Raw genomic sequence first — 41,450 nt, 5'->3', positions numbered from 1 at the left:
TCCCGCCGTCCCGCCGTCCCGCCGTCCCGCCGTCCCGCCGTCCCGCCGTCCCGCCGTCCCGCCGTCCCGCCGTCCCGCCGTCCCGCCGTCCCGCCGTCCCGCCCTCGCCCCCTACTCCCACTCCACCGACACGTCCCGCGTCTCCACATGCATGCCCAGGGGTACGCGCCAGGTGTCGACGCATACCGTCCACGTCTTGGCCTTGCGTGTGCGGGGGGCGATGGGCGTCGGCAGGGGCGCCGTCGATTCGATCGTCGCCCAGTCGATGCCGAGGGCTCCGATGATGTGTGTTCCGAAAGTCACCGTGCCTGAACGGACCGCGGTTCCACCGGTGTTGTGGAGGGAGACCGTCACCTCGTCGCACCAGCGTTCGTCGCTGGGCTCGTGTGTGGGGGCGGGGTCCGTCCAGGTGAGCGCGGCCGGGGCGGGAGGCGGGTGCGGAGCGCCCGGAGGTGTCGTCGCGGGAGGCGATGAGGACGGGGAGGGGGCCGGGGCCGGGGGTGCGGAGTCGGCTTCATCCCCAGTGGTCGGTGCGTCGCCAGTCCCCTCGCCTGCAGAGGTGGGGTCAGTCGCGTGGGGGGTGGTCTTGTCCTTGGATGTGGTCGCATCCGTCGGCGTGGAACCCGTTTTCTCCGCTCCCTCCGCCCTTTCCGTGCCACCTTCTCCCTTCAGCGGGACCAGTCTCACCCGGTCCCCCGGGCGTAGCGATCCGCCCGACGGCTGGGGCGTGCCGGCCGCCGGGCCCACCGCCACGTAGCCCTCGTGGCGTCCTCCGTCTCCGTACGTCGTCGTCAGGAGGGCGCCCGCGCAGACGACGGCCGCCGACGCTGCCGTAACGGCGCCTCGGCGGCCATGAGTCCATGCCGACCACGTCGACCGGGTCGAGCCTGTTGACCGTGTCGTACGAAGCATCGGGTCATGTTGGCTGACGCTTCGTCAAATCGGAAGGCGTGTGCCGGGATTCCGGCCGCCTCCGACCCTTCCTCGGCCGACCCTCAGTCCGAGATCAACCCCTCCCGCAGCTGGGCCAGCGTGCGGGTCAGGAGGCGGGAGACGTGCATCTGAGAGATGCCGACCTCCTCGCCGATCTGCGACTGGGTCATGTTGGCGAAGAAGCGCAGCATGATGATCCGGCGTTCGCGGGGCGGGAGTTTGGCGAGGAGGGGCTTGAGGGACTCGCGGTACTCGACGCCCTCCAGGGCGGTGTCCTCGTAGCCGAGGCGGTCGGCGAGGGAGCCCTCTCCGCCGTCGTCCTCGGGGGCGGGGGAGTCCAGCGAGGACGCCGTGTACGCGTTGCCGACCGCGAGGCCGTCGACCACGTCCTCCTCCGACACGCCCAGCACCGCGGCGAGTTCGGTGACCGTCGGCGAGCGGTCCAGCTTCTGGGACAGCTCGTCGCTGGCCTTGGTGAGGGCCAGGCGCAGCTCCTGGAGCCGGCGCGGGACGCGCACCGACCAGGACGTGTCGCGGAAGAAGCGCTTGATCTCGCCCACGACCGTCGGCATCGCGAACGTCGGGAACTCGACGCCCCGTTCGCAGTCGAAGCGGTCGATGGCCTTGATGAGGCCGATCGTGCCGACCTGGACGATGTCCTCCATCGGCTCGTTGCGGCTGCGGAAGCGGGCCGCCGCGTACCGGACGAGCGGGAGGTTGAGTTCGATCAGGGTGTCCCGGACGTAGGCACGCTCGGGGCTGTCCTCGTCGAGTGCGGCGAGCCGCAGGAACAGGGAGCGGGACAGGGTGCGGGTGTCGATGGCCTCGGCGGCGGCCGGGAGGGCCGGTGCCGGGGCGGCCTCAAGGGCCTTGGCAGTGACGTCGTCGAGCACGTCGAGAGCGTCGAGCTCCTTGGGCGCTGCCTCGCTCTTCGTGGGCGCGAGCACCTTCGAGCTGCCCTGTTCTGCGGACATGCCACCCCCTTTGGGTCGCGGGACGGTCGCGGCGGCGCCCCTCGAAGGAACGCAGCCTTCACCTGAATACCGGAGCCGGAGCCACGGCAAACGCGCTTCCCGCAGAATGTCACATGTCGGCAACACGCTGTAGTGACATGTCGACATGTGAGTTACGAATCGGCCCTGGAAAGAGGGGGTCTGACGGCTTTTCGGCTGGCAACTGTCGGGAACCGCCCTGGTGAGCGAATCGCTCGTGCCGGTGATCAATCGATCCTGTTTGCGGTTAGGCGTCGATCCGGTTCGCCGAGCGGAGTCGCTGGAAGCTACGCGCGAGTAGCCGCGAGACGTGCATCTGGGACACGCCGAGTTCCGCGCTGATCTGCGACTGGGTGAGATTGCTGTAGTAGCGCAGCAGAAGGATTCTCTGTTCCCGTTCGGGAAGTTGGACGAGGAGATGGCGGACGAGGTCGCGGTGCTCCACGCCGTCCAGGGCCGGGTCCTCGTAGCCGATGCGGTCCAGCAGGCCGGGCAGCCCGTCGCCCTCCTGCGCTGCCTCCAGCGACGTCGCGTGGTACGAGCGGCCCGCCTCGATGCAGGAGAGGACCTCGTCCTCGCTGATGCGCAGCCGCTCGGCGATCTCGGCGGTGGACGGGGAGCGGCCGAACGCCGTCGTGAGGTCCTCCGTCGCGCTGTTGACCTGGACCCACAGCTCGTGCAGCCGGCGCGGTACGTGGACCGTGCGGACGTTGTCCCGGAAGTATCGTTTGATCTCGCCGACGACCGTGGGCATCGCGAAGGTCGGGAACTGCACGCCCCGGTCCGGGTCGAAGCGGTCGATGGCGTTGATGAGCCCGATCGTGCCGACCTGGACCACGTCCTCCATGGGTTCGTTGCGGGAGCGGAAGCGGGCGGCCGCGTAGCGCACGAGCGGCAGATTGGCCTCGATGAGCGCCCCGCGCACCCGGTTGTGCTCCGGCGTGCCCGGTTGCAGTTCCTTGAGCTGGGCGAAGAGCACCTGGGTGAGTGCGCGGGTGTCGGCGCCGCGGCGCTTCTCCTGGGTGGGGGCGGCAGGGTGGTCGGAGGCGGGGAGGGGGGCGGGGAGAGGCGCCTCTTCCTGGGGCGGCGCAGTACTGGCCGACACGGTCAACGCCACCTCTTCATCGGTCAATCATCCGTCAAAAGCGGTCATAGCATCACAAGACATGTGCACTGTGTGCAAGCACCGCATAATGCCGTGTTGAGGGGAAGTTGGGACACAATACGCATGAAAGCCCCCCGCCGTTCCGGCGGAGGGCTTCCGGCGCGCGTGACTCAGAATTCGTAGTCGGCGATCACCCACGTGGCGAACTCCCGCCACAGTGCGACACCCGCCTGGTGCGCCGGATGCTCCAGATAGCGCTTGAGGGCGTCCGCGTCCTCGACCGCCGAGTTGATCGCGAAGTCGTAGGCGATGGGGCGGTCGCTGATGTTCCAGGCGCACTCCCAGAAGCGCAGCTCCTCGATCTGGCCGCCCAGGGCGCGGAAGGCCTCGACGCCCGCCACGACCCGGGGGTCGTCGCGCTCGACGCCCTCGTTGAGCTTGAACAGGACCAGGTGGCGGATCATGGGCTCTTCCCTCGGCTCTTCGCTAGTTCTTCGCTCCGTTGGCGATCCAGGTCATGAAGTCGCCGATGGCCTTGGCGGCGTCCGATATGCCCTCAAAGGCTATCTGGACGTAGTCCGCGGCCTTGGCCGGGTCTGTGATGATCACATACAGCGCGAAGACCACGAGCACGTACACGGCGATCTTCTTGGCGTTCACCGCCACCGCGGCCTCCCCTGTGATAGCTGCGCCTTCTCGGGCCCCGTGGTGCCGGCGGCGAGTGTAACGTTCATGCCGCTTTCGGGAACCAACGGCCCGCAGGTCGCGGGCCATTGTGGAGTGCCGTTCACGCCTTTCCCCGTACGGCCGTGGGTACTTGAGCGGCCGCCCCCGTGAATTTCTTCCTTTGCTTGCACGAAGGGCCCCGTCTTTCGACGGGGCCCTTCTTCAGCGGTAGCGGAGGGATTTGAACCCTCGGTGACTTGCGCCACACTCGCTTTCGAGGCGAGCTCCTTCGGCCGCTCGGACACGCTACCGAGGGAGACCTTACAGCACAGGGGCCCATGGTTTGAAATCGGTATTCATCGATCCCGGAAAAACTCCGTGAGCAGGCGCGCGCACTCTCCGGCCAGTACGCCTTCGATGACCTCCGGCCGGTGGTTGAGCCTCCGGTCCCGTACGAGGTCCCACACGGAGCCGGCCGCGCCGGCCTTCTCGTCGCGGGCGCCGTAGACGACGCGGTCCACCCGGGACTGGACCAGGGCTCCGGCGCACATCGTGCAGGGTTCGAGCGTGACCACGAGCGTGCAGCCGGTCAGCCGCCACTCGCCGAGCGCGGCGGCGGCCCGTCGCAGGGCAAGCACCTCGGCGTGCGCGGTGGGGTCGCCGACGGCCTCGCGCTCGTTGTGCCCGGTCGCGAGCACCGTCGTACCGTCCGGGGACAGCACGACGGCGCCGACGGGGACGTCCCCGCCCCGGACGGCCTGTTCGGCCTCGTCCAGGGCGAGCCGCATCGCGGCCCGCCAGCGGTCGCGTACCGGGTCCGGCACACCGTCCGTGTCCTGTGCGGTCAGCGGACGGTCTCCAGCACCTCCGAGGCGCCCAGGGCCTCGGCGATCGCGCCCAGCGCGTCCTCCGCGTCCAGGGCGCGCAGCTCCTTCTCGCCGACGCCGAGGTCGTCGAGGATCTCGCTGTCGCCCACCGGGCTGTGCGGCACCGCGTCGGCGGCGGAACCGTCCTCGTCCTCGTCGTCCTCGGACTCGCCGTCCTCGGTGCCGTCGAGGTCCAGGGCGTCCAGGTCCGGGCCGTCGTCGGAGCCGGGCTCCCGGCCGAGCAGTTCGTCGGTGAGCAGCAGCTCGCCGTACGCGCTGCGGGCGGCGGCCGCGGCGTCCGAGACGTAGATGCGAGGGTCGTCCTCGCCGTCCACGCGGACGACGCCGAACCAGGCGTCCTCCTGCTCGATCAGGACGAGCACCGTGTCCTCGTCGGGATTGGCTTCCCGGGCCAGGTCGGCCAGATCCGACAGGGTTTCCACATCGTCGAGCTCTGTGTCGCTCGCTTCCCACCCGTCTTCGGTGCGCGCGAGCAGTGCGGCGAAGTACACCGTGACTCTCCCACTGGTCATAGGCGTGCCGGTTGGGGGTCCCCCCGGCGGAGGTTCTGGGCGGGGAGAGCTGCGCTCCGAGCCCCACCCACTCGGAATCGTGGCAGAAACAAGGCGTTCAGGGGACGTCTTCGGCTCCCTGTGTCTGGCAGTTTTGATCGCACGTACGCAAAGAAACAGCCGAACGCCCGCGACCGCACCACCAGCGCACTCGTTGCCGCCACCTGCGGATCGTACGCGGCTTTCCTCAATGTCCACGCACGCCCACCCTGCCAACATCCCTGTCCCTGGGGATCTTCCCGGGTCGGTTCTCTACCAGCGGAACGTGCGCATGCGCATGGCGTGGCGCAGCCGTGCGGCTTTGGCGCGGCGGGGCTGCACCCGGTCGCGCAGCTCCCGTGCCTCGGCGAGATCGCGCAGGAACTGGGCGCGCCGACGCCGGCGCTCGGCGTCCGTTTCCGCCCGCGACCGCTCCGGCGACGGATCCTCTTGGGCTTCCGGTTCAGGCAGGTCAGGCATCGGCACACCACCCCCGTCCGTCCCTCCCACTTTCCCCCGGACGGGCGGTTTGATGCCAGCGCCAGGGGCTCCGCGGCGCGGCTACTGTTAAGGGCATGCGTCTCCACGTCGTCGACCACCCCTTGGTCGCTCACAAGCTCACCACGCTGCGCGACCAGCGCACCGACTCCGCGACCTTCCGCCGGCTGGCCGATGAGCTGGTCACCCTGCTCGCCTACGAGGCCACGCGCGACGTGCGCACCGAGCAGATCGACATCCGGACTCCGGTCGCCGCCACCACCGGCGTCAAGCTCTCCCGTCCCCGCCCCCTGGTGGTGCCGATCCTGCGGGCCGGCCTCGGCATGCTGGACGGCATGGTCCGGCTGCTGCCGACCGCCGAGGTGGGCTTCCTGGGCATGATCCGCAACGAGGAGACGCTGCAGGCCTCCACGTACGCCTCGCGCATGCCGGAGGACCTCTCCGGCCGTCAGGTGTACGTCCTCGACCCGATGCTGGCCACCGGCGGCACGCTGGTCGCGGCGATCCAGGAGCTGATCAAGCGCGGCGCCGACGACGTGACCGCCGTGGTGCTGCTCGCCGCCCCGGAGGGCGTCGAGCTCATGGAGCGCGAACTCGCGGGCACCCCGGTCACCGTCGTCACGGCGGCCGTCGACGACCACCTCAACGAGCACGGCTACATCGTCCCCGGCCTGGGCGACGCGGGAGACCGGCTCTACGGGGCGGCCGAGTAGGTCGTACGACCGCTCAACAGCTCTTCTTCGTGGCGGACGCCTGCTGGGGCGCGGTCAGTGCGGCCAGCGCCTGGTCGGCGTCCGTCTGCGGGGCGAGGTTCTTGAAGGCGTCGCCGAGGATCAGGTCGACGGCGGTGCCCTTGCGGGTGTCGGTCTGCGTCTGCGTGCCGCCCAGCTGGGTGCCGAGCACCGGCAGCGAGGTCTTCAGGGCCGCGGTCGGGCCGAGCAGCAGGCCGGTGCCCTTGACCTTCTTGTCGAACTGGCCGCTCGCGTTGCCCACTTCGCCGATCTTGAAGCCGCGTTTCTTCAGCTCGTCCGCCGTGGTCTTGGCGAGGCCGGTGCGCTGCGTGGCGTTGTAGACGTTCACCGTGATCTGGTCCGGGCGGGGCAGCGCGACGCTGGTCGCGGCGGGCTGCGCCTTGATCTTCGCGCAGTCGGACTTGGCGCCGGCCGCCGTGGTCTTCTTGCCACCGGTGAAGACGTCGATGAGCTGCAGGGTGCCCCAGCCGACCAGGCCGAGCACGGCCACGGAGGCCACCAGCCCGAACACGAGCCTGCCGCGCCGCCGGGGAGGGCGCATCCGTGGGTATTTGTCCCCCGTGATCCGGTACTGGCCGCCCATGCCAGGGGGAGTCAGCATGCTCATGGGCGCAGCGTAGTGCGCCCCGGCGGTGATTCCTACTAGATGATCATTGACTGCCGTACGGGAGAACCCGAAAGGGCCAACCTGTTACCCGGGCGTGTCCCGGGAGCGCTCCCACGTGTGCCCGCGAGGGCGCGTCGCAGCGGCACCCGGCGAAGTGTGGGCGGAAAGGCCCGGCGAGGCGCCGGCGGGATTGGCCGCCGAAGCGTCAGTCCAACTCCAGCACGCGCGCGTGGAGTACCTGGCGCTGCTGCAGGGCCGCGCGGACCGCGCGGTGCAGGCCGTCCTCCAGGTACAGGTCGCCCTGCCACTTCACGACATGCGCGAAGAGGTCGCCGTAGAAGGTCGAGTCCTCGGCGAGGAGGGTCTCCAGGTCGAGCTGCCCCTTGGTCGTCACGAGCTGATCGAGGCGGACCGGGCGCGGCGCGACGTCCGCCCACTGCCGGGTGCTTTCCCGGCCGTGGTCGGGGTACGGCCGGCCGTTTCCGATGCGCTTGAAGATCACACGGAAAGCCTACCGGTCAAGACGTTCCGGGCGCAGCCATGGCGACGGAGTGCGACGCTGGAAAAGATGCATTAAAGCAGGGCAAAACGGGAACAGGGGCCCCAGATGAGTGATCGCGAGACCATGCCGCCCGCCACCGCTCCCGAGGCACCGGGGAGCGCTCCGGCCCTCCCGGAGGAGGCCCTGAAGATCGCCGCCGGGTACGCCTTCACCGGTCCCGCTCTCGATCTCGGCGCCCTCCTGTGGGACGGGCGCTGCCACGCCGACGCCCAGGTCCGCGTCCCGCTGCCCATGCTGAACCGCCACGGCCTGGTCGCGGGCGCCACCGGCACCGGCAAGACCAAGACCCTCCAGCTGATCGCGGAGCAGCTGTCGGCGCAGGGTGTGCCGGTCTTCCTGGCCGACGTGAAGGGCGACCTGTCGGGGATCTCGGCGCCGGGACCGACGGGCGAGCGGGTCGGGGCGCGGGCCGCCGAGGTCCACCAGCAGTGGCGGCCGGCCGGTTTCCCGGCGGAGTACTACGCCCTCGGCGGCATCGGGCACGGCATTCCGGTCCGCGCCACGATCACCAGTTTCGGCCCGGTGCTGCTGTCCAAGGTGCTGCAGCTCAACCAGACCCAGGAGCAGTCCCTCGGCCTGATCTTCCACTACGCCGACACCAAGGGCTTGGAGCTGATCGACCTCAAGGACCTCAGGGCGGTCGTCGCCTTCCTCACCTCCGACGAGGGCAGGCCGGAGCTGAAGAACATCGGCGGTCTGTCCACCGCCACGGCCGGGGTGATCCTGCGCGCCCTCACCGCCTTCGAGGCGCAGGGCATGGGCGGTTTCTTCGGGGAACCGGAGTTCGACACGTCCGAGTTCCTGCGCACGGCACCGGACGGGCGCGGCATCGTCTCCGTCCTCGAACTCCCCGCCGTACAGGACAGGCCGCTGCTGTTCTCGACGTTCCTGATGTGGCTGCTGGCCGACCTCTTCCACGACCTGCCGGAGGTCGGGGACGTGGACAAGCCGAGTCTGGTGTTCTTCTTCGACGAGGCGCACCTGCTCTTCGACGGCGCCTCCAAGGCCTTCCTGGACTCGATCACCCAGACCGTGCGGCTCATTCGCTCGAAAGGGGTCGGTGTCTTCTTCGTGACGCAGACCCCCAAGGACGTGCCCTCCGAGGTCCTCGCCCAGCTCGGCAACCGGATCCAGCACGCGCTGCGCGCCTTCACCCCCGACGACCAGAAGGCCCTGAGGGCCACGGTGAAGACCTTCCCGAACTCGGCGTACGACCTGGAGGAACTCCTCACCGGACTCGGCATCGGCGAGGCGGTCGTCACGGTCCTGAGCGAGAGGGGCGCCCCGACCCCGGTCGCCGCGACCCGGCTGCGCGCGCCGGAGTCGCTGATGGGACCGGTGGACGCCGCGGCCCTGGACCGGGCGGTGCTGGCGTCGCCGCTCCACGAACGTTATGCACAGGCTGTGGACCGCGAGTCGGCGTACGAGAAGCTGACGGCCGCCCCGCGCGGGGGCAAGGGGCCGGACGAGATCACACGCGGCGGCAAGGGACCCGACGAGATCACGCGCGGGGCCAAGGGGCCCGACGAGTTGAGGGCCCAGTCGCGGGCACGGACGAATGCCGGAGCGCAGGCCCGGCCGAAGGCCGACAAGCAGGAGTCGGTCGTCGAACAGGTCGTCGGCAGCGGGATGTTCCAGTCCCTGGCCCGCTCGATCGGCACGCAGCTCGGACGCGAGATCACCAGGTCGCTCTTCGGGACGGCGCGGCGGAGACGCTAGGCGGACCCCGCCGCGCCGGCGGGGATCAGCGGTTCCGTTCCTTCGGCGGCTGCTGGTCCCGTGCGACCGCCTCCGGCTTGGGCTTGGACGTGCTGCGAGCGGCTTCCGCGCGCAGCAGGGCGCGCAGGACCGCGTACGGGTCGGTGGGCATGACTGTGCTCCTCGTGTGGGGACTGACGGACCTGGTGCGAGGGGTCCGTCAGCAGCGCAGGACCACGGAGCGCAGGGCGGGCAGCATGTGCGGCGGCCGCGGAGGTGCGGCCGCCGGGCAGCCGGCCGGGACGGCGGGCGCCGGTGCGGGAGCGGACTCGGGGCGCGTCGGTACGACGGGCTGGTGGGCGGCGCGCAACGGTGGCCGCGGCGCCGTGTCGAGGACGTCGTGATCGGCGAGGTCACCGGCCACGGCGACTGGAGCCGCGTGCAGCTCGGCACGGGTCCCCGGCACCAGCAGGACGAGCAGCAGCACGAGCGCCCGCAGCCAGGCGCGGTCGCGCGGGAGTCCGCGGCCGCGCGCGAGGCTTCGTGTGGCGCTCATGCAAGGTCATCTCCCCGGCGGGTGTACGGCGTTCAGCGCGGCGGCGCCGGATTCCGCTCGCACGGCGTACGCGCGGGGTTCACAGCGCCCGCGGGATCTGGTCGGCGTGCCCACGGACCCGGAACGCGGTGACGATCTCGACGATGCCGACCACGACCAGCCAGACGCCGACGAAGACGGTGAGGACGGCGACCGACTCGAACGGCGAGACGATCAGCACGATCCCGGCGACGAAGGTGACGATCCCGAGGAAGATCTGCCAGCCGCGCGCCGGCACGGCGTGGTCGGAGGCGGCGGCCAGGGTCTGGGTGATCCCGCGGATCAGCCAGCCGATGCCGATCCACAGGGCGAGCAGCAGGATCGACTGCATGGGGCCGCGGAAGCAGAACAGGCCCAGCAGGATCGACAGGGCGCCGCTGATGAAGGCCAGGATCCGCAGCGAGGTCGTCCGGTGCGTGCCGAAGGCGGCGATCAACTGGAAGACACCGCTGATGAGGAGGTAGAGCCCGAAGAGGAAGCCGGCCACGCGCAGCGAGGGGCCGGGCCAGATCAGCACCAGGACGCCCAGGATCAGGGACGCGATGCCGGTGAGCAGGACGACCTGCCAGGCGGCGCGGGAGAGGGCGTGCAGAGGGCCCTCGAAGGGCGGTTCGGGCTCGTGCCGGCTGCCGGAGCCCGGGGGGTGCCCGGCGTGGACCCGGCGGTCGTCGTAGTGCGGCCCTCGGGCGGAGCCGCTGCTCGGTGGCTCGGTCATGATCCATGCTTGGACCGGCCCGGTCCGCGCTGCCACTTGAGGCGGGCCACCCGGCTGACACCGGGCTGAGCCCGGGCCGGGCGCCCCCCGCCCGGCCGGTGCTACGGCCCGTTCCCCGCGTTGTGTCCGCGCTCCCCCGCGTTACTTCCCCGCGGTCTTCGCCGCCTTGGCCGCCGCCTTCATCTCCTGCTTGTGCGCCCGCACCTTGGCCAGCGACTCGGGTCCGGTGATGTCGGCGACGGAACGGAAGGACTTCGCCTCGCCGTACGCCCCGGCGGCCTCCCGCCACCCCTTGGGCCGCACGCCCAACTGCTTGCCCAGCAGGGCCAGGAAGATCTGCGCCTTCTGCTTGCCGAACCCGGGCAGGCTCTCCAGCCGCTTCAGCAGTTCCGGCCCGCTGCTGACGTCCCGCCAGAGGGCCTCGGTGTCCCCGTCGTACTGCTCGACCAGGTACTGGCACAACTGCTGGATCCGCTTGGCCATCGACCCCGGGTAGCGGTGCACGGCCGGCTTCTCGGAGAGCAGCGCCGCGAAGGCCTCCGGGTCCTGGGCCGCGATCTCGTGCGCGTCCAGGTCGTCGGCGCCGAGCCGCTGCGCGATGGTCGCCGGACCCTTGAACGCCCACTCCATCGGGACCTGCTGGTCCAGCAGCATCCCGGTCAGCGCGGCGAGCGGACTGCGGCCGAGGAGCGCGTCGGCCTCGGGGTCCTGGGCGAGGTGCAGGGTGACATCCATGGCTCGATGATCCCGCGCCGCCCGCCGTTTCGCTCGGCCGTCCGCGCCGCGGCCCCGCGGCACGGCACTCCTCCACACCCGCGTACGATGCACCGAGATCGGTTAGGCAAGGCTAACCTAAAACAAGGGGGTGCAGGTGACAGCCGAGATCTACCGCGATGCCTGGGGCATCCCGCATCTGCGCGCGGACGGCGCGCGCGAACTCGCCCACGCGCAAGGCCGGGTCACCGCCCTCGACCGCGCCTGGCAGCTGGAGGTCGAGCGGCACCGCTCGCAGGGCACCTCGGCGGCCTTCCTCGGTGCGCCGTCCGCGTCCTGGGACGTGTTCGCCCGCCGCGCCCGCCTCGACGACACGGCCCGGCGCTGCTTCGCCGCCCTGGAGCGGCGGGACCCCGAGACGGCGGACTGGGTCCGGGCGTACGCGGACGGGGTGAACGACGGGCTGGCCGAAGGCGCCCGCCGGGCCCCCGAGTTCGCGGGAACCGGTCTGCGCCCCGGTCGTTGGGAGCCCTGGCACCCCCTCGGGGTCTGGCTGTCCACGCACATCCTGTTCGCCGGCTTCCCGGCCAAGCTCTGGCGCGAACACGTCGCGCGGCACCTCGGCCCGGACGCCGTCGGCCTCTTCGCCGCGGACGGCCCCGGCACCCTGGGCAGCAACGGCTGGCTGGTGAGCGGCGAGCGCACGGTCACCGGGCAGGCGGTCATCGCGGGCGACCCGCACCGCTTCATCGAGGACCCCGGCGTCTACCAGCAGATCCGCCTCTCCTGCCCCGAGTTCGACGTCCTCGGCCTCGCCGTCCCGGGCGTCCCCGGCATCGCCCACTTCGGCCACACCGGCACGGTCGCCTGGGCCATCACCAACGCCATGGCCGACTACCAGGACCTCTACCGCGAGCGCCTGCGCCGCACGGGCGCGGGAGTGGAGGCCCTCGGCCCCGACGGCACCTGGCGGCGCGCGACCCGGCACACGGAGACCGTGGAGGTGGTGGGCCAGACCCCGATCGAGGTCGAGGTGATCGAGACGGACCGGGGACCGGTGATCGTGGGCGGCCCGGAGGGTCTGGACGCGGGGCCCGCCTCCGACACCCCCCTGGCTCTGGCCCTCCGCTTCCCGCCCCGCGTCACCGGGGAGCTCGGCTTCAGCGCCCTGCTTCCGCTGCTGCGGGCCCGGCGGGTCGCCGATGTGGACCGGGCCCTGGACGGCTGGGCCGAGCCCGTCAACGTCGTGCAGGCCGCCGACACCGAGGGCGGGCTGCTGCACCGGGTCGCGGGCCGGGTGCCGGTGCGGGACCGGGCCAACCGGCTGCGGCCGGTGCCCGCCTGGGAGCCCGGGTACGAGTGGCGCGGCTGGCACGAGATGCCCCGGGCCGGCCTGGCCGACGGCATCGCGGTGATGGCCAATCAGCGCGGCCCGGCGGCACCCCTCGGCACCGAGTTCGCCCCGCCGCACCGCGCCGACCGCATCCGCGCACTCCTCGACCGGCGCCGCACCTGGTCCGCCGCCGACATGCCCGCGATCCACACGGACACCCACCTCGCCTCCGCCGCGCCCCTCCTGGACCGCCTGGCGGAGCTCGACGACCTCACCCCCGAGGCCGCCCGTCTCCGGGACCGCCTCCTGAACTGGGACCGGCACATGGACGCGGACAGCACCGAGGCGGCGGCCTACGCGGCGCTGCGCGGCGCGGTCGTCCGCCGCCTCGCCGCCCACCCGGCGTTCGCCCCGCTCACCGAACCTCCCGCCCACCCGGAGGTCCTGCTCCCCTGGCTCGCGCTCGTCCCCCGAGTCGGCCTCGCCCTCGAACGGCTGCTGCGGGCCGAGAAGTCGTACGGCGTCGACCGCCCCGCCCTGGTCCGCGCGGCCGTGGAGGAGACGGCCGCCGCGCACACCGGCACCTGGGGCGACACCCACCGCCTCGCTCCCTGGCGGGCCCTGACAGACGTGTCGTACGACGAACCGGGCCTGGCCGGCGACCACGACTGCGTGCTGTGCACCTCGGCCGTCCCCGGTCTCACCGATCTGAGCGCGCGCGGCCCGGCGGCCCGTTACGTCTGGGACCTGGCCCGGCGCGAGGACAGCCGCTGGGTGGTGCCGTTCGGCGCGTCCGGGGTCCCGGGCTCACCGCACCACCGCGACCAACTGCCCCGGTGGCTGGCGGGAGAGCTCGTTCCCGTCGTCACCGACTGGGACCACTTGGAGAAGGAGACCGATGACTGAGTCGTACGCCCACGCCCGCGAGGCCGTCCACGAGCAGGTGATCGACGGTTTCGGCACCGTCCGCGTCCTGCCCCTGGACGCGGCCGCCGACGCCCCTGTGATCCACGCCTGGGCAAGCGAGGAACGGGCCGCCTTCTGGGGCATGAACGGCCTCGACGAGGAGCAGGTCCGGGAGATCTACGCCCATATGGCCACCCTCGACACCCACCACGCCTTCCTCGTGGTCAAGGACGGCGAACCCGCTGCCCTGTTCCAGACCTACGAGCCCGAGGCCGACCGGGTCGGCGAGTGCTACGCCGTCGAGCCCGGCGACATCGGCGTCCACCTGCTGCTCGCGCCCGCCGGTCCGGGCGGCGCGCGGCCGGGCTGGACGTCGGCGGTGCTGGCGGCCTTCCTGACGTACGCCCTGCGCGGCCTGGACCGGCACCGGGTCGTGGTCGACCCGGACGTGCGCAACGAGAAGGCGGTCGACCGGTTCCGGCGGCAGGGCTTCGAGAAGGGGCCGGAGGTCGTCCTGCCGGAAATCGACATTCCGGACGTGTACTTGCCCGAGAAGCACGCCCAACTGTTGTTCCTCACCCGGGCGGTAGCCTTCCCGCGTGACTCCTGACGAGCTGGTCGCCGCCTATGGCCTGGAGCCGATCCCGCGGGAGGGCGGGCTGTTCCGCCGCACCTGGGCGGGACCGGAGCGGGCCGACGGCCGCCCGGAAGGCTCGGCGATCGTCGCCCTCCTCACCGCCGACGACTACTCCGCCCTGCACCGCCTCCCCTCGGACGAGGTCTGGCACTTCTACCTCGGCGACCCGCTCCACCTCCTGCTCCTCGCCCCGGACGGGACGTCGAGGACCACCGTCCTCGGCCCGGACGTACGGGCCGGCCAGCACCTCCAGTTCACCGTGCCGGCGGGCACCTGGATGGGCGGGCGGATCGCGGCGGGCGGCGCGTGGACGTTCTTCGGCTGCACGATGGCGCCCGGTTTCACCTACGAGGGCTACGAACACGGGGACGCGGCGCGGCTCACGGCGCGTTACCCGGCCGAGGCCGCCCGGATCACGCGACTGTGCCGACCGTGACGAGACTGCTCGAAGGACAGACCGCCCTGGTGACCGGCGCGGGCAAGGGCATCGGCCGGGGGATCGCGCTGCGGTTCGCCGAGGAGGGCGCGGCGGTCGCCGTGCACTGCCGTACGAGTGTCGCGGCGGCGCGCGAAGTGGCCGAGCGCATCCGGGACTCGGGCGGCCGGTCCGTCGTGGTGCGCGCCGATCTCACCGACGAGGACGCGTGCCGGCGGATGGTCAGTGAGGCCACCGAGTGGGGCGGCGGGCGGCTGACCGCCCTGGTCAACAACGCGGGCGTGCAGCCCGTGCACCCGCTGCCCGGCATGTCGGCGGCCGACTGGCGCACGGTCCTCGACACCAACCTGACCGGCGTCTTCCTCTGCACCCGGGCCGCCGCCGAGGTCATGCGCGGGCACGGCGGCGGCAGCATCACCCACATCGCATCCGTCGAGGCCGCCCACCCGGCACCCGGACACGCCCACTACTGCGCGTCCAAGGCGGCCGTCGTCATGCACGCCCGCTCGGCCGCGCTGGAGTACGGCCCCGACGGCATCCGCGTGAACACGGTCTCGCCCGGCCTGATCGACCGCGAGGGCCTGGCCGAGGCCTGGCCGGAGGGCGTACGGCGCTGGCGGGCGGCGGTGCCCACCGGCCGGCTGGGCCGCCCCGAGGACGTGGGCGACGCCTGCGTCTTCCTCGCCTCCCCGCTCGCCTCCTGGATCACCGGCCACGACCTTGTGGTGGACGGCGGAGTGTCCGCGCGGCCCCCATGGTGAGCGCGGCGGGCGGATCGTCCGTACCAGTGCGAGAGCACATGAGTCCCGAGACGGAGCGGTGACGTGGGCGAAGGGTGGCGTGGTGGCTTGAGCGGCGTCTTCTGCGGTGGCCCCGGTGGGGTCCGGCGCGTCCAAGGGCTGGTGCTGCTGGGCGCCGTGCTGGTCCTGCTCCTCCTCGGCGGCGCCGGCCGCGCCTCGGCGCACGCCGCCCTGCGCGGCAGCGACCCCGCCGACGGAACCGTCCTCAAGTCGGCCCCCGGGTCCGTCACCCTGACCTTCACCGAGTCCGTCGGCCTGCTCGACGACTCCTTCCGCGTCTACGACCCCGACAACCGACAGGTCCGCATCGGCGAACCCGGGCACGGCGAGGCCGGTTCCGACACCGCCCGCGTGACGCTGCCCGCCCGGCTCGGCACCGGGACCTACACCGTGGCCTGGCGGGTCGTCTCGGCGGACAGCCACCCGATCTCCGGCGCCTTCACCTTCTCCGTCGGCAAGCCGTCCGCGACCACCGTGCCCGCGAGCACCGGCGCCGTCGAGGACCCCGCCACCAGCAGCCTGTACGACATCGCGCGCTACACCGCCTACCTCGCCCTCGCCCTGCTCATCGGCACGGTGACGTTCCTCGCCGTCTGCCGCCCGCCCGAGGCCGGACCCCTGCGCGGGCCGGTCCTGACGGGGTGGTGGACGCTGCTCGCGGCCACCGTGGTCCTGCTGGTGCTGCGCGCCCCCTACGAGGAGGGCACGGGCCCGGCGACCGCCTTCGACCTCGCGGCACTGGAGCGGACGCTGACGAGCCGTCCGGGGCTGGCCCTGCTGGCCCGCCTGGCGCTGCTGCTCGTGGTGGGTGCCGTGCTGCTGCGCCTGAAGCGTCTGCCGGGCCTGGAGCGACAGGAGCGCCTGGAGCGCCGATCCGGACCGGTCCTCGCCCTGACGGCCGTGCTCGCCGTCGGCCTGGCCCTGACCTGGGCGGCCGCCGAGCACGCCTCGGCCGGGATCCAGGTGCCGGTGGCCATGACCTCCGCCGTGCTGCACCTGCTCGCGATGGCGGTGTGGCTGGGCGGCCTGACGGCCCTGCTGGCGACGCTGTACCGGGCCGCCGGTCCCGTACCGCCTGCCGTGGTCGCCCGCTTCTCCCGGCTCGCCTTCGCCGCCGTGACCGTCCTGGTCGTCACCGGCGTCTACCAGTCCTGGCGCGGTCTCGGCTCCTGGGACGCGCTGACCGACACCTCGTACGGCAGGCTCCTGATCGTCAAGCTGGCCGCGGTGGCGCTGCTGCTCACGGCGGCGGGCCTGTCACGGCGCCTGACGGCCCGGCTGGCGACGACGAAGGCCACGACGCGGGAGCGGGTTCCGGAGCTGGTCGGGGGACCGTCGGCGGGATCCTCCGCCCATGCCGCCGAGGCCCCGTCCGCCGACGTCCCGCCCTCGGGCGACGACCCGTACCGGCGTGGTCTGCGCCGCTCCGTGCTGGCCGAAGTGACGGTCGGCATGGCGGTGTTGGTGATCACGACGATCCTCACCGGCACGCTGCCGGGCCGGGCGGAGGCCGAGGCGGCTCGGTCCGGCGGGCCGACGGCCGGCATACCGGTCGCCTCCGTCACGAACGTCCCCTTCCGGGTCGCGAACGCCGGCGGAAAGGTGCAGATCACCCTGGACCCCGGCCGGGTGGGCCGCAACTCCGTGCAGGCCGTGATCTACGGCCCCGACGGCGGCCTGGCCGCCGTGCCCGAACTCCGCGTCTCCTTCACCCTCCCCGCCCGCAAGATCGGCCCGATCGACGCCCGGGTCACCGACAAGGGCGGCTACTGGGGGACCGGTTCCCTCAACCTGCCCATGGCCGGGACCTGGACGATGAACGTGACGGTGCGGGTGTCGGACCTGGACCAGGTGACCGTGTCGAAGCCGGTGCGGATCGCGCGGTAGCCGGTCGGTCAGCGTCCGGGGAGCCGGGTGGTGACCTCCTGCACGAGCCAGGCGTTGCCGTCCGGGTCGTCGAAGGAGAGGAACGAGCAGTAGCTCTGGCGGTCCGGAGCCGGCCCGTCCACCCGGGTCTCCGTTCCGGCGCGGTGGAACACCCCGCTGGCGTCGTGGAACACTCCGCTCACCGCCACGCCGCGGTCGGCCAGGTCGGCCCGCGCCGCCTCGACGTCGTCGACGACCAGCATCAGGCCCTGGGCCGATCCCGGAGCGGCCGCAGTGACGTTCGTACCGAAGATGACGGACGCCGGCGAGCCCGGGGGCGTCAGCTGCACCACGCGGAAGTCCGGACCGGTGGTGAAGTCGGCGTCCTCGCGCCAACCCAGCCCCTTGTAGAACTCCTTGGCCCGGTCCACGTCGGCGACCGGGATCTCCATTACCTCAAGCTTGAAGTCCATGACCGTTGCTCCTCTCGCGGGGGATGGACATGCCTTCGGGTCTTCGGCCGCGCGCGGTGTCCGTGACGGGCGCACCGCGCGCGGCCGTGAGTCGCTTCGAGGGCCGGTTGCCTTGCTCGGCCTTCTCGGCCGGGCGTCAGCCCGAGCAGCCGGGGACGCTGCCCGCCGGGCTGCAGTTGTTCGGGACGTTGCGCCGCACCGCGGTGTTGTTCAGCGTGACGGTGCCGGACGCCTTGAAGATGCCACCGCCGTCGCCGGCCCTGTTCCCGGTGACGGAGCTGTCGGTCAGGGTGCTCGTGCCGATGGCGTTGAAGAGCCCGCCGCCCCGGGAGATGCCCTGGGGGGCGTAGGCGGTGTTGTTGGTGATCCAGGACCGTACGACCGTCACGCTGCCGCCGAGCGGGTTGTCGATGCCGGCGCCCTCGGCGCGGCCGTCGCTGCCCGTGGCGCGGGCCGTGTTGTTGCTGACAGTGGTGTCGCTGAGGCGGAGCACGCCCATCAGCGGGATTCTGAGCCCCGCGCCGCGCGCGATGCCGTGCGGGGCGACGGTCTGGTTGCCGGTGATGCGACTGCGCGTCACGGTCACATGGGCGTTGCCCGCGATCGCGCCGCCCTGGGCCTCGCCGTACGCCGCCTCGGCCGTGTTGTCCCGCACGACGGTGTCGTCGACGGTCAGGGTGGCCGGGTCGGCGACGGTCACCGCGGCGCGCGCGAAGCCGCCCGTGGCGATGGCGCGGTTGCCGGCGTACGTACTGCGCTCGATCCGCGCGTCGGCGAAGGAGGCCTGACCCGAACCGAACGCGAAGCTGCCTGTGTTCGGCGTGACGCTGACGGAGTTGCCGGCGACCAGGCTGTGCCGCACCGTCAGCAGCCCGTCGTTGGCGAGGCCGCCGCCGTCGGCGGAGCCCACCTCGGTGCCGGTGTAGCGGGCGGTGTTGTAGCTGATGTCGACGTCGGTGAGGGTGGCCCTGCCGTCGCTGTCGATGCCGCCGCCCTCGGCCGGGAGGTTGGACGTGGCGGTGTTGTAGCGCACGGTGATGTTGGCCGCGTTCAGCGTGCCCAAGTTGGAGATGCCGCCGCCGCAGACCGCCTGGCCGGGGAAGAGCGGGCAGTCCGTCGCCGAGCCGTTGGTGATGGTGACCCTGCTGATCGTCAGCGTGCCGCCCTCGGCGACGGCGAGGATGCGGAACCTCGGAGCGCCCTTGGCACGGGTGATCGTCGCGCCCTGGCCGTCGATCCTGATGTCGCTGCGGATGGTCGGCAGGCCGTTGGCGGGGTCGTTGGGGGCGGGCGTGGTCAGCCGGTAGACGCACTTGCGGGCGAGCCTGATGGTGCTGGGGCCCGGCGAGGCGTTGGCCGCGTTGATCGCCCTGACGAGCGCCGCGGCGGAGCAGTTCGCCGACGCGACCGTGGACGCGGAGGCGGCGTGGCCCCGGGGCTGGGCCTGAACGGGGGACGCCGGAAGCGTCGTCACGGCGGCAGCCACGAGGCCGGCCAGAACCAATTTATGGGCGGACATGCAGCGGCTCCTCCTTCTGGATCATGACCTTCAGAGGAACACGCCCACCCTCTCCGCAACCGCAAACACGGCCGTCGGGGGCCCCGGCAACAGCCCAGCGGCTCAATCGGGGCGCACGGGTCGGGGTGCGCCGGGCATCACACCGTCGCAACCTGGAGGGCGTGACGTGGCACCGTGCGACGAAAGGTGAACCATGAAGCTCGCAGTCCTCGGCGGTACCGGCCTGATCGGATCGCAGGTCGTGCAGAAGCTGAACGCGGCCGGGCACGAGGCCGTGCCGCACTCCATGTCCACGGGCGTCGACGTGATCACCGGCGAGGGCCTGGAGGAGGCGGTGGCCGGCGCCGACGTCGTCGTCAACATGACGAACTCCCCGACCTTCGACGACGCCTCCACGGCGTTCTTCCAGACCTCGATGGACAACATCCTGGCGGCCGCCCACAAGGCCGGGGTCGGCCACGCCGTCATCCTCTCGATCGTCGGCACGGATCAGGTGCCCGACCTCGTCTACTACCGGGCCAAGACTCTCCAGGAGAACCTCCTCAAGGACGGGCCGATCCCCTACTCGATCGTCCGCGCCACCCAGTTCATGGAGTTCATGGACGGGGTCCTGTCCTGGACCACCGAGGGCGACACCGTTCACCTGCCCTCCACCCCGATCCAGCCGATCGCCGCCCAGGACGTCTCCGACGCCGTCGCCGAGGTCGCCGTCGGCACCCCGCTGAACGGCACCCTCCAGGTCGCCGGACCCGATGTCTTCCCCCTCGACGACCTCGGCCGGATCACCTTGGACGCGCACCCCGACGGCCGCACGGTCGTCACCGACGAGACCGCCGGCTTCTTCGCCTCCGTCCCCGGCGACGTGCTCGTCCCCAAGGGCGAGGCCCGTATCGCCCCCACGCACTACAGCGACTGGCTCTCCTGAACCGTTCGGCCCGTCCCTGGAGGCCTCACCATGTCGAGGAACGAGTCGGCGGCAGGCAGCGCCGAGAGCGGACCGCGCTCGGAAGCGTGGAAGAACGCGCTCACCGTGCTCCAGTCGGCGAAACCGCCGTTCGTGCCGGAGGGGGTGGAGGCGATGACGGCTCTCGTCGAGTTCCCGCCCGGCGACCCCGGCACCCCGCCGCACCGGCACTCGGGCCCCGCCTTCGGCTACGTCCTGGAGGGCGAGATGCTCTTCGAGCTGGAAGGCGAGCCCGAGCGGGTGATCAAGGCCGGGGAGGCGTTCTGGGAGCCCGGCGGTGATGTCATCCACTACCAGGACGGAAACAACCGTACGGACTCCTGGAGCCGCTTCGTCGTCACCATGCTGTGCGAGCCGGGCCGGCCCATGCTCACGCTCGTCGACGACGAGGAACTGGCCCGGCGCCGGCACCTGAGAGCGCCCCGCCCGGGCACCTGACCGGCCCTATCGGGGGTCCACCCACAGCGCCGAGGCGAAGGCGCACAGGTCGCCGCCCGCCGTGGCCAGGGCGACCCCCACCCGGTGCTTGCGCCCCTCCTGCGAGAGGACCCACGCGAACGAGACCAGCGGCGAGGAAACCGGCACCGGCCGCAGCAGCCGTGCCGTCATCGAGGCCGTCACCGCCCCTTCGCGCAGCCCTCCCACCAGCCGACCGGCCGCGTTCCCGGGGCAGTCGAGCGCTCCCCACACCAGCTCCGGCCGCAGCATTCCCTCCGCGTCGGCGAGCGCGGGCCCGGGCGTCCACGCGGCGGCCACCAGATCCCGCCCCGGCACGATCCCGCAGTGCTGGCGCAGCCCGGTGTCGGGCGTGCGGTCGAGCCCGCACCCGAAGCAGTCCACGGTTCCCTCCGGCGGAGCCGCGCGGTACGCCTCGGCCGCGGCCGCCCCCTCGTCCCAGGAGGGCGGTTCGGGGACGTCGAGGTCCAGTTCGTCGGGCGTGGCCAGCGCGAGCACCCCGTCCGCACCCGTCAGCACGGCCCCGCCGTCGGCGGTCTGCGCGAGCCCCACGGGTACCTCCACCGGGGTCGGCCGCCGGAAGTCCACCCGTACGGTCTTGGCCGCCGCCCGCCCGGCGAGCACACCGGCTATGTAGCCGCCGAAGGCCACCCCGGGATACCCCCGCAGAAGGTCGGGCACCGTGATCTTCTCGATGTCGGTCATGCCGCCCACTCCACCACACCGAGAAGTGAACCGAGACATACACCGGTGGGCCGGCGGAGGTCGGCGGCGTGCCTGCCTACGACCGGCTGAGCCGGCCGGGCAGCCGCGCCCACTTTTCAAGGCAGAAGCCGCATATCAGGATGCAGATGCCCGTCAATCCCGCGATGTTGCGGACCATGTCGTCGTGCCGATGGGCGGCGAGAAGCTCGATCGACAACCCGAGCCCCATCAGGATGACGCCGAGCCCCCAGATCCGGGGAGACTCGACTCGGCCCCTGAACCGAGGGAGCAGCCGGCCACGGAGGACTGCCGCTCCGCCCGGTATCAGCGTGATCGTCAAGGCAGCTCCGAGAGCGGCCCACCCGTAAGCGCCCATGACGAACGCCCTCCTCGGAAGATCGTCGACGCGGCTCCGTGCCGCGCGAGCGGATCATGCCACGATCCTCGGTGCGGCCGCGGCTCCTCGTTGGATCGGGCACGACTGGGGCGGCATATGACTCACGAGGTCTAGGCTGACGCTCCCCATCAGAGGGGCGGGGAGGGGCAACGGTGTCACGGTTGACGCGCGCCTGGCGGCGGTCGGCGCAGAGGCGGGCGCAGGGTGCCGACTGGGTCCTGGGTGGAACGGGCCCTCCGAGCCCATCGCTCCTGTGGATGGTGCGGTATCCGGCAATCTCCATACCGGTATGCACCCTGTTCGGGTTTCTGGTCGCGTGGCACTTTTTCGGTGAGATCGGCCTGCCGGTCCTGTACTCCACCCTGGCCGCGCTGGCGATCAACGTCGTGGGTCACCTGATCCAGCGTGAGCGGATGCAGTACTACGGCTATCTACCGCAGGCATCCGCAGACACCGAGTCCGCACCGGACGACTTGGACGGGCGTTCCTGACTGGCCTGCCGCACGAGCCGGCTCAGTGGGAGGCGATGACTGCCGAGATCATCATCGGTCCGATGATCAGCAGGCAGGTTCGCTCCATGGAGAGCAGGGAGCGAAGGGCGGAGAGGCCGCGGGGTACGTGGCGGCGCCTCCTCGACGGGCCTCTTTCCAGGTCCGCACGCTCCGCAGGTCGTGCAGGTCGATGGTGCGCTGGCCGGTCCAGGTTCGCGCGGTCAGGAACCGCGAAGCCGGGCTGCGCTGGGAATCCGCCTGAGACGGAAACCGAGACGGGCAAACGCCAGAGGGCCGGACCACATTCTGCCCGGCTTCTGCTCGTGGTTCCTGGTCAGCGGGGAGTCGCCTCCTTACTCCCCGTTCTGCGACCAGGCCGCGGTGAGCGCGGTGACCGGGTCACTGTCGGCTGGTGCCGCGGGCCACCATTCGCCGTCGTCGTCCTGGAGGTAGGGGTACCAGCGGGCGTCGGGCCCCAGACGCAGCTGGATGCCGTGGTGGGTGAGGGTGAGGCGGTTGCGCCAGGTTCTGAGGTGTGTGGGGGAGTCGGTCATCTCGGCGAGGGCCGCGTCCAGGGCGATGCGGGTGGCCTTCATCACCGTCGGGTCGGGGGCGTAGGGCTGTTCGGCGACGGTGATGCCCGTGGGGCCGCCGTGGCGCCAGGCGCGGGTGAGGCGTGCGAAGGCAGTGGGTTTGGTGCCGGTGTTCTGGATCAGGTGGTGGATCCACTGGGGTCCTGGGTTGCTTGCGGCGATGCGGACGGCGTCCTGGTGCTGGGTCAGGTGCAGGTCGGCGGTGTCGCCCGTGAGGAGCCGGGCGGCGCGCGCCGTGGCGTCGGCCATGAGGCGTTCCAGGTCCTCGGCGGCCAGGCCGGTGCCGGATGGCGGGGCGACGGGCAGTGCTGTGGTGTGGGCAGCGGGTCCCGGGAGTTCGGGCAGTTCGGGGGGCTCTTCGGCCCAGTGGGCGTACGCAGCGGCGGCCGGGACGCCGGCCGGTGCCGGTGGGCCGGCCGTCTCCTGTGCTGCCGTTCGGCGTGCGCGCAGCTGGGCGAAGACCTCCTCGCGACCGCGGCCGCGCAGCGCGAAGAGCACGAACGGGTCGGTGTCGATGGTGGCGGCGATGGCGTAGCAGAGCGCGGCGGCGTGCTTGCAGGGGTATCCCCAGTCGGGGCAGGAGCACTCCGGATCGAGCTCGGTGGGCAGTGGCAGCAGTGGGACGCCCGCGTGCCGGGCGTCGTCCACGAGTTCGGCGGGCATCTCGTCGTCGAGAAGAGCTGCGAGATGTCCGGCGCGGGCCGCGATCGTGTCGAGCAGGGTGTCCCACTGGGGGTCGGTGAGGACGGGCAGGTGGACTGAGGAGCGGTACGGGCGCGGGCGGCTGCCCTGGACAGCGGCATTGACCTTGCCCGGAGCGACAGTTACCGGGCCGACCATGCCTTTGCGGGCGTAGGTGCGTCCGCGCGAGAGCCGTCCGGCGTCCAGGGTGGAGTCCTCCAGGGCGGCCACCCATGCCTGGCCCCACCAGGTCGCGGCGAAGGCTCGCTTGCCGCGGGCGGGCGCACGGCGCGGGCCGGGGACGGCGGGGGTCACGACTGCCTTCCCAGGGCGACGAGTTCGGCGAGGTCGGCGTCGGACAGTTCGGTCAGGGCTGCCTCGCCGGAGCCGACGACGGCGTCGGCGAGGGCGCGCTTGGCTTCGAGCAGCTTCGCCACCTTGTCCTCCACGGTTCCCTCCGCGAGGAGCCTGTGTACCTGGACGGGTTTGTCCTGGCCGATGCGGTAGGCGCGGTCGGTGGCCTGGTCCTCGACGGCCGGGTTCCACCAGCGGTCGTAGTGCACGACGTGAGTGGCGCGGGTGAGATTGAGTCCGGTGCCCGCCGCCTTCAACGACAGCAGGAACACCGGCACTTCACCGCGCTCGAAGCGGTCCACCATCTCCTCGCGCCGCGCGACGGGGGTGGCACCGTGCAGGAAGAGAGTGGGGACGCCGCGCTCGGCGAGATGCTTCTCCAACAGAGCCGCCATCTGCTTGTACTGCGTGAAGACCAGCACGGATTCGCCTTCGGCGATGATGGTGTCGAGAAGTTCGTCGAGCAGGTCGAGCTTGCCGGAGCGGCCCCGCAGGGGAGTGGACTGGCGCAGGCTGTGCTCTTTCAAATACTGGGCGGGGTGGTTGCAGATCTGCTTCAGCGCGGTGAGCAGCTTGAGTACCAGACCGCGTCGGGCGATGCCCTCCGACTCCGCGATCTTCGCCATGGTCTCGCGGACCTGTGCCTCGTACAGGCTGGTCTGCTCGGCCGTCAGCGGGACGACGTGGTCGGTCTCGGTCTTGGGCGGCAGTTCGGGCGCGATGCCGGGGTCGGACTTCTTGCGGCGCAACAGGAAGGGACGTACGAGACGGGACAGGCGCTCGGCTGCCTCGGGATCCTCGCCCGCCTCGATGGCGCGGGCATGCCGGTCGCGGAAGGCGGTGAGTGAGCCGAGGACCCCGGGGGTGGTCCAGTCGAGCAGTGCCCACAGCTCGGAGAGGTTGTTCTCCACGGGGGTGCCGGTGAGAGCGACGCGGGCGCGGGCGGGCAGGGCACGCAGTTCGCGGGCGGTGACGGCGTAGGGGTTCTTGATGTGTTGGGCCTCGTCGGCGGCTACCAGCGACCAGGCTGTCTCGGCAAGCACTTCGCGGTCGCGGCGCAGCACCCCGTAGGTGACCAGGACGATCTCGTCGCCGGCCAGGTCCTTGAGGTGGCGGTCGCCGCCGTGGTAGCGGCGTACGGGGGTGAGCGGTGCGAATCTGGCCGCCTCGCGCTGCCAGTTGCCGAGCAGGGAGGCCGGGCAGACGACAAGGGTGGGGCCCGCGGTGGTGGGGTCGCTCTGGCGGTGCAGGTGCAGAGCGAGCAAGGTGATGGTCTTGCCCAGGCCCATGTCGTCGGCGAGACAGCCGCCGAGGCCGAGTGCGCACATCTCGGCCAGCCAGGCCAGGCCCCGCTTCTGGTACTCGCGCAACGTGGCCTTGAGGGCGGCGGGCTGGGGCACGGGGGTGCGGGCTTCGGGATCGCGGATGCGGGCGACCAGGTCGCCGAGCGCACCGACCGCCGTACAGGGGACCCGGCCACCGTCCCGCTCGGCCTCGCCGGTCAGCGCGGCGCTCAATGCCTCCATGGGGGTGAGCGGTTCCATCCGGCGGCGCTTGGCGCGGGCCACCAGCTTCGGGTCGGCGACCACCCACTGGTCGCGAAGCCGGACGAGGGGACGGCGTGACTCTGCGAGAGCATCCATCTCGGCCTCGGTGAGTGGCTCGCCGCCAAGGGAGACCTGCCAGCGGAAGTCGAGGAGGGCCTCGGCGTTCAGCAGGCCGCCCGCGGTGGAACCGGGGGCGGTGCGCTGCCCGATCTCCGCGGTCGCGGTGAGCGCCTTGACCAGGTGGCGCGGCCAGTGCACGTCGAGACCGGCCGCGCGCAGCGCGTTCGTGGCGTCCCCAAGGAGATCGAAGGCTTCGTCGTCGGTCAATCGGAGCTGATCGGGAGCGGCATCGTCGAGCAGCCTCCGCAGCGGGGGCCAGGCGCGGGCGCCGCGGCGCAGGCCGAGAAGGGTCTCGGTCTCGGCGCGTGGGCCGAGCAGCCGCTCCACTTCCGTCGGCTCGCTCCAGAGTCGTGCGGCCTCGACGACGAGCGCCGGATCCGCCGCGGTGTGCAGTTGCAGGACGGCCCGGAACTGCCGTCGGCGTCCTTCGGGTACGTCGACGCGCAGGGAGACACCGACCTCGGCGGTGAGTGCCGCCTGGTTTTCCTCGGCCCATTCACGCAAGGTGGGCACGGCGCGGGCCTCGCGCCAGGCATACGGCAGCGCTCCCATGGCGAGCGGCGCGGCGGGCGTACGGACCAGATCATCGGCGACCGCGTCGCAGAACTGGCGTACCAGCGCAGCCGGTTCGGCGATCCGTACCGGAGCAGGGCCAGGCTCGGGCAGGCAGTGGGCGTGTGGCGGGAAGGCGGCGGCCAGGGCGTCCAGCGTCTGGCGCTGGGCGGCGGTGATCGGACCCACCTGCCAGGTGTCGTAGCCGGCGGGGGTGAGGGCCGGGTGGAGGCGGCCGTCGGCGAGCAGCCGCAGCGCGAAGCGAGTGGCGGCCTGCCAGGCGGCGCCGGAGGGATGCGTCGGCTCCGCACTGGCCAGGGCGGAGACAGCGACGGCGACAGGCAGCGCGTAACCCTCGACCCTGCGCCGCCTGACCGAGCGGCCGTGCGGCAGGACGAGCTCCACCACCTCGGTCTCAAGGCCGGCGGGCGCCATACTGTCTCCGGCAACTGCCCCGGTCGGCTTCCACAGCAGCAGCCGCCCAAGGCGGGCGGGCTCACCGGGCAGGAACACCGCCGCCCAGCCGGCGCCGAGCAGCTCCCTCACTAAGGCGGATGTTTCCTGCCGGGCCAGCGGCGGTGCGCTCCTCGCGCCCGTACTCGGCTCTCGTACGACGACTCGTGCCACTTTCTTCCGCCCTGTCGCTTGCCGGACCCTCCCCTGGGCCGCTCACTACCGAACCCCACCAGGCAACGTCACACGCTGGCAACCACGGGCCTTGCCTTGACTGCCGGCGACGGCGCCACGACGGATACGCCGCTGCTGAACACACCGGTCCCCAACCGTACGGTGCGGCGCTAGGGTGCGGCCATGAGCACCTGGGACCCAGCCGCGCTGGAGGCGTTGGTCGAAGAGGCCACCGTCGACGCCTCCGGCGAGGATGAGCAGCTCACCGGCTTTTTCACGATGATCGAGGAGAGCCTTGCCGTGCCGTTCACCACGACTGTTCTCGGCGTCGAGGTGAGCGTGGTCGGTGTCGATCTGTCCGAGGACGGGCGCGTGGTCGCACGCTGCGCACGGGGATCGGTCCGACAGGACGTCGGAATTCTGGACCTGCCGCTGCCGGAACCGGCCCCCGAGGGCTGGCAATGGATCGAGGCATACCGCTACTGGGCCCGCTGAACTGGCGCGTCGTACAACTGCCCAGCTGGGCCCCCGCTCGAACGGGCAGTCGCCCCGACTGCCGCCGGCTCGGACCAACTGCGGGGAACAGACAGCGCGACTCCCCACCGAGCAGGTGGCGGAGCTGAAGAAGATCACGGACAACATCTCCGGCTACGTGGCCGAAGCGGTCGCCAGACAGATCCGGCACCAGCTCCTGGGGGCCGACCTGCGCAGCCACACAGACGAGCACGGGGCCTTCAGTGAGGAAGAGCTGGCCGAGGCGCGGGCGCGGATCTTCGGTACGACGTCGGCCGCCGGCGGCGCGAGCGGCGCGTGAGCGGGCACATCGAGACCGTCGTCCTGGACAGCGGGGGGCTGTCGGCCTGGGTGGCGCAGGACCGGAAGGTTCTGGCGATGTTCCAGGTGTTCCACGACATGGGAGCGGACCTTGGCGTCAACGCCAACACCATCGTGGAGGTGAGCCACGCCGAGGTGGACCTGCCTCGACTGCAATGGGCGCTCTCCCGGCTCAAGGTGGAGCCGATCACGGAGGCGGCGGCCAAGGCGGCGGCACAACTGCTCAAGGGCGCCGGTCTGCACGGACACAAGTACGCGATCGACGCCACCGTCGCGGAAGCGGCCTTGCGTCAGCCTGGCCCGGTCGCCATCCTCACGTCGGATGTCGATGACATGACCCGGCTGTGCGGCGGCAAGGTCCGGATGATCGGGCTATGACCGCGACATCGTCCGGGGACCATGGACAGATCCGCGTGGATCCGCCGAGACCAGAGCCGCCGCAGGCCAAACCGTGATGGGTGAATAAGGCATCGAGGGGTGCGGGGGCATGACTGCGTTCGGTGTCAAAGCTCCTCAGGGTCTGCGCCGGTCGCCCTGTAGGACGTGAGCGTGCGCCCTTCCGGCTTGAGGATGTGTCCTAAATGTCGCCTGTAAATGCAACCGGAACTGCAACCAGGGCATGCCGAAGAGCCGGACTGCAATGAGCGGTCCGGCACTTCGTTTCGCCTGTTCAGGCGGCTGCGGAGGATACGGGATTCGAACTCGTGAGGGGTTGCCCCCAACACGCTTTCCAAGTCGATGAATGAGTCGGCGGGGTACAAACGGGCCGGCGAACGGAGCGGGCTGGATTCACAGGCGCATGATGACCAGGGCGGTGTCGTCGGTGGCGTCGCCTGATGGAAGCAGGTCGTTGAGCACGGCGTCGGCGAGGGCTTCGGGGTCGTCTGCCTGGTGGTGGGCCAGGGAGTCGGCGAGCCGGGCGAGGCCGGTGTCGATGTCTTGGCCGCGGCGTTCGATCAGGCCGTCGGTGTAGAGCGCGAGAACGGCGCCCTCGCGGAAGGTCGTGACAGCCTGGATCCGGGGGGCGTGCTGAGGGCGGGCGGCCAGGGGCGGGTCGGTGGCCTGGTTCAGGAACTCGACGATCTTGTCCCTCTGCAGGAGCGCGGGTGGTGGGTGGCCGGCGCTGCTGTAGGTGATGGTGCGGCTCTTCCAGTCAATGAAAGCCGTGGCCACGGTGGTGTTCTCGGCGCCGTCGACGGTGCGGGCGTACAGCCCGAGGACTTCCAGGGCGCGGGCGGGTCCTTCGGCGACGAGGGAGGCGGCCGTGAGGGCGCTGCGCAGTTGTCCCATGACGCCGGCCGCGGGCAGGCCGTGGCCGACGACGTCGCCGACTGCGACGGCGATGCGGTCGCCGGGCAGGTCGACCAGGTCGTACCAGTCGCCGGCTACATTCAGTGCTTCGGCGGCGGGCCGGTAGCGTACGGCCGCCTGATGCCGGCCGACCGGGCGCAAGGCGGGCAGCATAGATTCCTGCAAGGCCAGGGCCACTTCACGGGCGCGGATGAGTTCGGTGACGTCCTCCGCCCGGTGCAGCAGCAGCGCCACCCGCCCATCCGGTCCGAACACAGGAATGTTGGTCATGTTGAAGTACTGCTCGTGCCACACTCCGGGCTGATCGGGGTCCTCCCTCTCGTAGCGTTGCAACGCTACGACGCTGCGCTCACCGGTGTCGGCCGCCTGGCGCAGTGACGCCAGAACTCTCAGCAGGAGCGGCTCGGCGGGGGCTTTTTCGGGGTGGTCCTCAGGCACGAAGTGACCGATCACTTGTTCGCGTGGAAGGCCCCGCAGGCGCAAGAACTCCGCGTTGGCGTCCGCGTAGATCAGTTGCGGGGTTATTAGCGCCACCGCCCCGGGAAGAGCCTGGAACACCGCCGCGTAGTCGATCGCCGGTACCTTCATGACTTCCCTGCCTTGCCCGCAGCTCTGTCTCTTTTCACGATACGAGCGGGGAGTCGCAGCTCGCCTCGTGATGTTGTAGGCCCGAGGGCGGCTACACACGAACGGTGATCGATTGGCGTGCCCGGAGACCTCGCCGGGGCGTGCGCCGCGGTCTGAGCGCCGAACCACATTCACGTCTGGAAGCGGCTTCTCCGGGACACGGGCGTACGGCACGGATGCGCGCCCGGTACATGCATGTGACGGGAACCATGCTCCGCAAGGTCGCCCAGCAAGTCGGGGATGCGCTCTGGGCGCCGCTCGGCGCGGAAGAAAAGACCAACTGAGACGGACAACGTCGAAGGGCCCCACTGTGAACAGCGGGGCCCTTCGACAACGTGCCCGGTGAGGCACTGGCGGAGGATACGAGATTCGAACTCGTGAGGGGTTGCCCCCAACACGCTTTCCAAGCGTGCGCCCTAGGCCTCTAGGCGAATCCTCCGCCGGAAACATTACATGACCGAGAGGAGTGCTCGCGAACTCGTTCCGGCCCGCTGACATCAGGTACTCTTTGCGGAGCCCCTCACGCGGCGCTATCTGACTGAACTCCCCCAGGGCCGGAAGGCAGCAAGGGTAGGTTGGCTCTGGCGGGTGCGTGGGGGGCGCTTGCGTTGGCGGGGGCGTTGACCGTCCTGGGGCGAGGACGTTGTCAGTGGGCGCCTATAACCTCGTAGGCGTGTCGTCTCTCGCGCTGTACCGCCGCTATCGCCCGGAGTCCTTCGCCGAGGTCATCGGGCAGGAGCATGTCACGGACCCGCTGCAGCAGGCGCTGCGGAACAACCGGGTCAATCACGCGTACCTGTTCAGCGGTCCGCGCGGATGCGGCAAGACGACCAGCGCGCGAATCCTGGCCCGCTGCCTGAACTGTGAGCAAGGTCCCACGCCCACCCCCTGCGGTGAGTGCCAGTCCTGCCAGGACCTCGCCCGCAACGGGCCGGGTTCCATCGACGTCATCGAGATCGACGCCGCTTCGCACGGTGGCGTGGACGACGCCCGTGAGCTGCGGGAAAAGGCCTTCTTCGGACCCGCGAGCAGCCGGTACAAGATCTACATCATCGACGAGGCCCACATGGTCACGTCGGCCGGCTTCAACGCGCTGCTCAAGGTCGTCGAGGAGCCGCCGGAGCACCTCAAGTTCATCTTCGCCACCACCGAGCCCGAGAAGGTCATCGGCACCATCCGGTCGCGGACGCACCACTACCCCTTCCGGCTCGTGCCGCCCGGGACCCTGCGGGACTACCTGGGCGAGGTGTGCCAGAAGGAGAAGATCCCCGTCGAGGACGGGGTGCTGCCGCTGGTGGTGCGGGCGGGCGCGGGATCCGTGCGTGACTCCATGTCCGTCATGGACCAGCTGCTCGCCGGCGCCGCTGCCGACGGTGTGACGTATGCCATGGCCACCTCCCTGCTCGGGTACACCGACGGCTCGCTGCTGGACTCCGTCGTCGAGGCGTTCGCCACCGGAGACGGCGCCGCGGCCTTCGAGGTCGTGGACCGCGTCATCGAGGGCGGCAACGATCCGCGCCGCTTCGTCGCCGACCTGCTGGAGCGGCTGCGGGACCTCGTCATCCTCGCCGCCGTGCCCGACGCCGTCGAGAAGGGGCTCTTCGACGCCCCGGCCGACGTGCTGGAGCGGATGCGCGCCCAGGCCGGGACGTTCGGCGCGGCCGAGCTCAGCCGTGCCGCCGACCTCGTCAACGAGGGCCTGACCGAGATGCGCGGCGCCACCTCGCCCCGCCTCCAGCTCGAACTCATCTGCGCGCGCGTGCTGCTGCCCGCGGCCTACGGCGACGAGCGCTCCGTCATGGCCCGCCTCGACCGCCTTGAGCGCGGCGTCAACTTCTCCGGCGGCGGCGCGGCACCGGCGATGGGGTACGTCCCCGGGCCCGAGGCCCACCCGGGCGGCATGCCGTCCGGCGGTGCGCCCGTTCCGCCGAGCAGCGGCCCCGCGGCGGCCAGGGCGGCCGCGCGGGCGGGCGCTCCGTCCGGCGGGCCGATGGGGGCCGCTCCGGGCAGTGGTGCGAGTGGCGGTGCGGGCAGTGCCGGCCCGGCGGGCGGCCCGTCGGTTACGGCTCCGGCGGCGTCCGGCGTGCCCACCGGCGCGGCTCCGGGCACGGGGCCGGGTGTCGGCGCGGGAGCCGGAGCGGCGGCCGGTCCCGGTGGCGGCGAACCGGCCGTCGCCGCCCAGTCCACCGCTCCGGCTCCCGGGCCCGAGGCTCCGGCCGCCGCGCAGGCTCCCGCCGCGGGGGCGCCCGGCGCCTGGCCCACCGCCGCGCCCGCGGGTGGTGGCCGACGGCCCGGTGGCTGGCCCACCGCGGCTCCGGCGGGCGGCGGACAGCCTCCTCAGCCGCAGGCCGCTCCGGCGACTCCGGCGACTCCGGCGACCGCGACGCCTCCGGCCGCCGCCGCGGCCCCGGCGCCCACCGCGCCCCAGCCGACCCCGGCCCCGGTCCCGGCCGCGCCTGTCCCGGGCGGCCTCGACCCCCGCATGCTCTGGCCGAACATCCTGGAAGCGGTCAAGAACCGGCGCCGCTTCACCTGGATCCTGCTCAGCCAGAACGCCCAGGTCGTCGGCTTCGACGGCACCACCCTCCAGCTCGGCTTCGTCAACGCCGGCGCCCGCGACAACTTCGCGAGCAGCGGCAGCGAGGACGTGCTCCGGCAGTCGCTGTCCGAGCAGTTCAACGTGCAGTGGCGGATCGAGGCCGTCGTCGACCCGTCGGGCGGCTCGGCACCCCCGCCGACCGGCGGCTCCTCCGGCTACGGAGGCGGCGGTGGCGGTGGCTACGGCGGCGGTTACGGCGCCCCCGCCCCGTCCGGCGCCGCGTCGGCCCCGCGTCCTGCCGCCGCCTCGCACCCGGGCCCCGCGGCTCCCCAGGCCCAGCCTCCGGCTCCGGCGTCCGCCCCGGCCCCGGCACCCCAGCCGTCGGCCGCGCCCGAGCCGCCCCCGGTCGCTCCCGAGGACGACATCCCCGAGGACGACGACCCCGACCTCGACGAGTCGGCGCTCTCCGGCCACGACCTCATCGTGCGGGAGCTCGGCGCGACGGTGATGGAGGAGTTCTCGAACGAGTAGGCGAGCCGGGTGGGCGAGCGTCCCCTTGTGGGAACGTACAGGATCCCCGCCCGCCGACTCTCGGCAGGAACGCCGGATAGGCTGACCCCCGTGAAGGTCCTCGTCATCGGCAGCGGCGCCCGCGAACACGCCCTGTGCCACTCCCTGTCCCACGACCCCGACGTCACCGCGCTGCACTGCGCCCCCGGCAATGCCGGCATCGCCGGGGTCGCCGAGCTGCACCAGGTCGACGCCCTGGACGGCGCGGCCGTAGCGGCGCTGGCCACAGAGCTCGGGGCCGACCTCGTGGTCGTCGGCCCGGAGGCTCCCCTGGTCGCCGGAGTCGCCGACGCCGTGCGCGCGGCGGGCATCCCGGCGTTCGGCCCCTCCAAGGAGGCCGCGCGGATCGAGGGGTCCAAGGCCTTCGCCAAAGACGTGATGGCGGGGGCCGGCGTACCGACCGCCCGCTCGTATGTCTGCACGAACGCCGAAGAGGTCGCCGACGCCCTGGACGCGTTCGGCGCTCCCTACGTCGTCAAGGACGACGGTCTCGCCGCGGGCAAGGGCGTCGTCGTCACCTCCGACCTGGCGGCCGCCAAGGAGCACGCGGCGGGCTGCGAGCGGGTCGTCATCGAGGAGTTCCTCGACGGCCCCGAGGTGTCCCTCTTCGCCGTCACCGACGGCGACACCGTCGTCCCGCTCCAGCCGGCGCAGGACTTCAAGCGCGCCCTGGACGGCGACGAGGGCCCGAACACCGGCGGCATGGGCGCGTACTCCCCGCTGCCCTGGGCCGACCCGAAGCTGGTGGACGAGGTCATGGAGACCGTCCTGCAGCCCACCGTCGACGAGATGCGACGCCGCGGCACGCCGTTTTCCGGCCTTCTCTACGCCGGGCTCGCGATCACCAGTCGGGGCGTGCGGGTCATCGAGTTCAACGCCCGTTTCGGCGACCCCGAGACCCAGGTGGTCCTGGCCCGTCTGAAGACCCCGCTGGCGGGCCTGCTGCTCGCCGCCGCGACCGGCCTGCTCGCCGACCTGGAGCCGCTGCGCTGGAGCGAGGACGCCGCGGTCACCGTGGTCGTCGCCTCGCAGAACTATCCCGACACCCCGCGCACCGGCGACCCGATCTCCGGCCTCGACGAGGTGGCCGCCGAGGACGCCCCGCACGCGTACGTCCTGCACGCCGGTACCAGGCAGGAGGGTGACGACGTCGTCAGCGCGGGCGGTCGCGTCCTGTCCGTCACGGCCACCGGCAAGGACCTCTCCGAGGCCCGCGAACGGGCGTACACCGCCGTCGGCCGGATCCGCCTCGACGGCTCCCAGCACCGTACGGACATCGCCGCGAAGGCGGCCGCCGGCGTCTAGTGCCGCCCGGTTTCTGCCCAGGTCAGGCCCCGGAGGAATCCGGGGCCTGATGCTTGCTGTAAGTCATCCACCTCTGACCAAAGCCATTCCATCGAGTGAGCGATGCCCCATCCGGCTGACTGGGGCCGAGGCCCCAACTAGGGTGCGGCGCAAGCGTTCCGGCACTTGGCCCACCGGCATTGCGATGTCACTGGCGGGTGCCACAGTGGGGGAGTGAGCAACGCCAGGACAGCCAGGGCATCAGGGAGGGGGTGACCGGCCGTGACCGTTGTGGGTGTGGAGGTGGGCGCGCAGGCCGCGCGCTCCCGGGCCCTCGCCGTGCTGCGCATCCGCGGCCGGGCGCTGGCCGTCGCCCTGCTGCCCGCGGCCGCGGCCGTGATCCTGCTGGCCGGCGGCTCCACCGGGCATCTCCTCGGCGGAGGCTGGGACACCGCCCGCTGGATCGTGAGCGGGGTCGCGCTGCTGGTGCTGGCCGCCGCCGCGGGCATCGCCCTGGTCGTGGCCCGCGCCCGTCCCGCCGTGAGCCCGACGGTCCCCATCGCGGAGGAGTCCGCACCGGACCTGTACCGCATGGTGCGCGACCTCGCCGACCGCCTGGACGTCCCCGCGCCGTCGGCCATAGCGCTCACCCCGGACTGCGACAGCTGGCTGGAGGACCGTACGCACCCGGCGCACGGCCCGCCCCCGCCCGAGCACCACGACGAACTCTCCGGCCTGGGGCGACGCCCCCGCCGGCGTACGGCCACCGCGCCCGTGCTCGTCATAGGCTCCCCGTTCCTGTGGTGGATGCGGGTCGGCGAGCTGCGCGCGGTCCTGGCCCCGGTCGTAGCCGGTACGGGACCCTCCGCGCACCCGGACATAGCCGCCGCCCGCCGTTTCGTACGGGGGCTGGACGCGGCGGTGGCCGTGACCTCGGCGCCCGGACGCGGCCCGGTCTCGCGCACGGTGCTCGCGGGGGTCGGCTGGGTGGCCCGGCTGTTGCTGCGCGGCTGCCGGGAGCACGCGACCGAGATGGAGCGGGGCGTGGCCGCCGCGGCGGCCGAGCGTGCACAGGCTGTGGATTACGGGCTGCGGATCGTCGCCCAGGAGCAGGTCGGCCTGGCGTACGCCGGCTGGGACCGGCTGCTGACCCGGGTCGCACTCCCCGCCTGGCGGATGGGCCGCTGGCCCTCCCGGCTGGACGCGGGCGTGGTGGCGGCGCTCACCGAACTGTCCCGGCGCGACCGGCTGGCCGAGGGCTTCGCCTCCCGCCTGGGTGAGCGACCCGCGTGCGATCTGCTGGAGGAGCCCGGCGCGGTGGACGAGGCCGCGTCCCTGCTCGCCGCCCGCCTGTTCCACGGCGGCCCCGCCGAGCAGGGCCCGGACTGGTCCCCGGTCGACTGGCAGGAGTACCCGGAGGAGGTCGTCGACCGGAAGTGGCGCACCGACGCGGCCCGCCTCCACCGCGTGCTGGACTCCCTGGCCGCCCGCCCCACCCACACCCCCACCTCCCCCGACCCGACGGCCCCCACCCTCTCCCGAGTCCTCGACCACCTCGCCACCCCCCACGACACCCTCACCACAGACACCACGAGCCTGCCGGGGACGGCAGCGGGGGCGGGCACCAGTGCGTATGCCGAGGAGGAGGCCGACAGGGGGATGAGCACGCGTGGCGAGGAGGCCCGCAGGGGGATGAGCACGCGCGGCGAGGGAGAGTCCGGCGTGCAGACGAGCGCCTTCGGTGCGAAGGAGGCCGACGCCGCGGGCCTGAGCGCGCTCGGCGACGAAGAAGCCAACGCGGAGATGGGCACGCGCGGTGAGCGAGAAGCAGACGGCGACCTCGGCGACCCCTCTCGGGAGGCCGGGCTGCGCGCGGCAGAGGGGGACGACTACACGGCGGAAGGGGCAGGCACCGACCCCGACCGCCCCTCCCGCGCGACCGACACGAGCACGGCCGCCAACCGCAGCTCCTCTTCCGGCCCCGACGCTACCGACGCCGGCCCGGGCGTCCGGGGAGTCGCCGGCGCCACCAACCCCCACCCCGTTCCAGGCCCCGCGGCAGCCGCACCCCACGAGAACGTCGACACCGGGCCGACCCCCGCGAAGCCGGACGGCTACGCCCAGGCCTCCGTAGAGCCCGACGGCTACGACCGGACCCCCGCGAAGCGGGACGGCCACGACCACACCCCCATGGAGCCGGGCGACTACGACGACGAGGCCCTCGCGGAGTCGTACGGCCACGACGACGAGGCGCTCGGGGACATGAAGAACCAGCGCGGTGCCGCGCTCGCCGCTCGGCTCAGTGCGGAGCTGGCCCGGGAGGAGGCCCCGGGGACGGTCGGCGCGGCGCAGGGCGGGGCGGGCGCGTCCAGTCAGGGGCCTGGTACCGCCCTCTGGGACGACTGCACCCTGCCCCTCTTCCCGCTCCAGCCCCCACGCACGGCCCGCGAACTGCTGGCCGACCACGTCACGGCAATGGTCTGTTGCGCCGCAATGGACACGGCCGGCGCGACCCCCGGACTCGACTGGCTCGACGGCCCGTCTCTGCTGATCAACGGCGAGAGAGCCGCCGATCTGAACTCCCGAGTCCTCAGCCTCACCGAGGACGGCGACCCGGCCCCGCTGCGAGCCTGGCTGATCGAGTCAGGGATACGCCCGGAGAAGCCGGTTCGACTCGTCTGACCTCGGTAAACGCCGACGGTAACGGAGGGAGAACTTCCACTTCAGGTCAATTCGCAACGAATAGTGACCGCGCGCGTGCGTTATGTGATGTGCTGGGATCGATCGCGCGCATGGCAAGGGCTTGCGACATACGACAGGAGCACGACAACCGCCCCGGCCGTGCCCATCGACACCGCACGCACGAGACACACGGGACCACACGAACACACGGCACCGCACGAACGTCACTGCACACATCACGGGGGCCCGAGGGAGGGGAGCGACCATGGGATCGGAGCAGATCCGACGCTGGGAGTCGGGAGCACTCGCGCACGCCGTCACGGACCCCTTCGGCCAGGGCCCGGTCCCCTGGCTGCGCGGAAGCGAGACCTACTTCGACGACACGGGCCATGTCGTCCCCTGGTACGTGGATCCGAGCCGGCAGCAGCCCACCGGCGAGAACCCCCGCGTGCCCGCGCCACGCGCCTCCGGCGGCCCCCGCGCCGCCGACGACGTGCACCGCCAGATCAAGGGCTTCACCTCCACCGGCGCGGTCGCGCCCGGCGAGGCCGTCGACTTCCACATCACCGTCGACCCGCCCCAGCAGTTCAGCGTGGACATCTACCGGATCGGCCACTACGGCGGCGACGGCGCCAGCAAGATCACCACCAGCCCCCGCCTCTCCGGCATCGTCCAGCCCGCGCCGCTGGCCGCCGACCGCACCGTCTCCTGCCACCACTGGTGGCTGTCCTGGCGGCTGCAGGTCCCCTCGTACTGGAGCATCGGCGCCTATGTGGCCGTCCTGACCACCGTCGACGGATACCGCTCCCACGTGCCGTTCACGATCCGCGACAACCACCCCGCGGACCTGCTCCTGCTGCTCCCCGACATCACCTGGCAGGCCTACAACCTCTACCCCGAGGACGGCCACACCGGCGCCAGCCTCTACCACGCCTGGGACGACCGGGGCCGCCTGCTCGGCGAGGCCGACGCCGCGACCACGGTCTCCTTCGACCGCCCGTACGCGGGCGCGGGCCTGCCCCTGCACGTCGGCCACGCCTACGACTTCATCCGCTGGGCCGAGCGCTACGGCTACGACCTCGCCTACGCCGACGCCCGCGATCTGCACGCCGGCCGCGTCGACCCGACCCGCTACCGGGGCCTGGTCTTCCCCGGCCACGACGAGTACTGGTCGTCGCAGATGCGCCGCACCGTCGAGCTCGCCCGGGAGAACGGCACCTCGCTGGTCTTCCTCTCCGCCAACACCATGTACTGGCAGGTGGAGCTCGCTCCCGCCCCGTCCGGCGTCCCCGACCGCTTGCTCACCTGCCGCAAACGCAAGGGCCCGGGCAAGCCGGTGCTCTGGCGCGAGATCGACCGCCCCGAACAGCAGTTGGTCGGCATCCAGTACGCGGGCCGCGTCCCCGAGCCGCACCCGCTGGTGGTCCGCAAGGCGGGCCACTGGCTGTGGGAGGCGACCGGCGCGCACGAGGGCGACGAGATCGAGGGCCTGGTGGCCGGCGAGGCCGACCGCTACTTCCCGCGCACCCCGCTGCCCGAGCACGAGGACCGCGTCCTGCTGGCCCACTCCCCCTACACCGACAGCGACGGCGCCCTGCGCCACCAGGAGACCTCGCTCTACCGCGCCCCCTCGGGCGCCCTGGTGTTCGCCTCCGGGACCTTCGCCTGGTCCCCGGCGCTGGACCGCCCGGGGCATGTGGACACCCGGATCCAGCGCGCCACCGCGAACCTGTTGGACCGCATCTGCAAGCGTGACTGACCCCCTGTCGGTGGTCCATGTCCGATACGGGACAATCGAGCCATTGGACAGAACTCCGGGGAGGAACCGTGTCCGGATTCGTAGAAAAGCCCGAGCCGACTCAGGTTCCGGGCCTGGTGCACCTGCACACCGGCAAGGTGCGCGAGCTGTACGAGAACGAGGCGGGCGACCTCGTGATGGTCGCCAGCGACCGCATCTCCGCCTACGACTGGGTCCTGCCCACCGAGATCCCCGACAAGGGCCGTGTCCTCACGCAGCTCTCGCTGTGGTGGTTCGACCGGCTGCGCGACCTGGCGCCCAGCCATGTGATCAGCACCGAGCTGCCCGAGGGCGCCCCCGCCGACTGGGCCGGCCGCACGCTGGTCTGCAAGTCCCTGAAGATGATCCCGGTGGAGTGCGTGGCCCGCGGCTACCTCACCGGCTCGGGCCTCGTCGAGTACAACGAGTCCCGGACCGTGTGCGGCCTCGCCCTGCCCGAGGGCCTGGTGGACGGCTCCGAGCTGCCCGGCCCGATCTTCACCCCGGCCACCAAGGCCGAGGTCGGCGAGCACGACGAGAACGTGTCGTACGAGGAAGTGGCCCGTCAGGTCGGCGCGGAGACCGCCGCCCAGCTGCGCCAGGCCACGCTCGCCGTGTACTCCCGTGCCCGGGACATCGCCCGCGACCGGGGGATCATCCTGGCCGACACCAAGTTCGAGTTCGGCTTCGACGGCGACACCCTGGTCCTGGCCGACGAGGTCCTCACTCCGGACTCCTCCCGCTTCTGGCCGGCCGACCAGTGGCAGCCGGGCCGCGCGCAGCCGTCGTACGACAAGCAGTTCGTGCGCGACTGGCTGACCTCCGCCGAGTCCGGCTGGGACCGGGGGAGCGAGCAGCCCCCGCCCGCGCTGCCCGAGCGCGTGGTCGAGGCGACCCGGGCGAAGTACGTGGAGGCGTACGAGCGTCTGACGGGGTCGAGCTGGGCGTAGCCCGGCCGTGACGCGCGAGCCTCCGGAGAGATCCGGGGGCAACGTGCGAGTCCCGAAGCGCGGGGCAACGCAAAAGCCCCCGGCCGCGGCCGGGGGCTTTTCACTGGAGCGGACGACGAGGCTCGAACTCGCGACCTCAACCTTGGCAAGGTTGCGCTCTACCAACTGAGCTACGTCCGCATTGCGCCGTTGCGCGAGAGCAACTATACCCAACCTCGCTCCCGGGCGAGACGCACTGCCGCGTGCCGGTTGTCCGCCCCGAGTTTCGTGACGGCGGACGAGAGGTAGTTCCGCACGGTTCCCGGTGACAGCGCGGCCCGCTCGGCGATCTCCGCCACCGGCGCCCCGTCGGCTGCCAGCTCCAGGACCTCCGCCTCGCGGGCGGTGAGCGGCGAGTCGCCGGCCGAGATCGCGTCGGCGGCCAACTCCGGGTCGACGTAGCGGTTTCCGGAGTGCACGGTACGGATGATCTCCGCGAGCCGCCGCGCGCTGACCGTCTTGGGGACGAACCCCCGCACACCCGCCGCAAGGGCCCGTTTGAGGTGTCCGGGCCGTCCGTGGCCGGTGACGATCAGCACCTGGCAGCCGGGCAGTTCGGCCCGCAGGGATGTGGCGACCTTCACACCGTCGGCGCCGGGCATCTGGAGATCCAGGACCGCCACGTCGGGCCGGTGCGCCCGCGCCATCGCGAGCGCCTCGGGGCCGGTGGCCGCCTCGGCGACCACGACGAGGTCGTCCTCCAGGGAGAGCAGCGCGGCCAGCGCCCCGCGGATCAGATGCTCGTCGTCGGCGAGCAACAGCCGTACCGGGGAACTCATGAGGCAACTCCGCTCACACTCGTCACGGGCACCTCGGCCACCAGCCGGAACCCGTCCTGTCCGACGGCACCCGCCGTCAGGGTCCCGTCCAGCACGGCCAGTCGCTCCCGCAGCCCCGCGAGTCCGGAACCCCCACCCCCGTCGGGGGCCGCGGACACTCCGTCGTTCTCCACCGTCAGCACCACGCGCCCCTCCAGCACCCGCAGACTCACGGCGCATCGCCCGGCGTCCCCGTGCCGCAGCACGTTGGTGGTGGCCTCCCGGACCACCCAGCCGAGCGCGGACTGCACGTCGGCGGGCAGCCCGTCGGCGGCACCGGTGATCTCGCAGTCGATCCCGGCCGCCGTCAACACGCCTTGCGCGCCGACGAGTTCGACATCGAGGTCGGCCTCCCGATAGCCCCGTACGACATCGCGCACCTCCCGCTGCGACTCCTGTGCGATGCGCTGCACCTCGATCATCTGCTCCACCGCCTCCGGCCGCCCCCGCCGGGCCAGTTGCACGGCCAGCTCGCTCTTGAGGGCGATCACGGACAGGTTCCGCCCCAGGACGTCGTGCAGATCCCGCCCGAACCGCAGCCGCTCCTCGGCGACGGCGAGCCGGGCCTCCATCTCGCGGGCGCGTTCCGCCTCCCAGAGCACGGACAGGGTCCAGGCGCCACAGCGCGCGGCCGTCAGCGCGAAGCCGGTGGCGAAGCAGCACACCACCGTCGTGGCGAGCACACCGAGACCGTCCAGGCGCACGATCGAGAGGGCGCCCACGACCAGCGCCGTGAGGACCGCGGACCGGCGCAGGAACACCGGGACGGACACGGTGAGCGCGTACGGCAGCCCGAACGGCACGAGCACCGCCGCGATCGCCAGCCGGGCCGTGAACGGATCGGTCCCGTCGACCGCGGCGAGCGCCGTGATCAGGGCGAGCGCCAGGCCGAGCAGGACGGCGGCGGCGCGCTGGGAGCGGGGCGGCAGCTCGGCGCGCCCCAGGTAGTGGTCGAGCGCGGGCCGCATCAGCCGGCCCGCGACCGCGCACTGCAGCAGGTCCACGGCGACCAGCAGACCGCCGAGCACCATCGGCACGGGCCGCCGGTCGAGCCCGCTCATGAGCGGCAGCATCAGCCAGCTGAGCGGAAGCACCCAGATGGTGGCGTACCAGCTGACCACGCTCTGCAGCTCGACGCGCTCCGCCTTGCTGCGCTCCCGCCAGTGACGCTGATGCAACCGCCGTATCCGCCCCACGATGTGCTCCCCGATACTCAGCGCCGCGGTTCCCACCGGAACCACCGCCGTACAGCAAACACCGCCACGACGGTCCAGGCCAGCGCGGTCGCGACCGTCATCAGCACCTCCT

At 72.0% G+C, this 41,450-nt stretch carries 42 protein-coding genes, 3 tRNA genes and 1 other RNA gene (1 of these 46 only partly in view); 19 read left to right on the top strand and 27 right to left on the bottom strand.

What is annotated here, in order from left to right; translation table 11 throughout:
- Positions 1-111 precede the first annotated feature (111 nt).
- From ACWGKT_RS32485 to ACWGKT_RS32445, 9 genes are all read right to left on the bottom strand, one after another.
- Positions 112-303, bottom strand: coding sequence for a hypothetical protein (locus tag ACWGKT_RS32485; protein WP_453276470.1), 192 nt, complete (start codon positions 301-303; stop codon positions 112-114).
- A gap of 692 nt (positions 304-995) precedes the next feature.
- Entirely contained in the window at positions 996-1,907 is a 912-nt protein-coding gene (locus ACWGKT_RS32480) for an RNA polymerase sigma factor SigF (RefSeq protein ID WP_235460997.1), read from the bottom strand.
- A 265-nt stretch (positions 1,908-2,172) separates the two neighbouring features.
- Positions 2,173-3,036 carry an RNA polymerase sigma factor SigF gene (locus tag ACWGKT_RS32475; protein ID WP_453276475.1) on the bottom strand — a complete coding sequence of 288 codons (864 nt, stop codon included), beginning with the start codon at positions 3,034-3,036 and terminating at the stop codon, positions 2,173-2,175.
- A gap of 164 nt (positions 3,037-3,200) precedes the next feature.
- Complete coding sequence (locus ACWGKT_RS32470) at positions 3,201-3,494, bottom strand: Dabb family protein (protein WP_356153995.1); 294 nt, start codon at positions 3,492-3,494, stop codon at positions 3,201-3,203.
- A gap of 22 nt (positions 3,495-3,516) precedes the next feature.
- A complete protein-coding gene (locus ACWGKT_RS32465) occupies positions 3,517-3,696 on the bottom strand; it encodes a hypothetical protein (RefSeq protein ID WP_235459591.1) in 180 nt (59 codons plus the stop codon).
- Positions 3,697-3,922: 226 nt separating this feature from the next.
- Positions 3,923-4,007 (bottom strand) — tRNA-Ser (locus tag ACWGKT_RS32460).
- A 45-nt stretch (positions 4,008-4,052) separates the two neighbouring features.
- Positions 4,053-4,484, bottom strand: coding sequence for a tRNA adenosine(34) deaminase TadA (gene tadA / locus ACWGKT_RS32455; RefSeq protein ID WP_235459596.1), 432 nt, complete (start codon positions 4,482-4,484; stop codon positions 4,053-4,055).
- 56 nt (positions 4,485-4,540) lie between these two features.
- A complete protein-coding gene (locus ACWGKT_RS32450; RefSeq protein ID WP_235459595.1) occupies positions 4,541-5,074 on the bottom strand; it encodes a tRNA adenosine deaminase-associated protein in 534 nt (177 codons plus the stop codon).
- Between the two features lie 312 nt (positions 5,075-5,386).
- Entirely contained in the window at positions 5,387-5,593 is a 207-nt protein-coding gene (locus ACWGKT_RS32445) for a hypothetical protein (RefSeq protein ID WP_356153998.1), read from the bottom strand.
- Positions 5,594-5,688: 95 nt separating this feature from the next.
- Here ACWGKT_RS32445 and upp point away from each other — a divergent pair, with 95 nt between their 5' ends.
- The gene (gene upp / locus ACWGKT_RS32440; RefSeq protein WP_235459590.1) at positions 5,689-6,324 is read left to right on the top strand and encodes a uracil phosphoribosyltransferase; all 636 of its coding nucleotides are present in this window, start codon (positions 5,689-5,691) and stop codon (positions 6,322-6,324) included.
- A 13-nt stretch (positions 6,325-6,337) separates the two neighbouring features.
- On the opposite strand, the gene ACWGKT_RS32435 is transcribed toward upp, so the two are convergent.
- Entirely contained in the window at positions 6,338-6,970 is a 633-nt protein-coding gene (locus tag ACWGKT_RS32435) for a LytR C-terminal domain-containing protein (protein WP_453276469.1), read from the bottom strand.
- A gap of 205 nt (positions 6,971-7,175) precedes the next feature.
- Positions 7,176-7,472 carry a type II toxin-antitoxin system VapB family antitoxin gene (locus ACWGKT_RS32430; protein ID WP_003999914.1) on the bottom strand — a complete coding sequence of 99 codons (297 nt, stop codon included), beginning with the start codon at positions 7,470-7,472 and terminating at the stop codon, positions 7,176-7,178.
- 105 nt (positions 7,473-7,577) lie between these two features.
- On the opposite strand from ACWGKT_RS32430, the gene ACWGKT_RS32425 reads away from it, so the two are divergent.
- The gene (locus tag ACWGKT_RS32425; RefSeq protein ID WP_453276468.1) at positions 7,578-9,251 is read left to right on the top strand and encodes a helicase HerA-like domain-containing protein; all 1,674 of its coding nucleotides are present in this window, start codon (positions 7,578-7,580) and stop codon (positions 9,249-9,251) included.
- Positions 9,252-9,276: 25 nt separating this feature from the next.
- Here the strand turns inward: ACWGKT_RS32425 and ACWGKT_RS32420 are convergent, their stop codons facing one another.
- The 4 genes from ACWGKT_RS32420 to ACWGKT_RS32405 all read right to left on the bottom strand — a co-directional run bounded on the left by ACWGKT_RS32420 (position 9,277) and on the right by ACWGKT_RS32405 (position 11,275).
- On the bottom strand, positions 9,277-9,402 hold the full coding sequence (locus ACWGKT_RS32420) for a hypothetical protein (protein ID WP_356154007.1): 126 nt from the start codon (positions 9,400-9,402) through the stop codon (positions 9,277-9,279).
- Between the two features lie 48 nt (positions 9,403-9,450).
- Positions 9,451-9,786: a hypothetical protein gene (locus ACWGKT_RS32415; RefSeq protein WP_453276467.1), complete on the bottom strand. Its 336-nt coding sequence runs from the start codon at positions 9,784-9,786 to the stop codon at positions 9,451-9,453.
- 79 nt (positions 9,787-9,865) lie between these two features.
- Complete coding sequence (locus tag ACWGKT_RS32410) at positions 9,866-10,540, bottom strand: HdeD family acid-resistance protein (protein WP_356154012.1); 675 nt, start codon at positions 10,538-10,540, stop codon at positions 9,866-9,868.
- Between the two features lie 141 nt (positions 10,541-10,681).
- Positions 10,682-11,275 (bottom strand): HhH-GPD-type base excision DNA repair protein, encoded by a 594-nt coding sequence (locus tag ACWGKT_RS32405; RefSeq protein ID WP_356154015.1) that lies wholly within the window; start codon positions 11,273-11,275, stop codon positions 10,682-10,684.
- Positions 11,276-11,411: 136 nt separating this feature from the next.
- Between ACWGKT_RS32405 and ACWGKT_RS32400 the strand changes: the two genes are divergently transcribed.
- From ACWGKT_RS32400 to ACWGKT_RS32380, 5 genes are all read left to right on the top strand, one after another.
- Positions 11,412-13,493 (top strand): penicillin acylase family protein, encoded by a 2,082-nt coding sequence (locus tag ACWGKT_RS32400; RefSeq protein ID WP_453276466.1) that lies wholly within the window; start codon positions 11,412-11,414, stop codon positions 13,491-13,493.
- Positions 13,486-14,103 carry a GNAT family N-acetyltransferase gene (locus ACWGKT_RS32395; protein ID WP_453276465.1) on the top strand — a complete coding sequence of 206 codons (618 nt, stop codon included), beginning with the start codon at positions 13,486-13,488 and terminating at the stop codon, positions 14,101-14,103. The genes ACWGKT_RS32400 and ACWGKT_RS32395 overlap by 8 nt, the downstream gene beginning before the upstream one ends.
- On the top strand, positions 14,093-14,566 hold the full coding sequence (locus ACWGKT_RS32390) for a cupin domain-containing protein (protein ID WP_453276464.1): 474 nt from the start codon (positions 14,093-14,095) through the stop codon (positions 14,564-14,566). Before ACWGKT_RS32395 ends, ACWGKT_RS32390 begins: the two co-directional genes overlap by 11 nt.
- The gene (locus tag ACWGKT_RS32385) at positions 14,554-15,327 is read left to right on the top strand and encodes an SDR family NAD(P)-dependent oxidoreductase (protein ID WP_453276463.1); all 774 of its coding nucleotides are present in this window, start codon (positions 14,554-14,556) and stop codon (positions 15,325-15,327) included. The genes ACWGKT_RS32390 and ACWGKT_RS32385 overlap by 13 nt, the downstream gene beginning before the upstream one ends.
- Positions 15,328-15,468: 141 nt before the next feature.
- Entirely contained in the window at positions 15,469-17,253 is a 1,785-nt protein-coding gene (locus ACWGKT_RS32380) for a copper resistance CopC/CopD family protein (RefSeq protein WP_453276474.1), read from the top strand.
- 8 nt (positions 17,254-17,261) lie between these two features.
- Here the strand turns inward: ACWGKT_RS32380 and ACWGKT_RS32375 are convergent, their stop codons facing one another.
- On the bottom strand, positions 17,262-17,705 hold the full coding sequence (locus tag ACWGKT_RS32375) for a VOC family protein (RefSeq protein ID WP_453276462.1): 444 nt from the start codon (positions 17,703-17,705) through the stop codon (positions 17,262-17,264).
- 136 nt (positions 17,706-17,841) lie between these two features.
- On the bottom strand, positions 17,842-19,224 hold the full coding sequence (locus tag ACWGKT_RS32370; RefSeq protein ID WP_453276461.1) for a hypothetical protein: 1,383 nt from the start codon (positions 19,222-19,224) through the stop codon (positions 17,842-17,844).
- Between the two features lie 193 nt (positions 19,225-19,417).
- Between ACWGKT_RS32370 and ACWGKT_RS32365 the strand changes: the two genes are divergently transcribed.
- On the top strand, positions 19,418-20,149 hold the full coding sequence (locus ACWGKT_RS32365; protein WP_453276460.1) for an SDR family oxidoreductase: 732 nt from the start codon (positions 19,418-19,420) through the stop codon (positions 20,147-20,149).
- Positions 20,150-20,179: 30 nt separating this feature from the next.
- Positions 20,180-20,626 carry a cupin domain-containing protein gene (locus ACWGKT_RS32360; protein WP_453276459.1) on the top strand — a complete coding sequence of 149 codons (447 nt, stop codon included), beginning with the start codon at positions 20,180-20,182 and terminating at the stop codon, positions 20,624-20,626.
- Between the two features lie 6 nt (positions 20,627-20,632).
- Here ACWGKT_RS32360 and ACWGKT_RS32355 read toward each other — a convergent pair whose 3' ends face one another.
- Positions 20,633-21,349, bottom strand: coding sequence for a PaaI family thioesterase (locus ACWGKT_RS32355; protein ID WP_453276458.1), 717 nt, complete (start codon positions 21,347-21,349; stop codon positions 20,633-20,635).
- Positions 21,350-21,425: 76 nt separating this feature from the next.
- Positions 21,426-21,689, bottom strand: a complete 264-nt coding sequence (locus ACWGKT_RS32350) for a hypothetical protein (protein WP_356154043.1) — start codon at positions 21,687-21,689, stop codon at positions 21,426-21,428.
- Between the two features lie 314 nt (positions 21,690-22,003).
- Between ACWGKT_RS32350 and ACWGKT_RS32345 the strand changes: the two genes are divergently transcribed.
- Positions 22,004-22,237 carry a hypothetical protein gene (locus ACWGKT_RS32345; RefSeq protein ID WP_356154046.1) on the top strand — a complete coding sequence of 78 codons (234 nt, stop codon included), beginning with the start codon at positions 22,004-22,006 and terminating at the stop codon, positions 22,235-22,237.
- Between the two features lie 353 nt (positions 22,238-22,590).
- On the opposite strand, the gene ACWGKT_RS32340 is transcribed toward ACWGKT_RS32345, so the two are convergent.
- Positions 22,591-23,826 carry an SWIM zinc finger family protein gene (locus ACWGKT_RS32340; RefSeq protein WP_453276457.1) on the bottom strand — a complete coding sequence of 412 codons (1,236 nt, stop codon included), beginning with the start codon at positions 23,824-23,826 and terminating at the stop codon, positions 22,591-22,593.
- Entirely contained in the window at positions 23,823-26,630 is a 2,808-nt protein-coding gene (locus ACWGKT_RS32335) for a DEAD/DEAH box helicase (RefSeq protein ID WP_453276456.1), read from the bottom strand. The genes ACWGKT_RS32340 and ACWGKT_RS32335 overlap by 4 nt, the downstream gene beginning before the upstream one ends.
- A 264-nt stretch (positions 26,631-26,894) precedes the next feature.
- Between ACWGKT_RS32335 and ACWGKT_RS32330 the strand changes: the two genes are divergently transcribed.
- From ACWGKT_RS32330 to ACWGKT_RS32320, 3 genes are read left to right on the top strand one after another with little or no spacing between them, the layout of a single operon-like run.
- The gene (locus tag ACWGKT_RS32330; RefSeq protein WP_453276455.1) at positions 26,895-27,206 is read left to right on the top strand and encodes a hypothetical protein; all 312 of its coding nucleotides are present in this window, start codon (positions 26,895-26,897) and stop codon (positions 27,204-27,206) included.
- A gap of 58 nt (positions 27,207-27,264) precedes the next feature.
- A complete protein-coding gene (locus tag ACWGKT_RS32325) occupies positions 27,265-27,525 on the top strand; it encodes a hypothetical protein (protein ID WP_453276473.1) in 261 nt (86 codons plus the stop codon).
- The gene (locus ACWGKT_RS32320) at positions 27,522-27,923 is read left to right on the top strand and encodes a DNA-binding protein (protein WP_453276454.1); all 402 of its coding nucleotides are present in this window, start codon (positions 27,522-27,524) and stop codon (positions 27,921-27,923) included. The genes ACWGKT_RS32325 and ACWGKT_RS32320 overlap by 4 nt, the downstream gene beginning before the upstream one ends.
- Positions 27,924-28,334: 411 nt before the next feature.
- Here the strand turns inward: ACWGKT_RS32320 and ACWGKT_RS32315 are convergent, their stop codons facing one another.
- Positions 28,335-29,444 carry a PP2C family protein-serine/threonine phosphatase gene (locus ACWGKT_RS32315; protein WP_453276453.1) on the bottom strand — a complete coding sequence of 370 codons (1,110 nt, stop codon included), beginning with the start codon at positions 29,442-29,444 and terminating at the stop codon, positions 28,335-28,337.
- A gap of 390 nt (positions 29,445-29,834) precedes the next feature.
- Positions 29,835-29,922, bottom strand: a tRNA-Ser gene (locus ACWGKT_RS32310).
- Between the two features lie 72 nt (positions 29,923-29,994).
- On the opposite strand from ACWGKT_RS32310, the gene ffs reads away from it, so the two are divergent.
- The 6 genes from ffs to ACWGKT_RS32280 all read left to right on the top strand — a co-directional run bounded on the left by ffs (position 29,995) and on the right by ACWGKT_RS32280 (position 39,285).
- Positions 29,995-30,093, top strand: an RNA gene (ffs, locus tag ACWGKT_RS32305) — signal recognition particle sRNA small type.
- 63 nt (positions 30,094-30,156) lie between these two features.
- Positions 30,157-32,553, top strand: coding sequence for a DNA polymerase III subunit gamma and tau (locus ACWGKT_RS32300; protein WP_453276452.1), 2,397 nt, complete (start codon positions 30,157-30,159; stop codon positions 32,551-32,553).
- Between the two features lie 90 nt (positions 32,554-32,643).
- Entirely contained in the window at positions 32,644-33,897 is a 1,254-nt protein-coding gene (gene purD, locus ACWGKT_RS32295; RefSeq protein WP_453276451.1) for a phosphoribosylamine--glycine ligase, read from the top strand.
- Positions 33,898-34,158: 261 nt separating this feature from the next.
- Positions 34,159-36,558 carry a hypothetical protein gene (locus ACWGKT_RS32290; RefSeq protein WP_453276450.1) on the top strand — a complete coding sequence of 800 codons (2,400 nt, stop codon included), beginning with the start codon at positions 34,159-34,161 and terminating at the stop codon, positions 36,556-36,558.
- 265 nt (positions 36,559-36,823) lie between these two features.
- Positions 36,824-38,317, top strand: coding sequence for a N,N-dimethylformamidase beta subunit family domain-containing protein (locus ACWGKT_RS32285; protein WP_235457586.1), 1,494 nt, complete (start codon positions 36,824-36,826; stop codon positions 38,315-38,317).
- 68 nt (positions 38,318-38,385) lie between these two features.
- Positions 38,386-39,285 (top strand): phosphoribosylaminoimidazolesuccinocarboxamide synthase, encoded by a 900-nt coding sequence (locus ACWGKT_RS32280; RefSeq protein WP_453276449.1) that lies wholly within the window; start codon positions 38,386-38,388, stop codon positions 39,283-39,285.
- A gap of 104 nt (positions 39,286-39,389) precedes the next feature.
- On the opposite strand, the gene ACWGKT_RS32275 is transcribed toward ACWGKT_RS32280, so the two are convergent.
- The 4 genes from ACWGKT_RS32275 to ACWGKT_RS32260 form a co-directional block, all read right to left on the bottom strand.
- Positions 39,390-39,465, bottom strand: a tRNA-Gly gene (locus ACWGKT_RS32275).
- Positions 39,466-39,488: 23 nt separating this feature from the next.
- Positions 39,489-40,103: a response regulator transcription factor gene (locus tag ACWGKT_RS32270; protein WP_356154075.1), complete on the bottom strand. Its 615-nt coding sequence runs from the start codon at positions 40,101-40,103 to the stop codon at positions 39,489-39,491.
- Positions 40,100-41,341, bottom strand: coding sequence for a sensor histidine kinase (locus tag ACWGKT_RS32265; protein ID WP_453276472.1), 1,242 nt, complete (start codon positions 41,339-41,341; stop codon positions 40,100-40,102). Before ACWGKT_RS32265 ends, ACWGKT_RS32270 begins: the two co-directional genes overlap by 4 nt.
- 14 nt (positions 41,342-41,355) lie before the next feature.
- Positions 41,356-41,450, bottom strand: partial view of an ABC transporter permease gene (locus ACWGKT_RS32260; RefSeq protein ID WP_453276448.1) — the end only. 691 nt of this gene lie beyond the right edge of the window; the window shows 95 of its 786 coding nt (coding positions 692-786); its start codon lies beyond the right edge, outside the window — the gene reads right to left on this strand; the stop codon is at positions 41,356-41,358.

This window comes from Streptomyces sp. NPDC054794, assembly GCF_053611585.1.
Note: the sequence above shows the minus strand (reverse complement) of the source record. Positions and strands in the feature narration are given on the sequence as shown.

What these genes read in the sequence shown, in the direction of transcription:
- ACWGKT_RS32480 (WP_235460997.1), bottom strand. Translation starts at nt 1,907, where the DNA reads ATGTCCGCAGAACAGGGCAGCTCGAAGGTGCTCGCGCCCACGAAGAGC.
- ACWGKT_RS32470 (WP_356153995.1), bottom strand. Translation starts at nt 3,494, where the DNA reads ATGATCCGCCACCTGGTCCTGTTCAAGCTCAACGAGGGCGTCGAGCGC.
- tadA (WP_235459596.1), bottom strand. Translation starts at nt 4,484, where the DNA reads ATGCGGCTCGCCCTGGACGAGGCCGAACAGGCCGTCCGGGGCGGGGAC.
- ACWGKT_RS32445 (WP_356153998.1), bottom strand. Translation starts at nt 5,593, where the DNA reads ATGCCTGACCTGCCTGAACCGGAAGCCCAAGAGGATCCGTCGCCGGAG.
- upp (WP_235459590.1), top strand. Translation starts at nt 5,689, where the DNA reads ATGCGTCTCCACGTCGTCGACCACCCCTTGGTCGCTCACAAGCTCACC.
- ACWGKT_RS32435 (WP_453276469.1), bottom strand. Translation starts at nt 6,970, where the DNA reads ATGAGCATGCTGACTCCCCCTGGCATGGGCGGCCAGTACCGGATCACG.
- ACWGKT_RS32425 (WP_453276468.1), top strand. Translation starts at nt 7,578, where the DNA reads ATGAGTGATCGCGAGACCATGCCGCCCGCCACCGCTCCCGAGGCACCG.
- ACWGKT_RS32420 (WP_356154007.1), bottom strand. Translation starts at nt 9,402, where the DNA reads ATGCCCACCGACCCGTACGCGGTCCTGCGCGCCCTGCTGCGCGCGGAA.
- ACWGKT_RS32415 (WP_453276467.1), bottom strand. Translation starts at nt 9,786, where the DNA reads ATGAGCGCCACACGAAGCCTCGCGCGCGGCCGCGGACTCCCGCGCGAC.
- ACWGKT_RS32410 (WP_356154012.1), bottom strand. Translation starts at nt 10,540, where the DNA reads ATGACCGAGCCACCGAGCAGCGGCTCCGCCCGAGGGCCGCACTACGAC.
- ACWGKT_RS32405 (WP_356154015.1), bottom strand. Translation starts at nt 11,275, where the DNA reads ATGGATGTCACCCTGCACCTCGCCCAGGACCCCGAGGCCGACGCGCTC.
- ACWGKT_RS32395 (WP_453276465.1), top strand. Translation starts at nt 13,486, where the DNA reads ATGACTGAGTCGTACGCCCACGCCCGCGAGGCCGTCCACGAGCAGGTG.
- ACWGKT_RS32375 (WP_453276462.1), bottom strand. Translation starts at nt 17,705, where the DNA reads ATGGACTTCAAGCTTGAGGTAATGGAGATCCCGGTCGCCGACGTGGAC.
- ACWGKT_RS32370 (WP_453276461.1), bottom strand. Translation starts at nt 19,224, where the DNA reads ATGTCCGCCCATAAATTGGTTCTGGCCGGCCTCGTGGCTGCCGCCGTG.
- ACWGKT_RS32365 (WP_453276460.1), top strand. Translation starts at nt 19,418, where the DNA reads ATGAAGCTCGCAGTCCTCGGCGGTACCGGCCTGATCGGATCGCAGGTC.
- ACWGKT_RS32360 (WP_453276459.1), top strand. Translation starts at nt 20,180, where the DNA reads ATGTCGAGGAACGAGTCGGCGGCAGGCAGCGCCGAGAGCGGACCGCGC.
- ACWGKT_RS32355 (WP_453276458.1), bottom strand. Translation starts at nt 21,349, where the DNA reads ATGACCGACATCGAGAAGATCACGGTGCCCGACCTTCTGCGGGGGTAT.
- ACWGKT_RS32345 (WP_356154046.1), top strand. Translation starts at nt 22,004, where the DNA reads ATGGTGCGGTATCCGGCAATCTCCATACCGGTATGCACCCTGTTCGGG.
- ACWGKT_RS32330 (WP_453276455.1), top strand. Translation starts at nt 26,895, where the DNA reads ATGAGCACCTGGGACCCAGCCGCGCTGGAGGCGTTGGTCGAAGAGGCC.
- ACWGKT_RS32315 (WP_453276453.1), bottom strand. Translation starts at nt 29,444, where the DNA reads ATGAAGGTACCGGCGATCGACTACGCGGCGGTGTTCCAGGCTCTTCCC.
- ACWGKT_RS32285 (WP_235457586.1), top strand. Translation starts at nt 36,824, where the DNA reads ATGGGATCGGAGCAGATCCGACGCTGGGAGTCGGGAGCACTCGCGCAC.
- ACWGKT_RS32270 (WP_356154075.1), bottom strand. Translation starts at nt 40,103, where the DNA reads ATGAGTTCCCCGGTACGGCTGTTGCTCGCCGACGACGAGCATCTGATC.